The organism is Kitasatospora purpeofusca, from assembly GCF_036010405.1.
In the GTDB taxonomy this organism is placed as follows: domain Bacteria; phylum Actinomycetota; class Actinomycetes; order Streptomycetales; family Streptomycetaceae; genus Kitasatospora; species Kitasatospora purpeofusca.
The window spans coordinates 8800377-8857247 of the sequence record NZ_CP108561.1 but is presented as its reverse complement, the minus strand read 5'-3'; the positions used below and the strand labels follow the sequence as shown (position 1 = coordinate 8857247).

Below are 56871 nucleotides of genomic sequence, written 5' to 3'. Positions count from 1 at the left end.
GGGGAAGTGGGAGCCGACCGGCCCCCGGAAGAACCTGATGTTCGCCCCGGAGGTCAAGGCCCAGCTCCAGCCCGCGTCCGGCCGGTTCAAGACCGTGGTGGTCGGCGAGCTGTGGAACCACATCGGGGCGTGCCTGGACCGCACGCCCGACGCGGGTGTGTGCAGTCCCGGTCTGAACTACGAGATCGCGCTGGACGGCGAGGGCAGGATCAGCGAGATCCAGGAGCTGTACGCCTCCTGAGCCGCTGCCACCCGTCCGGCCGCGTCGCCGATGCCCGGCCCGCGCGGGCCGGGCGTCGGCGCCCTCAGGTGCACCAGAAGAGGAACGGTGTGCAGGTGGACGTCGGCCGCGGGGTGGGCGTGCCGGAGGGCGTGCCGGTCGCCGTACCGGTACTGGTCGCGGTGGCGGTGCCCGAGGGCGAGCCGCCGGCCGACGGGGGCGGGCCCGACGCCGGGGGCGGTGCCGTGGGCGGCACGGTGCTCGGCGCCGCCGGAACGGGCGGCGCCGAACCGGGCACTCCCTGCTCCGGCACGCCTCCGGCGGCCGACGCCGTGGCCCCGGCGCCCTTGCCCGCCGAGGGCGCCGGAGCGGCGGGGCCGGACCCCGAGGGTGACCCGGACGCGGGCGCGGACGCCGTCCTGCTCGCGGGAGGCCGGGTGGTCGACGGGGCCGTCACCGCCGGCGCCGTGGACACCGTCGGCCCGGGGGCCGAACCGCTCCCCGACGCCCCGGTGGTGACCGGGACCGGCGCCGCCGCCTCGGCCGGCACGCCCTCGGAGCCGTTCGCCACCAGCGTCGCCGCGCCGAGCGCCACCACCGCCGCACCGAGCACGGACAGCACGATCCGCCCGGGCCGCCGCCGCGTCCGCCGCGCCGTCCGCCGGGAACCCGGCCGACCCGCGTGCGGGCCGCCACCGGGCGCGGCCGGTCCCGCTCCTCCCCGTTCCGGCAGCGGTCGCGCGGACGCCGGGACCTCGGGGGCAGGCGGTGCCGGGCGGTCCTGGCCGGTCGCGGGCGAGCCGCAGCCGGGGCAGGCCAGAGCGCCGTTCAGGTGACGGCGGCAGGGCGCGCAGTAGTTCATAGGATCTTCCCCGGGCTGCCGGACGGCAGGCGCTCGCACCGGTCGCCGTTCTTCGCCGCCGACCGCGCACGTCGTCGTGCACATGCGGAGCCTAGGCAGCGCGACCGCGGGGGTGCCATGCCTGCCTGTGAGGCTTCTGGAGAGATGCCGTGTCAGTCGGCCGCGAACCACCCACCGGCCGCCCTGGTCCCCCGCATCTCCGGGGAGGAGCCGGGGACGAGCCGGAGGCGGTCCGGGGACACCCTGCGGACACCCCGGAGGCGACCCGGCCGGGGGATTGTCGGTCCGGGCTGGTAGACAGTTGTTCGGCCCGCACCGACGCCCCAGGAGCAGCGCATGACGGTCAACAAGCACATCGAGGACTTCCACGGCCTGCCGGTCTTCGACTTCGTCCCGGCCGTCGACGCGGGCGACGAGCTGCCGCAAGCAGGAGCGGTCGCCTGGAAGATCGGCATCGAGTTCGACTCCGATCAGGACTGGCCCGCCCGGTGGGGGCAGTTCCTCGACCGGGTGGACACCGCCTCGGTCACGGCCGTGGTGGTCGGCGAGTGGTCGCACGACGGCCCGCTGAGCTTCGCCGGACCGATGGCAGCCCTCCTGGAGGCGGCCGACCGGCTGCCCGCGCTGCGCGCGCTGTTCCTCGGCGACATCACGTACGAGGAGAACGAGATCTCCTGGATCCAGATGGTCGACGTGACACCGGTGCTGACGACGTTCCCGCTGCTCACCGAGCTGGTGGTGCGCGGTGCCTCCGGCGAGTACGCGGAGGGCGAGGGCATGGCGCTCAAGCCGCTGCGGCACGAGCACCTGCGGGCGCTGCGCTTCGAGTCGGGCGGCCTCACCGCGGAGGTGCCGAGGGCGGTCGCGGCGAGCGAGCTGCCCGCGCTGGAGCGGCTGGAGTTCTGGCTCGGTGTGGACGTGTACGGCGGCACGACCAGCACGGCCGACCTGGAGCCGTTCCTGGACGGCGGCCGGTTCCCCGCGCTGCGCCACCTCGGCCTGCAGAACAGCGTGTTCCAGGACGAGATCGCCGCCGCCCTCGCGCACGCCCCCGTGGTGGCCCGGCTGGAGTCGCTGAACCTGTCGATGGGCGCGTTCACCGACGAAGGCGCGACGGCGCTGCTGGACGGCCAGCCGCTCACCCACCTCAAGCGCCTCGACCTGCACCACCACTACCTCACCCAGGGCATGCAGCAGCGGCTGCGCGAGGCCCTGGCGGGGGTCGAGCTCGACCTCTCCGAGGCCGGCAAGCCCGACGACCGGTGGCAGTACGTGGCGGTGGCCGAGTAATCCGCCCGGGGCGTGTCTGCCGACAGCCTCGCCGTCAGCCCCGTCCGCACCGTCCGACCGTTCCCGCACTCGCCGAAGTCGCCGCAATCGCCGCCCAGGGGGCACCCGTGATCATCACCAGCACCATCGACCGCTTCCTCCACCTGCCGGTCGTCGACTTCTCGGTCGACAAGCCCCACCGGGGCAACCGGGGTGACCGGATCGAGCTCCCGGAGCCGGGCACCGTCGCCTGGCGGCTCGCCGTGGCGTACGGCACGGAGGGCGGTTTCGACGTCCTCTGGTCCGCCTTCCTGGAGGCCGTCGACCCGGCCACCGTCCGCGGACTGCTCCTCGGCCCCTGGTGGACCCAGGACTACACCCCGGTGTCCGAGGCGCTCAGCAGGATCGTCGCCGACGCCGACCGGTTCACCGCCCTGGAGGGCCTGGTCATCGGTGACGTCTCGTACGAGGACTGCGAGATCTCCTGGCTGGAGATGTCCGACGTCACCCCGGCCCTGACGGCGTTCCCCGGGCTGACCGACCTCGTGGTGCGCGGCGGCAACGGGCTGCGGCTCGAACCCTTCCGGCACGAGCGGCTGACCCATCTGCGGATCGAGACCGGCGGGCTGCCGGCCGAGGTGGTCCGGGGGGTCGCCGCGAGCGAGCTGCCCGCCCTGGAGAGCCTGGAGCTGTGGTTCGGCGTCGACGAGTACGGGGGCGACGCGACGATCGACGACGTCGCACCGCTGCTGACCGGCACCCGGTTGCCGGCGCTGCGCCACCTCGGCCTGCAGAACAGCGAGTTCCAGGACGAGATCGCCGCCGCCGTCGCGCACGCCCCGGTGGTGGCGCAGCTGGGCACGCTCAGCCTGTCGATGGGCGTGCTGAGCGACGAGGGCGCGGCCGCGCTGCTGGACGGCCAGCCGCTCACCCACCTCAAGAGCCTCGACCTGCACCACCACTACCTCAGCGAGGCCATGCAGGAGCAGGTCCGGGAGGCGCTGCCGGGCGTGGACGTCGACCTCTCCGACGCCGAGGAGGAGGACGAGGACGAGTGGCGCTACGTCGAGGTCTCCGAGTAGGCGCGGGCCGATGCTGACGACCCCGCGGGCCATCGGCCCTGCCCCGGCCCCGGGCCCGGCCCGGGCGGCCCTCCGGCTCCCTCCGGACGGGCGGCTGACCGTGCTCGGCAATCCCGGCCACCGCCGGGTGACGCTGTTCGCGGCCGCCGCCCGGGCCGCCGGGCTGCCCGAGCCCGCCGTCCTGCCCTGGATCGATCTGCTGCGCGGCACCCACCGGCTGCCCCCGGGCGCCGTGCTGCGGATCGAGTCCCCGGGCGAGGACGAAGCGGTGGACGCGCTGCTGCGCGGCCCGGTGCTCGGCGCGGACTACGCGGCGACCCGGGTCGAGGGCGGCGCGGCCTGGTACGCCGGGGTGACGGCCGCGCTGCGCAGACTGGCCGCGACCCCGGGGGTCGGGCTGCTCGGTGATCCGGAGGAGATCGCCGTGATGTTCGACAAGCGGCGCACGCACGCCCTGCTGTCGGCGGCCGGAGTCCCCGTGCCGCGCGCCCTGGAGGGCGGTGCTGTCGCCGGCTGGGAGGACCTCAGGGCACGGTTGGACGCCGCCGGGCTGCGCCGGGTCTTCGTCAAACCGTCCCACGGCTCCTCCGCCTCGGGCGTGGTGGCGCTGGAGTTCGGGCCGCGCGGCCAGTTGCGGGCCACCACCTCGGTGGAGCTCGCCGACGGCCGGATGCACAATTCGCTGCGGGTCCGCCGCTACCAGGAGGAACGGCAGGTGGCGGAGCTGGTCGACCGGCTCGCCCCGGACGGCCTGCACGTCGAGCAGTGGGTGCCGAAGGCCTCCCAGTCGGGCCGATCGGCGGACCTGCGGGTCGTGGTCGTCGCCGGGCGGGCGACCCATGCGGTGGTCCGCACCAGCGACCGGCCGATGACCAACCTCCACCTCGGCGGTGCCCGGGGCAGCCTGGAGCTGGCCCGGGAGGCCGCCGGACCGGCCTGGCCGGACCTCCTGGAGACGGCGGAGCGGGCGGCCGCCTGCTTCCCGGGCTCGCTGATGGTCGGCGTCGACGTCCTGCCGACCGCCTCCTGGCGACGCACGGTGGTCGGCGAGGTCAACGCCTTCGGGGATCTGCTGCCCCGGCTCACCGGCCTGCCGGGCGGGCCGGCGGAGGGCCTGGACACCTACGCCGCCCAGCTCGCCGCGCTCGGCGCCGTCCCGCTCGGCGCCGTCCCGCTCGGGGCGCCGGCCCCGGCGACGCACTCGACACACCCGACGCGCTCGACACACCTGACGCACCTGACGCACCCGAACCACCCACGTACGGAAAAGCCCTGATGAGCCACCGCACCGCCGCCACCGACCGGACCGTCGACCCGATCGCCGGTCCGGGCACCTCCCCCGCTCCCGCTCCCCCCGACCCCGACATGAACGCCGTGGTCGGCAGCCACGACCTGCTGCTGGTCACCCTGGACACCCTGCGCTTCGACGTCGCCGAGGAGCTGGCCGCCGCCGGGCGGATCCCGCACCTGGCCGCCCACCTTCCCGGCGGGCGCTGGGAGCGGCGGCACTCCCCCGGCAGCTTCACCTACGCCGCCCACCAGGCGATCCTGGCCGGCTTCCTGCCGACCCCGGCCTCGCCCGGCGGGCCGCACCCTCGGCTGTTCGCCGCCCGGTTCGCCGGGTCGGAGAGCACCGCACCGCGCACCTGGGTGTTCGACGCCCCCGACCTGCCGGGCGCACTCGCCTCCGCCGGCTACCGGACGGTCTGCATCGGCGGCGTCGGCTTCTTCAACAAGCAGGGCCCGCTGGGCTCGGTGCTGCCGGGCCTGTTCCAGGAGAGCCACTGGGCGCCGGAGATGGGCGTCCCCTCGCCGACGTCCTTCGAGGCGCAGGTCGACCGGGCCGAGCGGGTGGCGGCCGAGCAGCCCGACGGGCAGCCGCTGTTCCTGTTCGTCAATGTCCCGGCGCTGCACCAGCCGAACTGGTTCCACCTGCCCGGCGTGACCCGCGAGCACGGCGACAGCAGGGAGAGCCACGCCGCCGCGCTGGAGTACGTGGACGCCCACATCGGCCGGCTGTTCGCGGCGATGAGCGCGCGCCGGCCGTGCTTCGCGATCGTCTGCTCGGACCACGGCACGGCCTACGGGGAGGACGGCTACACCGGCCACCGGATCGGCCACGAGGTGGTCTGGACGGTGCCGTACGCCCACTTCACGCTGCCCGCGACAGCCACGCCCGCGGTGCCCAGAACGTCCGCGGTGCCCGCCCCGTCCGCCGTACCCGCCCCGACCGCCGAGGAGACCGCATGACCACTGCCCCCGCCGCGCCGGCCGTCCTCCCCGACGGGTCCGCGGGCTCCTCCCCGTACCAGTCGTACGTGTACGCCTACCCGCACAAGACGGCGTACCGCGAGCTTCCGGACCGTCCGCCGCTGCGCGAGCTGTGGGCGGGCGAGTCGCAGCACGCGCTCTCGCTCTACCTGCACATCCCGTTCTGCGAGGTGCGGTGCGGCTTCTGCAACCTGTTCACCCGGATCGGCGGCCCGGACGGACTGACGACCGCCTATCTGGACGCGCTCGACCGGCAGGCGGGCGCCGTCCGCGCGGCACTGGACGAGGGGGCCGGGTTCGCGCTGGCCGCGTTCGGCGGCGGCACCCCGACGTATCTGAGCGCCGCCGAGCTGGAGCGGCTCTGTGACATAGCCGAGCACCGGATGGGCGCCGACCTGCGGGCGATCCCGCTCTCGGTCGAGGCCTCGCCCGCCACGGCCACCGCCGACCGCCTCGCCGTACTGGCCGAGCGCGGCACCACGCGGCTGAGCCTGGGGGTGCAGTCCTTCGTCGACACGGAGGCCCGTTCGGCCGTCCGGCCGCAGAAGCGCGCCGAGGTCGAGGCCGCGCTGGGCCGGATCCGCGACGCCGGGTTCCCGGTCCTCAACATCGACCTCATCTACGGCATCGACGGCCAGACGGAGGCGAGTTGGCTCCGGTCGCTGGACGCCGCGCTCGTCTGGCGGCCGGAGGAGCTGTACCTCTACCCGCTGTACGTCCGGCCGTTGACCGGGCTGGCCCGGCGCGGGGAGGCGGAGGGCCCCGCCCAGTGGGACACCCGGCGGCTCGCGCTCTACCGGGCCGGCCGCGACCACCTGCTCGCCCACGGCTACGAGCAGGTGTCGATGCGGATGTTCCGCCGGGCGGCCGCACCGCAGGCCGGGGTGAGCGAGTACGCCTGCCAGACGGACGGCATGGTCGGCCTCGGCTGCGGCGCCCGCTCCTACACCTCCCGTCTGCACTACTCCTTCGACTACGCGGTGGACGCGACGGAGGTGCGCCGCATCATCGACGACTACGTGGCGACCCCGACCTTCGACCGCGCGGTGGTCGGCCGGGCGATGACGCCGCCGGAGGCCCGGCGACGGCACCTCGTGCAGTCGCTGCTCCAGGCGGAGGGGCTGGCGCTCGCCGACTACCGGGACCGCTTCGGCAGCACCCCGGCCGAGGACTTCCCGGCCGAGTTCGCGGCCTTCGCCGCACGCGGCTGGCTGGCGGAGGACGCGCACAGTACGACCGCCGCACCCGCCGAGCGGCTCAGGCTCTCGCCCGAGGGCCTGGCGCACTCGGATGCGGTCGGCCCGATGCTGTTCTCCCCCGAGGTCCGCGCGCTGATGGCGGAGTACGAGGCGAAATGACCTTCCTCGGCATGCCCGCGCCCGGGCCCGTCCCCGCCGCTGCCCCCACGCCCACGCCCACCCCGACCCCGGCGACCGGGCCGCTCGACCTCCGCCTGCTCTACCGGGGCCCGCTGGCCTCCTGCGACTACGACTGCCCGTACTGCCCGTTCGCCAAGCGGCGCGACACGCCGGAGCAACTCCGTTCCGACCGGGCCGCGTTGGAGCGGTTCACCGGCTGGGTGGCCGGACGCGGCGGGTCCGGGGACACCCTCTCGGTACTGTTCACCCCCTGGGGCGAGGGGCTGGTGCGGTCCTGGTACCGGCGGGCCATGGTCGAGTTGAGCCGGCTGCCGCACGTGCGGCGGGTCGCCATCCAGAGCAACCTCAGCTGCCGCACCGGCTGGTTGGCGGAGGCGGACCTCGACACCCTCGCACTCTGGGTCACCTACCATCCCGGCCAGGTCGAGCACGCGCGCTTCCTCGCCAAGTGCCGCGAGCTGGACGCGCTCGGCGTGCGGTACAGCGTCGGCGTGGTGGGGCAGCCGGAGCACCTCGCGGCGGCCCGGCGGCTGCGCGCCGAGCTGTCCCCGGCGGTCTACCTGTGGATCAACGCCGCCGAGGGCCGGACCTACACCGACGCCGAGGCGGCCGACTGGACCGTCCTCGATCCGCACTTCGGGTACAGCCGGAACGCCCACCCCAGCGCCGGCCGGGCCTGCCGCACCGGCGAGTCCGTGGTCTCGGTGGACGGCGACGGCACAGTCCGCCGCTGTCACTTCGTGCCCGAGGAGCTGGGCAACCTCTACGACGGCTCCTACCGGGCCCGGCTCGGCCCGCGGGCCTGCCCGCTGCCGGTCTGCGACTGCCACATCGGCTATGTGCACCTGGAGACGCTGCCGCTGTACAAGGTCTTCGCGGGCGGTGTGCTGGAGCGGATCCCCGCACCCTGATCCCCCGCATCCCGATCCCCCACACCCCGATCCCCCGCTCCCGGATCCCCCGCTCCCGGATCCCCCACACCCGGTGACGGCACCGGCACGCTGCGGGGTACCTCGGTCCCGGCACGGCTCCGGCCTGGCCGGGGCCCGGTGCACGTACCTACGCTGGGGGAGGAGGAGGCGATCAGCATGCTTGGAGACGCACCCTTGGTGGCGATCATTCCCGCCGCCGACGTGGCCCGGGCGAAGGCTTTCTACACCGACACCCTCGGCCTCAAGTTCACGGACGCCGGCCCGCACGGCGATCTGACCTTCGAGTGCGGAGGCAGCGAGTTCGGCATCTACGAGACACCCAGCGGCGGCCAGGCCGCCCACACCCTGGCCAGTTTCAAGGTCTCCGACCTGGACGCCGAGATGGCCGGACTGCGCGGCAAGGGCGTCGTGTTCGAGGAGTACGACCTGCCCGGCCTGAAGACGGTCGACGGCGTCGTCGAGGACGAGGGCATGCGCGCGGCCTGGTTCAAGGACAGTGAAGGAAACATCCTCTGCCTGAACGAGCGCACCGCCGGCTGACCCGGCCGACCCGCTCGCAGCAGACAGAACCGGACCGGACACACCGAACACACCGGACACGTCCCCGGCCGGGCACCGCACTGCGCGGTGCCCGGCCGGGGCACGGAGGAGCGGGGGACGCGGCGGCCGTCAGCCCTCGGCGGCGAGGCCCGGAACGGCGGTGTCGAGGGCCTCGGTGACCTGGTCCAGCAGCACCCGCAGGGTGGCGAGCTGTTCGACCGGCAGCCCGGTCGCGACCAGCAGTCGGCGCGGCACCTGTCCGGCGCGCTCGCGCATCGCGGAGCCCTCACCGGTCAGGCTGACGGTGACCGAGCGCTCGTCCTCCGGGCTGCGCTTCCGGTGCACCAGGCCGGCCGCCTCCAGCCGCTTGAGCAACGGGGAGAGCGTCCCCGAGTCCAGTCGCAGGTGTTCGCCGATCCGTTTCACCGGCAGTTCGCCGTGTTCCCAGAGCACGAGCATCACCAGGTACTGCGGATACGTCAGGCCAAGGTCCTTGAGCAACACCCGGTAGACACCGCCGAAGGCGCGGGAAGCCGCGTTCAGCGAGAAGCAGATCTGTCGGTCCAGGAGGAGCAGGTCGGCATCGTCGGGAAGGTCGGGCAGCACGGTCATGGGTCCATGGTAGCGACGACATGTGCACAATTAAGTTGTGTCCAACTAACTCGTGTGCTCTACTTGTTCTCGGGAGGCGGTCCGAGCGGGCCGCCGGACCACCACTTCGTATGCAGGACGGAAGGGAACGGACCATGGACGCGCTCTACACCGCAGTCGCCACCGCCAACGGCCGGGAGGGCCGCACCGTCAGCTCCGACGGTCAGCTGGACCTCGCGCTGGCGATGCCGCCCGGCCTCGGCGGCAGCGGTCAGGGCACCAACCCGGAGCAGCTGTTCGCCGCCGGCTACGCCGCCTGTTTCGCCAGCGCGCTGGGCCTGGTCGGCCGGCAGGCCAAGGTGGACACCGGCGAGATCTCGGTGACCGCCGAGGTGTCCATCGGCAAGGACGCCGAGGGCTTCGGCCTCGCGGTGGTGCTGCGGGTCGAGCTGCCCGAGGCGCTCGCGGGCGAGACCGGCCAGCTGCTGGTGAAGAAGGCCCACGAGGTGTGCCCGTACTCCCGCGCCACCCGCGGCAACATCCCGGTCGAGCTCGTCGTCGAGTAGTCACCGGTCGGAGAACCATCGGTCGGGCCGTCACCGGCCCCCCGATCACCCCGACCACCGAGGGTGCCCCGTCGCGCGACCGCGCGGCGGGGCACCGTCGCGTCAGGCGGTTCCAGCAGGCGGCGGGGGCGGACCGGGCGGAGCCGGTGGAGCCGGTGGAATCGAAGGCTCGGGCGGCGGACCGGCTCCCGGCGGCCCACCACTCCCCCGCAGGACCTCCAGGCGGTGCCGGTACTCCTCCGCGTCGATCTCGCCGCGCGCGAACCGCTCCGCCAGGACCTGCTCGGCTGCCGGCCAGGCCGGCAGCGCTCCGCCCACCGGACCACCGGGGCCTCCCGGACCACCGCCCCACACGCCCTTGGGCGGCGGCGGACCGGCGCCCCGCGACCTCCGGGTCAGGAGCACCGCGACTACCACCAGCGCCACCACGGCCAGCAGCAGTCCCAGCGCGAACAGGCCCAGGCCCCAGGGCCCGACACCATGGCCGTAGCCATGGCCGTTCCAGTGCCTCATCACGACCTCCTCACCACCCCGGTCGATGCGTGGCCGTCATGACCGACGGCCCGCCCCGGGGCGCTCGGCGCCGCACCACCATCGTGCGCCCCCGCCCGTCGGAGTGGCGTGAGGAGATGCCGCCCCACCGACCCGTGAGGCGCACAGGGGGTGGAAGAGCGCGGGAGGACCGGCGAGCATACGCCGCCGACAGGCCCCCGGACCGGTAAAGCCCCTGGCACCGGACCGGACCGCACCCGGCCGGGTAGCGTTCGCCCCATGAACCACCACCCGCCGGCCGACGACCGCGAGCGCCTCGTCGCGGCCGGGGTGCTGCTCCGCTACGCGGACCACCGCCCGCATCCGGCACTGGGCCACTCCACCATCGGCTACGTCTCCACGGCGCTCTGGTACGAACTCACCGCACTGGCCATCTCCCCCGACGCCGCGGCGGCCACGGCCCACGCTCTGCTCCGCACCATCGCCGCCGACGCGGTGGACGCCGCCCTCCTGCCCGGCAACGAGACCGCGCCGCGCGACGACCTCTACGTGACCCACCCCGCGTACATCGGCCCGCACCGCCGCACGGTCTGGTTCCAGCGCTCCGGACCGCGCGGCCTGGTGACGGCGATGTTCCCCCCGTAGGGTCCGGCTCCCGGCCCGATCGCACGACGGCGGACCGCAGCGGCGCCGCCACATCGGCATGCACCGCCGGACGCCGCGTCAACGCCGCTCCTGACCTCGTCCTCGCGGGCGGCCGCCGGCGCGCTGTTCGCGGGCGTGGCGCACGTACACCACCGTCACCGCCGCGGGGACGCCGGCCAGCAGGAGGGAGAGCCCCACCGGGAACACCCCCGCCAGCACCGTCGGCGAGACGTAGGCCGTGCCGGACGAACCGTCCACCAGCCGCGCCCGGACCGTTTGCGAGCCGACCCGCCCCTCGACGGGGACATCGAAGGACGGACCACCGCCGTCGGCGGTGAAGGCACCGGAGCAGGACGTCGAGGATCCCAGGCCGGCCCCGATGTCGTGCGTCCAGCAGGCGACTCCGGTCACCGTCCCCGGCTCGCCCCACGCCGACGTGCGCGACCGGTCGGGGATCACGCGCGGCCCGGGACGACCGGCCCGTCCGGACCGCCCCGCTCGATCCGCAGGCTGTGGCAGCTCCAGCTGAGCAGGTCGGACCCGAAGATCGGCGGCCGGTCGTGGTAGGTGCCGTCCGCGACGGACAGGTTGACGATCAGGTAGGCGTGCCAGTCCGCACCCACGCCGCGCCGGTCGGCGTGGATCAGGGTGCCGTCGACGAACCAGTCGACCGAGTAGGCCCCGAAGACCGTCCGCAGGTCGAAGGTCACGCCGGGGGCTATACCGGCCTCGGCCCCGTGCCAGTAGCGGTAGCCGCCCCGGACGTGGTTGGAGATCTCCAGCAGGTCCGGATTGTCGGGGTGGTACTCGAAGACGTCGATCTCGTTGCCGCCGTCCCGCCAGGTCCAGATCGCGGGCCAGGCGCCGAGCTCGCGGGGCAGGGTGACCCGCGCGCTCAGCACGTCGCCGGTGCGGACCTGGAAGCCCTCGGGGCTGCCCTCGGTGGTCAGCAGATTGCACGTCCAGAGGTCGCCGCCGTGGCGCCGGACGGCGGTGAAGAGCCCGCCGGGGCAGTACGCGCGGCTGAGGAAGTCGAGTTTGTGGTCACCCCGGTTGGTCGGCCCCATCCGGGGATAGGCGCTGCTGCGCCCCGCGATCCACTGGCTGGTCGATGTGAAGTCCGCGTCGAACACGACGGCCACGGCTGCCTCCCCGGTCACCGGCGGCGCGGCGGCCCGCTACCGCCGCACACGCAGGGTGATATGCCCGATACGCAGCGCAATATTCGAACCGGACGCTCCGGATCCAGCCGATTCCCGGTCGAACGGGGTGGCGACGGGCATCGGGCGCGGGCGTACTGGGTCAGCGGACCGGCGCAGGCGCGTCACTCCCGCGCGCGCTGCCGTTGCGCGCACCCCCGGCCCGACCGTCGGCCCCGCGCCCACCGGTGCCTCCTCCAGGGCCCTCGGTGCCCCCACCCGCGCCCCCAGGGGAGCCCGGGGAGTCCGGGGAGCCCGAGGAGTCCGGGGAGTCGTCCTCCGGGCCCAGACCGCCGAAGGTGTCGGCGCTCAGCCGGTCGGTCACCGACACCACGCCGTCCACCGAGCGGCAGAGGTTCAGCACGATCGGGACGAGGTGCGGCTCCGGCACCGTACCGCTGAGCACCACCCGGCCCTGGTCGACCTCGACGCCGACCAGGGCCGGGCTCACGCCCTCGACCCGGCCGAGCACCTCCTCGACGATCTCCCGGCGGATCACCCGGTCCTCCCGGAGGAAGACCCGGAGCAGGTCCCCCCGGCTGACCATGCCGAAGACCCGGCCGTCCACGTCCAGCACCGGCAGCCGCTTCACACCGTGCCGACCCATCAACCGGGCCGCCGCGACCACGCTGGTCGACGGGGTGATGCAGATGACCGGTCCGCTCATCAGATCGGCAGCGGTGACGGAGCCGTCCGGACCGGGCCTGGCAGCGCCGGGCGGTGGCATCAGACTGCCCTGGTCCTCCTGCGCCGCCAGGGTGAGCAGCAGGTCGGCCTCCGAGACGATGCCGAGCGGCCGACCGTCGTCGTCCACCACCGGCACACCGGTGATGTCGTACTCGGCCAGCAGCGCGACGATCTCCCGGAAACCGGTCTCGGGCATCACCCGGACCACGGGACTGGTCATCACTGATTCGACGGTGGCATGCCGCACGCCGGTTCACCTCGTCCGCGAGCACCGTCCGGCCGGACCTCTGTCGTCCGGTCGGCTGTACCAGGAGCATCTCCCCCGACCGGCCGATCCGCCAGGGGCCAAGGGGCTGAATCGCGGGGACCATCGGCCCCTGGCCCCGAACACCGCGTTTACCGGGCCCGGCACCGCGTCCGCCGGGCCCGGCACCGCACTGCGCGGCGTCCGGCCCGGATCCTGCCCCCGTCCCGGTGCGCCGGACGGGCCGGGACGGCCGATCGGGGGTGCGCAGGACACCGGCGACGCGGGTACGCCTTCCGGCCGGACCGCCCACCGGCGACCGCCCACCGCCGCCCCCGGGAGCCACCGTGACCGAACCCTCCAGCTCCGACGACCGCCACGACCGGCACCGCGAGCGCAACGAGCACAGCAAGCACGACAACCAGCACGACAACCGGCACGACAACCGTCCCCCCGGCGGACCGCTGCGCTGCCTGGTCACCGGGGCCACCGGCTACATCGGCGGACGGCTGGTGCCGGTACTGCTCGGCGCCGGCCACACCGTACGGTGCCTGGTCCGCGCCCCGGACCGGCTGCGGGACCACCCCTGGCGGAGCCGGGTCGAGGTGGTCACCGGGGACGTCACCCGCCCCGAGAGCCTCACCGACGCCTTCAGGGACATCGACGTCGCCTACTACCTGGTGCACTCGCTCGGCACCGGCGCGGACTTCGAGGCCACCGACCGGGCCGCCGCCGAAGCGTTCGGGCGGGCGGCGGAATCGGCCGGGGTGCGCCGGATCGTCTACCTGGGCGGCCTGGCCCCCGCCGGGGTCCCGGCCGGGCGGCTCTCCCCGCACCTGCGCTCGCGGGTCGAGGTCGGCCGGGTGCTGCGGGCGAGCGGCGTGCCGACCGCGGAGCTGCGGGCCGCGGTGATCATCGGCTCCGGCTCGGCCTCCTTCGAAATGCTGCGCCACCTCACCGAACGGCTCCCGGTGATGGTGACGCCCCGCTGGGTGGACACCCGGATCCAGCCGATCGCCGTCCGCGACGTGCTGCGGCTGCTGGTCGGGGCCGCCACGCTGCCGCCCGAACTGAACCGGGCCTTCGACATCGGCGGCCCCGAGGTGCTGACCTACCGCCGGATGATGGAGCGGTACGCCGCAGTGGCCGGACTGCCCCGCCGGCTGATCCTCGCCGTGCCGGTCCTCACCCCCCGGCTATCCAGCCTCTGGGTCACCCTGGTCACCCCCGTGCCCGGGTCGATCGCCCGCCCGCTGGTGGAGTCGCTGCGCTACGAGGTGGTCCGCACCGAGCACGACCTCGACCGTCTCCTGCCCGAGCCGCCGGGCGGCGCCGTCGGCTTCGACGAGGCCGTCCGGCTGGCGCTGCGGCGGATCAGGGACGCGGACGTCGCCACCCGGTGGTCCTCCGCCTCGCTGCCCGGCACCCCCAGCGACCCGCTGCCCACCGACCCGGACTGGGCCGGCGGCAGCCTCTACCAGGACGTCCGGGAGCTGCGGGTGGACGTCGACCCGGCCGCGCTGTGGCGGGTGGTGGAGGCGATCGGCGGCGACAACGGCTGGTACTCCTTCCCGCTCGGCTGGGCCGTGCGCGGGTGGGTGGACCGGCTGCTCGGCGGGGTCGGCCTGCGGCGCGGGCGGCGGGACCCGGCACGGCTGCGGGTCGGCGACTCGCTCGACTTCTGGCGGGTGGAGGAGCTCGACCCCGGACGGCTGCTGCGGTTGCGCGCCGAGATGCGGCTGCCCGGTCCGGCCTGGCTGGAGCTGACCGTCACCCCGGACCGCGCGGGCGGCTCCCGGTACCGGCAGCGGGCGCTGTTCCACCCGCGCGGTCTGGCCGGGCACGCCTACTGGTGGTCGGTGGCGCCCTTCCACGCCGCCGTGTTCGGCGGGATGGCCCGGCGGATCACCGAGGAGGCCGCGCGCGGCGGCGGGGGGCGTACCGGCACCGGGGGGCGTGCCGGAGACGGGAGGCGCGCCGGAGACGCAGGAGGTACCGGAGACGCGGGACGTGCCGGGGGCGGCACGGCCTGAGCGGACGCCCCGGCAGGCAGCGCGTCCGCCCGGCCGTCAGCGCGCCCGGCGCAGCTCGGCCAGTTCGCCGGTGATCCGGCCGAGGAAGCGCGCCACCGCGGCGAGTTCGGCCGGGGTGAACTCGCCGCGCACCGTCTCGGTCCGCCGGGCCACCGGCGCGAACCACTCCGCCGCCATCCGGCCGGCGCCCGGCAGGTAGTGCACCAGGACCAGGCGCCGGTCGGCGGCGTCGCGGCCGCGGCGGATGTGCCCGGCCCGCTCCAGCCGGTCCAGCACGGCGGTGACGGCGCCCGAGGAGAGGCCCAGTTCCTCGCCCAGCCGTCCGGGCGTGATCCCGCCGCTGCCGGACCCGCCGGGCTCCGGGGCCGCGCGCATGATCGCGAGCAGCGCCTGCACGTCCGTGGTGTGCAGACCGCTGGCGCCGGCGAAGCCGTGGCCGAGCAGGTTCATCTCGGAGGCGAGGTCCTGGAGCAGCCGGCCGAGCGCCGGTCCGCCCGGGGGCACCTGCCCCTGGTCGGGCTCCTGCTGTTCCGGCTGCTCCTCCTGCTCGGACAAGGCGTGTTCTCCGGTCGCGTACGGCATCGATCCAACCCGTTCAGCCTAACGGCGCCGTGCCACCGCCCTGCGGATCACCCCACGGATCACCCCGCCGATCAACCCCGCCGATCAACCCCCGGAGCCCGCCCCCGACCCCGACCGGAGAGCCCCGCGACCGACCCCGGCGGGCCACCAGACCCGGTCCCCGAGGTCCCGGACCAGCGCGGGCACCAGCAGCGAACGGACCAGCAGGGTGTCCAGCAGCACCCCGAACGCCACGATGAAGGCGATCTGGGCGAGGAAGGCCAGCGGGATCACCGCGAGCGCGGCGAAGGTCGCGGCCAGCACCACACCCGCCGAAGTGATCACCCCGCCGGTGGCGGTGAGCCCGCGCAGCACCCCCTCGCGGGTGCCGACGCGCAGCGACTCCTCCCGGACCCTGGTCATCAGGAAGATGTTGTAGTCCACCCCGAGCGCCACCAGGAACACGTACCCGTACAGCGGCACCGAGGGGTCCACGGCGGAGAACCCGAAGACATGCGGGAACACCACCGCGCTGACCCCGAGCGTGGCGAGGTAGGAGAGCGCGACGGTGGCGGCCAGCAGGAGCGGCGCCACCAGGGAGCGCAGCAGCAGGACCAGTACGGCCAGCACGCAGAGCAGCACCACCGGGGTGATCAGCCGCCGGTCGTGGGCGGCCGTGGTCCGGGTGTCGTCCTGCTGGGCGGTGTAGCCGCCGACCAGGGCCCGCGCGTCGGGCACGGCGTGCACCGCGTCCCGCAGCCGGTGGACGGTGGCGATGGCGGCGTCGCTGTCGGCCGGGTCGGTGAGCGTGGCCTCCAGCCGGACCCGGCCGTCCACCACCAGCGGCGCGGCACCCGGCCCGGCACCGGTCGCGCCACCGGTCGCGCCACCCGGCCCGGCACCCGGTGCCCCGGCGGTGGTGGCGCGGACGGCGGCGACCCCGGGCACGGCGGCGGCCGCCGCGGTGACGGGCGCGGCGCGGTCGGCCGCGGCGATGATCACGGCGGGGTTGCCGCTGCCGCCGGGGAAGTGCGCGGAGAGCAGCCGCTGGCCGGCCGCGGAGGGCTGGGCCTTGACGAACAGCTCGCTCTGCGGGACGCCGCCGGCGTCCAGGGTCGGGGCGAGGGCGGCGAGCGCCGCCAGGACCACCAGGCTCCCCGCCCACAGGACGCGCGGGCGGCGGGCGACGAGTTCGGCGACCCGGGCCCAGACGGCGTTCACCGGGGCCCGTCCGTCGGCGGCGGGCCGGGCCGGCCAGTAGGCGGCCCGCCCCGCCAGCACGAGTGCGGCGGGCAGGAAGGTGAGCGCGGAGAGCACGGCGCAGGCGATCCCGATCGCGCCGACCGGGCCGAGGGCGCGGTTGTTGGTGAGGTCGGAGAGCAGCAGGACGAGCAGGCCGAGGGCGACGGTGGCGCCGGACGCGGCGATCGGTTCGACCGAGTGCCGCCAGGCGGTGCGCATCGCGGCGAACCGGTCGCCGTGCAGGTGGAGCTCCTCGCGGAAGCGGGCGGAGAGCAGCAGGCCGTAGTCGGTGGCGGCGCCGATGACGAGGATCGACAGCAGTCCCTGGACCTGGCCGTCCACGGTGACCAGGCCGTGGTCGGCGAGCAGGTAGACCAGGGCGCAGGCGATGCCGAGGGCGAAGACGGCGCCGAGGATCACCAGCAGCGGCAGCAGGACGGCGCGGTAGACGGCGAGCAGGATGAGCAGGACGACGCCGAGGGCGACGCCGAGCAGCAGTCCGTCGATGCCGGCGAACGCGCCGCCGAGGTCGGCCGCGATCGCGGCGGGTCCAGCCAGGCCGACGGTGGTGCCGGGGACCTGTTCGGCGAGTTCGCGGACGGCGCTCACGGTGTCGCCGGTCTGCCGGCCGAGGTCGGCGCGCAGTTGGACGACGCCCTGGAGGGCCTGCCCGTCGGCGGCGGGGAGGGCGGGCGAGACCCGTCCGGTGGCGCCGGGCAGGGCGGCGGCGGACCGCAGGGCCTGTTCGGCGGCGGCGCGCCCGGTCCCGTCGAGGGGGCCGCCGCGGCTCTCCCAGACGATGATCACGGGCAGCGCGTTGTCGGTCCGGAAGTCGGCGCCGAGCCGGGCGGCCTCGGTGGACTCTGCGCTGCGGGGCAGGAAGGCGGCCCGGTCGTTGGTCGCGACCTCGCCGAGCCGGCCCGCGTAGGAGCCGAAGGCGCCGCCGAGGCCGAGCCAGACGATCAGCAGCGCGAGCGGGACGAGCAGCCGGGCGCGGCGGCGCCGGGCGGACGGGCCGGTCGGGGTCCCGGCCGGGGTTGCCGGAGCGGAAGGCACCGGGGCGGGTGGCGGGGTGGCGTGGGGACGGTCAGCGGGCATGGCGGGGCGCGCTCCGGGCCTGGGCGGGGTCGTGGACAGCCCGGATCATATCTCTCGATGATTAAGAGACTTGACGGGCGGAGAGGTTTCGCGGCCGTGCCAGGAGTCCGACCACCGAGAGCGCACCCCAGCCGACCGAGACGACGACGGCCATCACCCGGTGCCGGCGGGTGGGGAGGGCGGTGGCGAGCAGCGCGGCGTCGCCCAGGTCGGAGGCGATCCGGAGGGCGGTCGCGGTGCGCAGCGCGGTGTCGTTCGGGGCGAGGGCCATGGCGAGGCCGCAGGCGGCGTCGCGCAGGGCGAGCGGGCGCAGGCAGGCGGCGACCGGTGCGGGCACCGAGCCGTCCGGCGCGGTGAGGCCGGAGGGCCGGGCCAGCAGGGCGGGTCGGCGGGCGACGGCGAGGCCGTAGACGGCGGTGGCGGCGCCGGTGAGTCGCAGCAGGGACTGGTGCATGGCGGTGACCTCCCGGTGGGCTGGCGGACGGGGCGGATCCTATCTCTCGACGGCCAGGAGATCCCGGCGGACGGGACCGCTCGGGGCGGGCCGCGCCGGAAGGTGCGGAGCACCCGGCCCCGGGTACGCCGGCGGCCCACCGGCGCGGGACCGGTGGGCCGTCGACGGGACGCCCGCAGGGAGCCGGCAGGGCGGGTCAGGAAACGCGCTTGATCTGCCAGGCGTTGTTGTTGAGGCTCGGCACGGCGGAGTAGCGACAGTTGCTGTTGTAGAACGAGGAGAGCTGCACCCAGCCCGTCGGCTGGTAGGTCGAGGCGCAGACGGTGAGCGTGGTGCCGATCGGCAGACCGGTGAGCTGCTTGATCTGCTTCTTGTTGGGGTTGAAGGTGGAGCCGCAGCTCAGGTCGTTCCACCACTGGACGTCGACCCAGCCGGTCGGGGTGAGCTGGCTGCTGCAGACGTTCAGGGTGTCGCCGGGGGCGGCGTGCGCACCGGTGGTGGTCATGGTGAGCGCGGCGGCGGCACAGCCGGCGGCCACGGCGAAGGCACGGAAGCGGGACACGGTGCGGCTCCTCTCGACGGCGCGGGCACTCCGCACCGAGGAATCATTCCTATCGGTGGGACCACAGCCACGGACAGTGACTTTCCGGTCCGGGACATCGGGTGACGCGACGGGTTCGCCACTGTTGACAGTGCGCCGACATACCTGTTTCGCGGCAGCCGCGATCCGCACCGGACACCCATTCGTACCGGCGGAACGTCGGGTACGGACAGCGTCTTTCCGGCCGGTCCGCCCGGGAGCGCGCCGGGCCCACCCGCATCCCGCCGAGGCGGTGGTCCGGGTGAGCCCGAGGGGAATTGACGGTACGTCAGAAGGCGCGGGTGATCTTCCAGGAGTTGTGGTTCAGGCTCGGCACAGCCGAGTAGCCGCAGCTCTGGCTGTAGAACTCCGAGACCTGCGTCCAGCCGGCCGGCGGCCACGCCGAGGCGCAGACGTTGAGGGTGGTGCCGATCGGCAGGCCGGCGACCTGCTCCATCGTCTTCCGGTTCGGGGTGAAGGTGCCGCCGCCGCAGCTGTAGTCGTTGGCCCAGGCGATGTCGACCCAGCCGGCGGGGGTGTACTGGTTGGCGCAGATGCTCACGATGTCGCCCGGGGCAGCCTGGGCGACGGTCGCGGTGGTCGCGGCCAGGGTCAGGGCGGCGGCGGTACAGCCGAGGGCCAGTGCGGTGGCGCGGAGACGGGACACGGTGCGGCTCCTCTCGCGGTACGGGCGTTCCGTACGGGGCCCCATTCCTACCGGCGCACCGGGGCGCGCGAACAGGCGCTTTCCGGTCCGGTGCGCCGGGGCGCGCGTCGCGTTCGCGCCTGTTGACAGTCCGTCGGCGCACTTCCCGGGAGGCCGAACGGCCCGTCCGGACCCAGGAGTTCAGGTCCGGACCGGCCGGGCGGCTCACGTCGGGCGGCTCACGTCGGGCGGCTCACGTCGGGCGGCTCACGTCGGGCGGCTCACGTCCGGCGGGTCACGTCGGGCGGCTCACGTCCGGCGGGTCACGTCGGGCGGATCACGTCGGGCGGATCACCTTGGACGAACGGGCCGCGCGGGCGTCAGCCGGTGATCGGCTTCACGTCCAGGCGGATGTGGTCGACGGCCCAGAACCAGTTGTTCCCGGCGTCGAACATCCGGAACTTCAGCGTCACGCTGCGCGCACCCGCCGGAACGGCGAACTGCTTGCCGATGAAGGCGTTCTGCACGTCCTTGCCGGCGTTGTCGTTGCCGGTGGCGTCCGAGCTGTAGTACACCAGCCGGGTCTCGGTGCCGTTGTCGAAGACCGCCGTGACCGAGGCCTTCTGCGGGGCCTCCTGGCGGTAGTGCGAGTCGAAGCCCAGGTACAGGGTGGTGGCCCCGGCCGGGACGGGCACGGCGGGCGAGACCAGGGTCGAGTCGAACACGCCCTTCTTGGACGGCGCGCCGGTGTCGTCCCAGTCGTCCGGATCGGCGACGGCCAGGATGCCCAGGCCCCGGGTGAAGTTGCCCCGGTCCTGGCCGGCCGGGTTGGACCACTCGCGCTTGGTGTGGAAGGTCCAGCCCTGGAGCCGGACGGTGCCCTGCGGCATGGCCGGCGCGTTGACCACCGACCAGCCCTGCGGGGCCTGCGGCGTCCAGCCGACCACGCCGGCGACCGGCTGCAGCGCGCCCGCCAGCGACTCGAAGTCCTCGCCGAGCAGGTGTCCGGCCATCACCGGCGCGGTGCGGGCGGCGAGTTCGCCGTCGGCGACGGCGAAGCGGTTGCCGGCCAGCGCGCGGGCGGTGACCAGCACGCGGTGGGTGGCGCCGTCCGGCAGCTGGGCGGGCGGGGTGACGTCCCACTCGGCGGTGGCGCTCGCCCCGGCGGCCAGCGCGGCGGGCGGGGCGGTGACGGCGGCGACCGTCCAGCCGGCCGGCACGACCGGCTGCGCCTCGATCACGGTCAGCGCGTCAGTGGCGGTGAAGCGGGCGGTGACCCGGGCCGGGCGGCCGGGCAGCAGGATCGCCTCGTCGATGGTGGTGGAGGCGGCCTTGAGCGCGACGTCCACGGTCAGCGGGTCGGCCTGGCCCATCGCCGGGTCGGTGAGCAGGTGCTCGCCGTCCCAGGGGAAGCGGCCGGCGATCCGGCGGCGGAAGCCGAGTTCGCCGCGCACGCCCACGGCGACGTCGTACCAGCCCTCGGGGCCGACGTTGAGGTTGACGGTCCTGTCGTCGCCCGCGGCGACCCGGACCTCGCGCAGCCCGTCGCCGTAGGCGAGGTCGCCGACCAGGAAGGTCTGGGCGGTGCGCGAGCGGTTGATCACGTCCACCTCCAGCACCTTGCCGTTGCGCTCCTCGGAGAGCGAGATCTCGTACGCGGCGTCGACGGTGCCGCGCAGGTGCCAGAGCGCGCCGTTGGGGCCGTGCACCCGCAGGTCGTAGCCGTCCTGGCCGACCGTCCAGACGTCGGAGAGCCGGGACTTGGCGCCGACCGTGTAGTGGCGCGGCAGAGCGCCGGGGGCCGGGTAGACCGCGAACACGGCGCCCTGCTTGCCCTGGTTGATGAAGTCGATGGTCAGCTGGTCGCCCTTGAGGCGCGGCTTGACGGTGAGGTCGTAGGGCGCCGGGCGGGCGGCGCGGGTGCCGCGCTCCTGCAACGGGAAGGACTGCGGGTTGGGCACGGTGGGCGCGGGCAGCTTGCCGGTGTCGACGACCTTCTGCCGGTTGCCGCTGGTGTCGGGGAGGGCGGGCCAGCGCGGGTCGCGGCCGGAGAAGTCGAAGACATTGGTGAGGTCGCCGCAGACCGAGCGCCGCCAGGGGCTGATGTTGGGCTCCTGGATGCCGAACCGCTGCTCCAGGAAGCGCAGCACCGAGGTGTGGTCGTAGACGCTGGAGTCGACGACGCCGCCGCGGGTCCACGGGGAGACGACGATCATCGGCACCCGGACGCCGAGGCCCATCGGGTACGGGCCGGACTCCACGCGCTCGCCGGCGGGCAGGGTGTCGGACCAGGCGAGCGAGCCGTCGGCGGCCCTGACCCGGTACTTGCCGTCCTGGCTCACCACGCGGTGGTAGGTGGAGCCGCCCTTGCTGACGCGGACGACGACCTCGCCGTCCACCGGCACGGTGGACTTGCCTCGACCGGTGGCCAGCGGCGGGACGGGCGGCAGCTGGTGGTCGAAGAAGCCGCCGTGCTCGTCGTAGTTGAGGATGAAGACGGTCTTCTCCCACACCTCGGGCTTGGCCGCGAGGGCGGCCAGCAGCCGGGCGGTGAGGTGCTCGCCGTTCGGCGGCGCGTAGTTGGCGTGCTCCGAGAGCGCGGCGGGGGCGACGATCCAGGACACCTGCGGGAGGGTGTCGGCCTGGACGTCGGCGGCGAAGGCCTCGACCAGGGCGTCGCCCATCGCGAACGGGTCGCTCTTCTTGGCCGGGTCGCCGACCGCGCGCATGCCGCGCTCGTACAGCGGCTCGCCGGGCTTGGCCTTGACGAAGGGGGCGAACCAGGCGAGCGCGTTGTCGTCGAAGTTGTCCAGCGCCTGGTAGGTCCGCCAGCTGACGCCGGCCTTCTCCAGGCGCTCGGCGTAGGTGGTCCACTCGTAGCCACCGGGGATCTCGGTGTTGTCGGTGACCGGGGTGTCCCGGACGGTGCCGCCGCTGGTGCCCGTCATCAGGTGCTCGCGGTTGGTGTTGGTGTTGCACTGCACCGACGCGTAGTAGGCGTCGCAGGTGGTGAACACCGAGGCGAGCGCGTGGTAGAAGGGCATGTCGGCGCTCTCGTAGTAGCCCTGGCCGAGCCAGCCGCCGGAGCGGCGGGTGACCGAGCCGTCGGCGAGACCGTCGTTCCAGGCCTTCATCGAGTCGACGAAGCCGAACGCGGGGGCGCCCTGCTGGTACGCGTTGGTGTGGGCGGCGTTCATCGGGAACGGCAGGAGGTGGCCCTCCTTGCGGCTCGGGTCGGGCTGGTGGAAGACCGAGCGGCCGTTGACGCCCCGCACCGCCGTCCGGTCGCCGAAGCCCCGGACGCCGGCCTGGGTGCCGAAGTAGTGGTCGAAGGCGCGGTTCTCCTGCATGAACACCACAACGTGCTGGATGTCCGCCAGTCGGCCGGGGCGGGCCGGCGCGGCGAGGGCCTCGCGCACGCTGAGGGGGAGGGCGGACAGCACGGCGGCGGCGGCCGCGCCGCCGAGCAGGGTGCGGCGCGACAGTTCGGGCTGCGGACTCATCGGGGGTGACTCCTTGTACAAAGCGGGGGGGCGCCTGGAGCTGTGGTCCAGACCCGTTATGTGTACGGGCCCCAGGTGGACGGGAACGGGGGGTTCGATGGCGCGTCGATGACGGACAGTGAACCCATAGCTGTACAGACAACTTGCCATCAATGACGGTCCACGGTCACCCCCTGCCGACCCGGCCGCCTCGACCGCCGTCCCAGCAGCCCCGCCGGTCACGCCAGGCCCCCCGCGCCGGAAGGTGGTTGACGAACCGTCGGCAGCCTCCGGCCAGGTCGTGGACAACCCTTGACGAGGCATGTGGTCTGTGGAAACCTCGCGGCAGGTCCAGGCCAATGATCTTCGTACGGGGGTAGGGGATCGCTTCGCCTGACGCATCAGGGGGGACACCTGGGAGTCGGGTCCGGCCGTTCCTCGGCGCCTGCCGACCGGTCCGCGGGGCGGGCCGGCCACCCTTCGGCAGCCGCGCCGTCCGACCGCGCCGTACCGCGCCCGCGCGCCGCCACGGCCACCGCTCGGACGGGTGCCCCGCAGCTCCGTCTCCGACTCCCGAATCGAGCACAGCATGTCCGACTCCACCGACCGGCCCGGCCCTTCCTCCCCCGTCGGGACCCCCGCGAGAGCGACGGACGCCGCACGGCCCGCCTCCCCCGCCCAGCACGGAATATGGCTGACCAGCAGGCTCACCCACGTGCCCGAGGTCTTCCACCTCGCGCTGCGGATCGGCTTCGACCGGATCGACACCGACGCGCTGGCCCGCGCCGTCGCCGCGACCGTCGCCCGGCACCCCGCGCTCTCCTCGGCGCTGGTGGAACGGGACGGCGTGCTCCACCCCGTCCCGGCCGGGCGGGCGCCCGCGCTCACCGTCCCGGAACCGGTCGGCGAGCCGCTCGGCGAGTGTGCCGACGCCTGCGCCGACGCCGCCGCCAAGCGGCTCGCCGAGGAACTCGCCCTGCCGTTCGACCTGGCCCGGGGGCCGCTCGTCCGGTTCACCCTGGACCGGCGGGCGGACGGCGGCGCCGAACTGCTGGTGGTGGCCCACCACGCGGTGTTCGACGGCCACTCCAAGGACGTGCTGGTCGCGGACCTCGCCGCCGGGTACGCCGCCGCGCTCAGGTCGTCGGCGACGGACGAGGAGCGGTCCGCGGGCGTTGCCGCCGCCGGCGCGGACACCGACGAGACCACGGACGCCGCCCGCGCGCCGCTCGACCCCGACCTCCTGGCCCGGGCCGCCGCCTTCCACGGCCCCCGGTGGGCGGCCGCCACCGCCCCGGTGCTCCCCGGCGGCCCCCGCGCCGTGACCGACGCCGGCCCCGGCGAGTCCGTCTCCTGGCGGCTCGACGGCCCGGCCCGGGCCGCCCTCGCGTACGCCGCCCGCACCGCCGGGGTCACCCGCTTCGAGTTCCTGCTCGCCGCCCTGCACGGCCTGCTGCACCGCTACGGCGGCGAGGCCGTCCCGGTCGCCGTCCCGTTCTCCACCCGCGGACCCCGGCAGCGCGACACGATCGGCCTGTACGTCAACGAGCTGCCCGTGTACGCCCCGGCCGGCCAGGACGGGGACACGCCGTTCGCGCACTACGCCGCCGCCGTGCGCGCCGAGGCCCGGTCGGTCTCCGCGCACCGCGCCGTCCCGTTCGGCAGCGCCGTCCCCGGCCTCACCCCCAGGGCCGGGCTGGCGCCGGTCTCCTTCGGCTACCGCCGCCGCACCACCGCCGACCCCGTGTTCCCCGGCAGCACCACCGAGGTCGACTGGACCGTCTTCCCGCACGCGGCCCGCAACACCCTGCACCTCCAGGCCGTCGACGGCGCCGACGGGATCGAGCTCTCGCTCCAGTACGACCCGGCCGTGCTCGCCTCCGCCGCCGCGCGGCGGACCGCCGGGCACCTCGCCACCCTGCTCGCCGCCGCCGTGGCCGACCCCGCGACCCCGCTCGGCGACCTGCCCCTGCTCGACGCGGCCGAACGACAGCTCGTCACCACCGCCTGGAACGACACCGCCCGCGCCTACCCCGCCGACCGGACCGTGCTCGACCTGGTCCGGGAGCACGCCTCGGCCGCCCCCGACGCGCTCGCCGTGGTGGCCGGGGAGGAACGGCTGACCTACCGGGAGCTGCTGCGCCGTGCCGACCGGCTGGCCGGGGAGCTCACCTCGGCCGGCATCGGCCGGGACGACCTGGTCGGCCTGCACCTCGCCCGCACCGCCGACCTGCCGGCGGCGCTGCTCGCCGTGCACGCGGTCGGCGCCGGCTACCTGCCGCTCGACCCCGGCTACCCGGCCGAGCGGCTCGCCTTCGTGCTCGCCGACTCCGGCGCCGCCCTGCTGCTGGCCGACCGCGAACCGGCACCCGAGGTGGCCGCCGCCGCACCGGCGGTGCTCCGGCCGGGCGGCACCTCCGCCCAGGCGGACGCCGACACCGCTCCCTGGACCGACGCCGACCCCGGCCGGCTGGCGTACGTCCTGTACACCTCCGGCTCCACCGGCCGCCCCAAGGGCGTCGAGATCGGCCACCGGGCACTGGTCAACCTGCTCACCTCCTTCGCCGCGCGGCTCGGCTCCGGCCCCCGGGACGTCTGGCTCGGCCTCACCTCGCTCTCCTTCGACATCTCCGCCCTGGAGCTGCTGCTGCCGCTGACCACCGGCGGCCGCCTGGTGCTCGCCCCGGACGGCCTGGCCGTCGACGGCCCGGGGCTGCGCGCGCTGGTCCAGCGCGAGGGCGTCACCCACGTCCAGGCGACGCCCTCGGGCTGGCGGGTCCTGCTCGGCGCCGGGCCGCTGCCCTCCGGGCTGACCGGCCTGGTCGGCGGGGAGGCCCTGCCGCTGCCGCTGGCCCGGCAGCTGCGGGCCGGTACCGACCGCCTGTTCAACGTCTACGGGCCGACCGAGACCACCGTCTGGTCCACCTGTGCCGAGCTGCCGGACGCCCCGGAGGCGGTCCGGATCGGTCGGCCGATCGCCAACACCCGCGCCCTGGTGCTCGACCGCCGCCGTCGGCCGCTGCCGATCGGCGTGCCCGGCGAACTCCACCTGGGCGGCGACGGGCTCGCCGAGGGCTACCTGGGCCGGCCGGAACTGACCGCCGAGCGCTTCGTCGACGACCCCTTCGGCGCCCCCGGCGACCGGCTCTACCGCACCGGCGACCTGGTGGCCTGGAGCCCGGACGGCGAACTGGAGTTCCTCGGCCGGATCGACGACCAGGTCAAGATCCGCGGCCACCGGATCGAGCTGGGGGAGGTCGAGGCGGCACTGCTGACCCATCCGGCGGTCGCGGAGGCCGCCGCCGCGGTGCACCGGGAGGAGAACGCCGCACCCGGGGACGGAAGTGACGGGGACGGGCACGACGGCGAGCCGTTCGTCGCCGGCTATCTCGTCCCGGCCGCCGGACAGGCCGCTCCCGACCCCGCCGAACTCCGCTCCTTCCTCCAGCGGTTGCTGCCCGGCGCCGCCGTCCCGCAGCGCTTCCTGGTGCTCGACCGGCTGCCGCTCACGCCCAACGGCAAGCTGGACCGCCGCGCGCTGCCCGTCCCGCCGGTGCCGGTCGAGGCCCCGGCCGTCCCCGGCGCGGAGGCCGAGGCGGAGGACGAGGTGCTCGCCGCCGTGCTCGGGGTCTGGTCCGAGGTGCTGCGACTGCCCGGCCTCGGCCCCGAGGACGACCTCTTCGACCTCGGCGGGCACTCCCTGACGATCATTCAGATCACCGCCAGGATCCGCGACCTGCTGGGCGTCGAGCTCGACTTCGACGTATTCTTCGCCACCCCGACCCCGCTCGGCATCGCCGCCGCCGTCCGCGAACTGCGCTGACCGCCGGGCGGCGCGACGGAACCCGCGCCGCCCGACCTTCCTCCCCGTACCCGCGTCCGCTCCCCCCGTCCTCCCTGCCCCGCGTCCCCTCCCCTGCGGCGGCCCGCCCCGCGGCGATCCCGCCCGGGAGCACCGCAGCCGCCGCCCGACGTGTGCCGAATGGAACAACCCATGACCGACCTCCAGGACCCCGCCGCCGGGCTGTCCGCGACCAAACGCGCCCTGCTCGCCCAGCGCCTGCGCGCGGCCGCCGGCACCACCACGGCCGCGGACGCCACCGCCCCGGCCCCCGGCGGCGGCACTCCCGCCGGCGCGGCCCCCGTCACCGCCGCCGTCACCGTAGCCACCGTCCCGACCCGGCCCCCGGGCAGCGCGGTCCCGCTCTCCAGCGGGCAGGAACGCCTCTGGTTCATGGACCAGTTCGCGCCCGGCTCCACCGCCTGGGCGCTGGCCCCGGCCCGCCGGCTGCGCGGCCCGCTGGACCGCACCGCACTGGACGCCGCACTCACCGAACTGCTCGCCCGGCACGAGGCGCTGCGGATGAGCTTCCCCGCCACTGCCGAGGGCACCGCCGAGGTCAGGATCGCCGAACCCGCTCCGCTCGTCGCCGAGTTCGTGGACGCGACCGGCGACCGGGACCCGGCCGGGCGGGCCGCCCGCGAGGTCGGCGAGCGGGTGGCGCGACCGTTCGACCTGGCCGAGGGTCCGCTGCTGCGCGCCCTGCTGGTGCGCACCGCGCCGGACGAGCACGTGCTCGCCCTGGTCATGCACCACATCGTCAGCGACGGCTGGTCGCTCGACATCCTGCACCGCGAACTCGACGCGCTGTACGCCCGGCACGCCCACGGCACCCCGGACCGGCTGCCCGAACTGCCGGTGCAGTTCGGCGACTACGCGGACTGGCAGCGGGAGCGGCTGGCCGGCGAGGCGCTGGCGGGCTCCCGGGCCTACTGGCGCGAGGAGCTGCGCGACGTCCCGGCCCTGGAGCTGCCGACCGACCGGCCGCGGCCGCCGGTGCTGACCTTCGAGGGGGCCGCCACCGAGTTCCACTGGAGCAGCGAACTCGGTCGAGGTGTGGCCGAGTTGGCCCGGTCCTCGGGCGCCTCGGGGTACATGGTGCTGATGGCGGCGCTGCAGACCCTGCTCGGCCGGCACGCCGGGCAGCGGGACTTCGCCATAGGTTCCGCGGTGGCCGGCCGTCTGCACCGCGAACTCGAAGGCGTGGTCGGCCTGTTCGTGAACATGCTGCCGATCCGGGCCCGGCTGGAGGGCGATCCGACCTTCGCCGAACTGCTCCGCCGGGTCCGCGCCACCACCCTCGACGCGTACACCCACCAGGAGGTGCCGTTCGAGCAGATGGTGGCCGATCTGGACATCGAGCGCGATGTCAGCCGCTCCGCCGTGTTCCAGGTCAGCTTCGCCTACCAGAACTACGGCGAGCGCGGTACCGCGTCCGAACCGGCGGGCCCCGGCGCGCCGACCGCCGAGAGCTTCGGGCACGAGGCCGCCACCACCCGCACCGACCTCGCGTTCTACCTGCGGGAGAAGTCCGACGGCGGCCTCTACGGGCTGCTCACCTACCGCACCGACCTGTTCGACGCCGCGACCGTGCGCCGACTGGTCGAGCGCTTCGAACTCCTCCTCGCGGCGGCCGTCGCCGACCCGGACCGGCCGCTCTCCCGGCTGCCCCTGACCACCCCCGCCGAGCGCCGGGACGTCCTGGAGCGCTGGGCGGTCGGGCCCGCGCTGCCCGACCCGGACGGTGCCCCGGCCACCCTGACCGCGCTGCTCGCCGCCACCGCCCTCGCCCACCCCGACCGGCCGGCCCTGGAGTCCGAGGGCCGCACCGTCACCTACCGCGAGCTGGACGAGCGCGCCACCGGGCTGGCCCGCCGGCTGCGCGCGCTCGGCGTCGGCCCGGACGACCGGGTCGCGGTCTGCCTGGAGCAGTCGCCCGAGCTGGCGGTGGCGCTGCTCGGCGTGCTGAAGGCCGGCGGCGCCTACCTGCCGCTGGACCCGGAGCAGCCGCCCGCCCGGCTCGCCCACCTGGTCGCCGACTCCGGGGCCAGGGTCCTGCTCACCGAATCGGCCCTGCGCGACCGCTTCCCCGAGCACTTCCCCGACCGTTTCCCCGGCCATGACGTCGCCGCGCTGCTGCTGGACACCGAGCCGCCGGTACGGGACGCCGAACCGCTGCCGGAGCTGTCCGGACCGGACCACCTGGCCTACGTCATCTACACCTCCGGCTCCACCGGCACCCCCAAGGGCGTCGCCGTCCAGCACCGCCAGATCCTCAACTACCTGGCCGGGGTGCGGGAACGCCTGCGGATCGAGCCGAGCGCGAGCTACGGGCTGCTGCAGTCGCTGGCCTTCGACTTCAGCATGACGATGCTCTACCTCGCGCTGAGCACCGGCGGCCGGGTCCATCTGCTGCCGCGCCGGATCGCCGGGGCCGAACTCGCCGAGCGGATCGAGGCGCTGGAGCTCGACCACCTCAAGATGACCCCCTCGCACCTGGCCGCGCTGAGCGCCGACGCCCCGATGGAGCGGCTGCTGCCGCGCCGGTCGCTGGTGCTCGGCGGCGAGGCCTCGGCCTGGTCGTGGGCCGCCGGCCTGGCCGCCCTCGGCCGGTGCGCGGTGTTCAACCACTACGGCCCGACCGAGGCCACCGTCGGCGTGACCGTGCACGAGGTCACCGCCGAAGCCGCCGGAGCGGGCAGCACCCCGATCGGCACCCCGCTCGCCGGGGCCCGCTGCCACGTCCTCGACGAGGCCGGGCAGCCGGTGCCGCCGGGCGTCACCGGCGAGCTGTACCTCGGCGGCGACCGGCTGGCCCGCGGCTACCTGGGCCGGCCTGAACTGACCGCCGAACGCTTCGTCGACGACCCCTTCGGCGCCCCCGGCGACCGGCTCTACCGCACCGGCGACCTGGCCCGCTGGCGCACCGACGGCACCCTCGACTACCTGGGCCGGGCCGACGACCAGATCAAGGTCCGCGGCTACCGGGTGGAGCCCGGCGAGATCGAGGCGGCCCTCACCGCCCTGCCCGGGATCGGCCAGGCCGTCGTGCTGGCCCGGGGCGAGGGCCTGCGGCAGATGCTGGTCGCCTATCTGGAGCAGACCGGCGACATTCCCGTGCCCACCCCGGCCGAACTGCGCGACGCCCTGGGCGAGTCGCTGCCCGACTACATGGTCCCGGCCCGGTTCGTGGTGCTCGACCGGCTGCCCCTGCTCGCCCACGGCAAGGTCGACCGGCGGAACCTGCCCGAACCCGAGGAGCCCGCCGCGAGCGGGGAGTTCGTCCAACCCGAGGGCGAGGCCGAGGAGTTCCTCGCCGCACTCTGGGCCGAGCTGCTGGGCGTGCCCCGGGTCGGCGCCCTGGACGACTTCTTCGAACTCGGCGGGCACTCGCTGCTGGCCACCCAGGTGGTCGCCAAACTGCGCCGCGCCTTCCCCGAACTCCCCACCCCGGTCGGGGTGATGGACCTCTTCAAGTACCCGACGGTGCGCCGGCTGGCCGCGCTGGTCAGCGACCCGCACGCCGACCGGGGCCCGCGCAGCCTGCTGCACCTGCTCACCCCGGCCGGCCGCCGGACCACCGCCAGTCTGGTCTGCACCCCGTACGGCGGCGGCAGCGCGCTCATCTACAAGCCGCTCGCCGACGCCCTGCCCGCCGACTGGGCGCTGCACTCGCTCGCCGTCCCCGGCCACGAACTGGGCGAGGAGGCCATGGACATCGACGAGGTCGCGGCCGGCTGCGCCCAGGAGATCCTGGACACCGTCGAGGGCCGGATCGTGCTGTACGGCCACTGCGGCGTCGGCGTCCGGCTGGCCGTGGAGATCGCCCGGCGGGTGGAGGCGGCCGGCCGCGAGGTCGAGGCCGTCCACCTCGGCGGCATCTTCCCGTTCGCCCGGCCGCGCGGGCGCGGCGCCGCCGTCGGCGAGTGGTGGGCCCGCACCGCCGACCGGATGCGCAGTGACCAGGGCATGATCAACGCCCTGGCGGCGGCCGGTCTGGACACCGACGAGGTCGGCACCGAGCAGCTGCGGCTGATGGTCGCCAACCGCCGGACCGGGACCCGGGAGGCCGAGCAGTACTTCACCCGGCTGTTCGAGAGCGAGGACGGCCGGATCGCCGCCCCGGTCTACGCGGTCTGCGGCGACCGGGACCCGGCCACCGAGTTCTACGAGGAGCGGTACCGGGAGTGGCACCGGCTCAGCGAGACCACCGGCGTCGTGGTGCTCGACGAGGCCGGGCACTTCTACCTCAAGTACCGGGCCGCCGAGCTCGCCGAGATCCTCACCACCGTGCACCGCTCGGTGGTCGACGGCGAGGAGCAGCGGCACCGGCGCACCGAGGGCGCCACCTGGTGGCTGGCCGGGCTCTCCCGGGACGCCGCCGAGCCCGCGCCGGCGGCCGCGACCGCCGCGGTGCGGCCGACCATGCGCCGCTTCCTCGGTGTCGCCGCCGGACAGCAGATCTCGATGATCGGCTCGGCGCTCACGGAGTTCGCCCTGCCGGTCTGGATCTACCTGACCACCGGCTCGCTGGCGCAGTTCGGCCTGCTGGCCGCCTGCGGGCTCGTCCCCGGCATCCTCAGCGCCCCGCTGGCCGGGGCGCTGGTGGACCGGGGCGACCGGCGCCGGATCATGCTGTACGGCGATGTCGCGGCGGGCCTCACCCAGGCGGTGATGCTGCTGCTGTACCTCACCGACTCGCTGGCGGTGTGGCACGCGTACGTGCTGATCGCGGTGCTGTCGACGGCGCTGACCTTCCAACGGCTGGCCTGGAACTCGGCCGTGCCGCAGCTCGTCCCGAAACGTTTCCTCGGCCGCGCCAACGGCGTCGTCCAGATGGCCTTCGGCCTCGCCCAGTTCCTGGTGCCGCTGTTCGCGGTCGGCCTGCTGTCGGCCCTCGGGCTCGGCGGCATCCTCGCGATGGACGTGGCCAGCTACGTCGTCGCCACCGGCGTGACGCTGGCCGTGCGCTTCCCCGACGTGATGGCCGCGCGGCGCCGGGAGAGCGTCGCCGCCGAGATCCGGGCCGGCTTCCGGCGGGCGCTCGGCAGCCGCAACTTCCGGGCGATGCTGCTGTTCTTCGCCGTGCTCAACATCTTCCTGTCGCCGCTGTTCCTGCTCACCACCCCGCTGGTGCTGTCCTTCGCGCCGCTGGCCGCCGCCGGCTGGGTCTCGGTCGCGGCCGGGCTGGGCGCCGTCCTCGGCGGTCTGACCCTGCTGGTGTGGGGCGGGCCGCGCCGGCTGCGGCTGCGCGGCGTCCTGCTCGCCACCCTCGGCCTGGCGGCCGCCTGCCTGGTGACCGGCCTGCGGCCGAGCATCCTGCCGGTCGCGCTCGGCGCCTTCGGCATGGCCTACGGGCTGGCCCTGGTCAACGGCGTCTACGCGACGATCGTGCAGACCAAGGTGCCGCTGCGCTTCCACGGCCGGGTGATCGCCGTCAACACCATGGTCGCCTGGTCCACCCTGCCGGTCGGTTTCGCCCTGGTCGCACCGCTCGGCCCGCGCCTGGTCCAGCCCTGGGTGGACGCGGACGGCGCGCTGGCGGGCAGCGTCGGCCGGCTGATCGGCACCGGCGACGGGCGCGGCATCGGCCTGCTGTACCTGCTGTTCGGGCTCGCCATGGCCCTGCTGGTCCTGGTCTGCCTCGCCGTCCCCGCGCTGCGGCACTTCGACCGCGACGTCCCCGACGCCGAGCCGGACGACCTGGTCGGCCTGGCCACCCTCGCGGCCCGCGCCGGGACCGCACCCGCTGCTTCACCCGAACCCCCCTCCGCACCCGACTCCCCCTCCGCACCCGCATCCCGCACCGGAACCGAGGCCGCCGCCCGATGACCACCACCGACCGGACTGCCGGCGCCGCCCGGCCCGCCGAGGCCGTCCACCCGCTCACCGAGGAGCAGCGCCGGCTCTGGTTCCTCCAGCAGCTCCACCCCGCCGACGCCGGCTTCAACATGTACCTGTGCCGCCGGTGGAGCGGCCCGCTGGACGTGACCGCGCTGCGCACCGCGCTCGACCGGCTGACCGCCCGGCACGAGCCGCTGCGCACCCGCTTCGCCCTGGACGGCGAGGCACCCGTGCAACTGGTCGAGCCCGCCGCGCCCGTCCCGCTCGACCTGGTCGCGCTGGCCCCGGGCGCCGGCGAGGCCGACTTCACCGACGCCTGCCGCCCCACCGTCAACGCGCCGTTCGACCTCGGCGGGCGCCCGCCGCTGCGCGCCGTCCTGGTCTCGGCCGGGCCCGACGAGCACGCGCTCGCGCTGGTCGTCCACCACATCGTCTCGGACGGCTGGTCGTTCCGGATCCTCTGGCGCGAACTGCTCGCGCTCTACCGGGAGGCCCTCGGCGAGGCACCGGCCGGGCTGGCGCCGCTCGCCCTGCGCTACGGCGACGTCGCCCGCGCCGAGCAGCAGCGCGCCGAGGGGGGCGGCACCGAGGCCGCGTTCCGCTACTGGGCGGAGAAGCTGGCCGGCACCGGCCGGCTGCGGCTGCCGCTGGACCGCCCCCGCCCGGCGGAGCCCCGGCACCCGGCCGGCTTCGCCACCACCGCCCTCGGCCCGGAGCTCACCTCGGCCCTGGACGCCCTCGCCCGCCGGGAGCGCTGCACCCCGTTCATGGTGCTGCTCGCCGCCTACCAGTGCGTGCTGGCCCGCTGGACCGGCAGCACCGACTTCGTGGTCGGCACCCCGCTCGCGGGCCGCACCGAGGCCGCCCACGAGGGGCTGGTCGGCTACTTCGCCCGCACCGGCGTGCTCCGCGCCGACCTCACCGGCGAGCCCGACTTCCGCACCGTCCTGCACCGCGTCCGTACCGCCACCCTCGGCGCGCTGAGCCACCAGGACGTGCCGCTGGAGCGGCTCGCCACCCACCTGGGCCTGCCCGCCGAGGCCGGCGCGGCGCCGCTCTACCAGGCGGTGTTCGTGCACCAGAGCCAGTACGACCTGGCCGGCGAGGACGGCGGCACCCCGCTGCCCGCCGGGGTCCGCACCGCCTCCATGGACTCCGGCTTCGAACGCGCCAAGACCGATCTGCTGCTGGACAGTTGGCGCACGCCGGACGGCGGGCTGACGCTCTCCTTCTGCTTCGACCGGGAGGTGCTCCAGACCGAGACGGTGGCCGCGCTCGGCACCCGCTGCCACGCGCTGCTCACCGCCGCCGTCGCGGACGTGACGGTGCCGCTGCACGGCGACTGGCTGATCGGGCCGGACGAGCGGGCCGAACTGCTGGCCCTCGGCACCGGCCCGGTCCGCGGTTCCGCCCCCCGTGCGGTGCTCGCCCGGTTCGCCGAACGGGTCGCCGCCGCCCCGGACGCCCCCGCCCTGGAGTGCGCGGGCCGCACCCTCTCCTATGCCGAACTCGACCGGCTCTCGGACGAGTTGGCCGCGCGGCTGGGACCGGTGCGGGGACAGCTGGTCGCCGTCCGACTGGCGCCCTCCTTCGAGCTGGTGACGGCCCTGCTGGCGATCTGGAAGGCCGGCGCGGGCTACCTGCCGCTCGACCCGGCCCACCCGGAGGAGCGGCGGCGGCTGATGCAACGCGAGTCGGGGGCCGTCGCGCTGCTCACGGACGAGGGCGGCTCCGAGGGCCTGCGGATCGTCGGGGCCGCCCCGGCGAGGACGGACGGCGACCTCACCGGCCTCGCCTACGTCCTGTTCACCTCCGGCTCCACCGGCACCCCCAAGGCCGTGGCCGTCGACCACGCCGCCCTCGCCGCCCGGGTCGACTGGATGGCCGGGCCCGAGGGCTACCGGCTCGCCCCCGGGGACCGGATCGTCCAGTTCGCCTCCATAGGCTTCGACACCCACGCCGAGGAGCTGTGGCCCGCCCTCGCCTCCGGCGCCTGCGTGGTAATGCTGCCCGGCGGCGGCCGTACCCTGCCCGAGCTGCTGCGCGGCCCGGACGGCCCGTCCGTCACCGTGCTCGACCTGCCGACCGCCTACTGGGAGGAGCTGGTCTCGCACGACGACCGCACCCCCTGGCCGGCCGCGCTGCGACTGGTGGTGCTCGGCGGCTCCGAGGTCCGCGCCGAGTCCGTCGCCCGCTGGCGGGAGCGGCACGGCGACACCGTCCGGCTGGTCAACACCTACGGCCCGACCGAGGCCACCGTGATCGTCACCGCCACCGACCTCGGCGCCCCGGACGCCGCCCGCCGCCCGTCCCTGGGCCGCCCGCTGCCCGGCGTGCGGCTGTACGTGCTGGACGAGCGCGGCGCGCTGCTGCCGCGCGGCTCCGAGGGCGAGCTGCACATCGGCGGCACCGGCCTCGCCCGCGGCTACCTGGGGCGGCCCGACCTGACCGCCTCGGCCTTCCTCGACGATCCGTTCGCCGAGGCCGCCTTCGCCGGTGGCCGGATGTACCGCACCGGCGACCGCGCGCGCTGGCGCAGCGACGGGACGCTCGACTACCTCGGCCGCGGTGACGAACAGGTCAAGCTGCGCGGCTACCGGATCGAACCGGCCGAGATCGAGGCCGCCCTGACCGCCCGCCCGGAGGTGGCCCGGGCCGCCGCCGTGGTGCGCGGCGGGCGCCGCCTGGTCGCGTACGCCGTCCCGGCCCCGGGCGCGGAGCCCGACCCCGCCGCCCTGCGCGAGCACCTGCTCCGGCGGCTGCCCGCCTATCTGGTCCCCGACACCGTCGTCCTCCTCGACACCCTCCCGCTGACCCTCAACGGCAAGCTCGACACCGCCGCCCTCCCCGAACCGGCCGCCACCACCGGGCGCCCGTACCTGGCGCCGCGGACCGATGCCGAGCAACTGGTCGCCCAGCTGTGGCAGGAGGTCCTGGGGGTGCCCCGGGTGGGAGCCCTGGACGACTTCTTCGAACTCGGCGGCGACTCCCTGCTGGTCACCCGGGTGGTGGCCCGGATCCGGGCGGGCGTCGGCCTGGACGTCCCGATCCGTGACGCCTTCGAGCTCTCGACGGCGGCCGCGCTGGCGGCCCGGGTCGAGGAGCTGCTCGTCGCCGAGATCGAGGCCCTGAGCGAGGACGAGGCGGCCGACCGGCTGGACGGCTGAGCAGCCGGGGGGCGGGCCACCGCCCGCCCCCCGCTTCACCGCGCCCTGGCCTCGGCGGCAGCCTTGAGGTCGGTCAGCCACGCCTCCAGCCCCGTCCGCAGGATGGCGGTCGCCAGCGGCACGTCGGCGTCGACCTGCGGCCCGGTGTGGGTCTCCTCGGTGCTCACCCGCACCCCGCCCCGCACCTTGGTGAAGTTCCAGACGTGCACACCGTCGATGTGCAGGCCCTCCCCGTCCGCCGGGCCGGTCCAGCGGATGCAGGAGCGGTCCTCGACCTGCCGCACGGTCGAGGTGATGTCCAGGGCGGTGGCCGGGATCCCGACCTCGGGCGGGATCGGCGTCGTCCAGTGGAAGGCCGACCCGGCGCGGAACCGCCCGCGGTCCAGCCGCTCGGCGCTGCTGACCGCCTGCTGCCAGGACGGCCAGCGGTGGACGTCCGTCTGCAGCTTCCAGATCACGTCCAGCGGCGCGTTGATCACGGCCTCGGTCCGGTACCGGATCTGCGCGGCCGGGTCGACCCCGGCTCCCCGGCAGGTGAGCCCCTTGGCGGGCTTCGCGGAGTGCGCCCCGGCCGGGGCCGCGGCGCCGCCCAACAGCCCGACAACCAGCGGAACCGTGATCACGGCGGCCCGGATTCCTGCCTTACGCATACCGAACATGGCATTTCCTTCCCTAGCCCTCGTTCTGCTTGTTAGAAGTTCTAACTCCTTGCCGCCCCAAGAGTCAATAGCTTCCGTGATACCCTCTAACCAACGCATTCGAGAGGCGACCCCCACCATGGCGAAGAGCGACCCCACCACCCCCCGCGAGCGCTACCGCACCCAGGTCCGCGCCGAGGTCATGGAACGCGCCTGGGAACAGATCGCCACCGCCGGCGCCTCCGCACTCTCGCTCAACGCGATCGCCAAGCAGATGGGCATGAGCGGCCCCGCGCTCTACCGCTACTTCGCCAACCGGGACGAGCTGATCACCGAACTCGTCCGCGAGGCCTACCGCGACCTCGCCGACACCCTCAGCGCGGCCGCCGCCACCGGCGCCGACCTGCCCGGCCTCGCCCGCACCCTGCGCACCTGGGCCCTCGCCGACCCGCAGCGCTACCTGCTGCTCTACGGCACCCCGGTACCCGGTTACGAGGCCCCCGAGGACACGAGGGCGATCTCCCAGGAGATCGCGGTGACGCTCATCGACGCCTGCGCGGCCGCGCTCCCCCAGGGCACCCCGGAGTCACCGCTCGCCACCCACCTCGCCGACCACCGCACCTGGGCGGCCGACCACCCCGCCCCACCGGAGGCACTCGCCCTGTTCCTCAGCCTCTGGACCCGCCTCCACGGCGTCCTGTCGCTGGAACTGGCCGGCCACTTCGGCGGCATGGGCTTCGACGCCGAGGTCCTCTTCGAGTCCGAACTCGCCACCCTGCTGGGCTGATTCAGCCCCTCCGCACACCCGCCATCGGCCGCGCCCGCTCCAGCAGCTCCCGCACCCGCGCATCGCGGCGGTGCGGGCGAACCGCCGCGACCATCGCCCGGAACCGGTCGTCCGTCCGACCGGACTGCACCTGCGGGTAGTCGTCCAAGGCCAAGTGCCAGTTCTGCACGGCTTCTTCGACCCGCCCGGCCTCGACCTGCCACTCGGCCAGCATCGCCCGATGACGCACCCGGGCCCGCCGGTACACGGCGGGCCTGACCTTCTCGGAGCGTTGCAGCGCCCTGATCGCCCCTTCCCGGTCGCCGAGTTCATGGTTCACCTGCGCCACGTGATAGGCGAGCGACGCGGGATCGTACGAGCCGTGCGCCTTGGCCTTGGACTCGGCCTGCTCCATGGCGACTTCCGCCGCACGCAGCATCGCCAGCGCCCCCGCGCGATCGCCGGTCCGCGCGAGGGAATGCGCCTGCTGCCCGGCCAGGAAGGCCCGCATCCTCGGCCCGGCCTGCGGCGAGGCACTCGACGCCGCATCCGCAAGCCGTACCGCCTCCGCCCCGTGACCGAGTTCGACGGCCTGCACGCTCATGCCACGCAACGTGGTGCAGTACGTGAGATGGTCACCGGCCGCGAGCGCGAGCTCCAGCGCCTTGGTGTAGTAGCTCTGCCCCAGCGTGTCCAGCCGTTCGTCGACGGCCATGTACCCCGTCAGATAGAGGTGGTCGGCCGCAGCGGAGAGCATCGCCCTGCGCACCTCGTCCGAAGCCGTGGCGCGAAGGTACGGGACGATGTTGTTGACCATGAACGCCGCCGCCATGGGCCGCGCGGTGCGCCCGCCGAACTGGTCGTCGATCTCACTGATCCGCTCCGTCATGGCAATGACGGACTCGACCTCACCCATCCCGATCCTGGCATGCGGATCGGACCCGAGCCTCTCGAACCTCCCCACCACGTCCGGCCACCCGGGAATGGTCAGCGCTACTGAGTAGAGGCCAGCCCCGAGCACGCCTCTGCGCGATGGATCCATGTCGGCACTCCCGAGGTCGACCAGTCCTTCCACCATATCCACGGACGGTTCCTGCTCATCGGGCCGATCCACGAATCCTGCCTCGAATGCCGTGACAACCCGCTCAAGACGCCGGCTCAGAACCTCCAGCACCACTTGCCGGTACTTGGCCATGGGACGCGTACCGGAGAGCCAGTGCGACACCGCCGACTCGTCGTACTTGAGCCTGAAGCCGCCCTCGGTACCGGCCCGGTTGATCGCACGCGCGAACTCGCCATTGCTTCTCCACCGGCACTCTGTGAGCAGGTGCGCCAGTTTCAGGTTCGCCGTCCGTCCGCTCACCATGGGCCTCGTCTCCCGGCTCCGGTTTCAAGGGTTTCAAGCAGCAGAGGACCCTCCACCGCGCTCACTCCTGGCGCATGCCTGTTGACTGTACGTCAGGTGGCCGGAGCAGCCCACTCCCCCGGCCAAGCAGACTTCCCACACGGGTCGGACATGCTCGCACTCCCCCCTTTGCTCACATACCGAAGGGTTCCCAGCCATGCCTTCGCACAGCTCATCGGCCGCCGTACCCCGTGTTCCCATTGCTGTTCCCCGGACAAGACGATGGATCCAGACCCTGCTCGCGGACTGGAACGTCCACTTGGACGACTGCGCCAGGGACTCCATTGCGGTGATCACCTCCGAACTCGTGGCCAATGCGGTCCAGCACGGCACTGGAGCGACTTTGACCGTCGGTCTGCGCATCAACCCGAACCGGCAGAGGCTGCTGATCGAGGTTCACGACGACTCCACCGATCTCCCGAGCGCGCGTGCCGCCTCCCCGGAGGCGGAATCGGGCCGCGGCATGCTGCTCGTCCAGCGACTGGCCCTCAACCATGGGTGCGAGCGAACCGACCACGGCAAGAAGGTGTGGGCAGAGCTTGGAATCCCCGCACAGCCCCTGACTCGGAGGCAGTTCCTCAGGAGCCCTCGCCGTACGGCCCGTTCGATCACGCGCCGATTGTCCGGCCGACGTCGCGCACGGATACTGCGGCCACCTGGCAACACTCCTCACCAGGACCATTTCTTCGCACAGCACCCCACGGCTTCCTGCCCCTGACATCGGAGCAGGAGTGACCGCTTCACTGCGGTCGATCCCGGGCCCGCCCAATGCGGTCCCGGGAGAACACACCCACCTCATTCCCAGGAGGCCATCCATGATCGATCAGCAGACCACCGAGCCGGAGGACGACGACACGACCGTCGAGATCGGCGACCTCACCGCTCTCACCGAGGGCCAGGGCAAGGGAAGCGCCGAAGACAAGCGCCGCGCCTACAACTGCTGACGCCCAAGTGGTGCGGCCTCGGTCCACCGAGGCCGCACCACGTCTGTCGATGCTCCCGGGAGGAAGCATGTTCTACGGTGGATTCAGCTCCGCAGTCGCTCCCCGCCCACGGCCGGCCGGAGCCGCACCCGTGGCGCCCGGATCACCATCCTGGCGTCTCGGCAATGGACCCGTACGGATTCTGTCGACCTTCGCCAAGGATCACAGGATCTTCCTCATCGGCCGCTGTGGGGCGGATGACGCCGAACTGTCTCAGCACATAACGTCCGACCCGGCTTCGGACATCACCTGGCGCTGGCCCGGTACGTACGCCGTGGTCGAGGAGACCGCCCGGGGTGTCATTGTGCACACCGACCCCGCCGCCTCCCTGCCGGTGTACGCAACCCTGTGGAACGGATGCTGGGCCTGGTCCACGTCCGCCCGGCTTCTCGCCGCTCTGACCAGGGCCACCATCGACACCGAACGCTTGGCCTGCGCAGTGTTCCTGCCATCGGTCCCAGCGTTGGCCGACACACGCTCCTTCTTCGTCGGCGTTCAGCAGTTACCACCTGGTGCACGCATCGAGCTGCCCGCGACCGGCGCACCACTGAGGATCAGCACATGCTGGCGACCGACGCCGGCCGAAAGGCCGCTGCCCCACGTCCGACTCCGGGACGCCCTCGAACGAGCAGTCGCTCTGCGAACTGCCTTGGACCCCGCGCTTTCGTGCGATCTCTCCGGCGGACTCGACTCCACGAGCATCGCGGTCATCGCTGCCGCCGCGCTACCTCCAGAGCGGCGCCTCGACGCGGTGACCGTCCACCCGGAGGGGCAGATCGACGGGGCTGACCTTCGCCATGCACGGCTCGCGGCAGCCCGCTACCCGGACCGCATCACCCATCGTTTACTACCACTGACTGATCTTCACAGGGCCGACGGCTGGACCTGCGGGGACCTGGGCTGGCGCGCGGGCGGCGGCTTCAGCCTGCGGTAGTGGGTGGCCCGGGAGCGGCCGGTCAGCCGGCACGCGGCCGTGGTGCCCAACTCGTGTTCGACAGCGGTGAACGCCTCGTCCACGACCGGGTCGGCGGCGTGCGTCAGTCCGCGCTCTCGGAGATCATTTCCAAGAGCGCCGACGCTTTTCCCAGGACCTCCAGCGCGGCCTTGTTCCGGGCGAGCTCCTTCTCCAGCCGTTCCACCTGCCGGCGCAGCTTCTCGTTCTCGGCCTCGGCGGCGGACTTCTTCGGACGGGCCGGGCTCGTGCGCCGGTCGACCAGGTTCTCCAGGGCCCCGGCATCGCGCGCGGCCCGCCACTCGGTGACGTGCGAGTGGTACAGGCGCTCGCGGCGCAGGACCGCGCCCTTCTCGCCCTCGGGCGCGGCGTCGTACTCGGCGACGATCCGCAGCTTGTACTCGGGGCTGAACGTGCGGCGCCTCGGCCGGGGAGCCGGGTCGGCGGACGGATTGGTGCTGGTCATCAGGGGCGGAACTCCTACTCGGGCCCTCTCAGGCTAACCCGACAAAGCGGGACGTCTCACCCAAGGCTGACAGAGAGGGCGCGGACAACGACACCAGCTCCAAGGTCTTCCTCCGCTTCGACGGCCGCTACTTCATCGACCAGATGGACATCACCTGGGCCGAGGGCGAGAAGCCCTGACCTGATGCCACCTGCCCGGCCGCTCCCGTCCAGGACCCTTGACGGGAGCGGCCGGGTCCACCAGGGTGTGGTCCACTCCCTCGCACCGCTGCCCCCATCGGTACTCCCCCACCTGGAGACGGCATGCGTGCAATCGTTCTGTCCCGACCCGGCCGCCGGCGCGGCCGACTCTCCGTCGGGCTCGCCGTGAGCGCCCTCGCGGCGGCCGCCTCGACCGTCGGGCTGGCGTCCAGCGCCGGGTTCGCCGCCGGTGCGGCGGATCCGCAGCCGCACGCCGATCTGATCCTCAACGGGGGCTTCGACTCCTACCCGTGGATCTGGAAATGCGACGGTAGCGTCGGGTCCAGCAGCATCCCGCACGACCACTACGTGACGGGGTATCCGACCGCCGACAACAATGCCCGGTGCACGCAGCGGGTGCGGGTGCTGCCGAACTCCCACTACCTGCTGTCCGCCACGGTGCGCGGCTCGTTCGCCTTCGTCGGCGTCACGGGAGCAGGGGGCGAGAACGCCTCGACCTGGTCGAGCCGGAGCGATTGGAACAACCTGTCGGCGCAGGTCGACACCGGGCCGGACACCACCGAGCTGACCGTGTACTTCCACGGCTGGTACGAGCAGCCGGCGTACGACGTGCGACGGGTGTCCTTCAGCGGCCCCGGGTACCCGCCGCCTCCCTGCGGGGAGCCCGAGAGCCCGTCGCCGACGGGCACCGACGGCCCCGGATCGCCTTCGCCCACGCCCACGCCCACCTGCCAGCGCACGTACATCCCCTGACGGTCGGCCCTCCCCCACACCCGGAGACACCCATGCGCCCGTCACGCCCCCGCCGTGCCCTTGGCGGCAACCCCCTCAGCGCCGTCCTCGGCACCCTCGTCCTGGCCGGTGCGGCCGCCGTGGCCGCGAACGGTTCCGCCGCAGCCCAGCCGGCGCCGGTGGAATGGATCAAGAACGGCGAGTTCCGCGACCCGCTGGCCCGCGGCTGGACCTGCGAAGGCGAGTTCACGCAGACCGACCGGGGCGTCGAGGGACGCCCAGGTGGGCAGAGTTTCGCCGGCTGCACGCAGCGGGTGCCGGTGGTGGCCAGCACGCGGTACAGCTTCTCGGCCTCCATGGCCGGCGCCTACACCTTCGTCACCGTCTCCGGCACCGGGACGGGCAGCGGCGAGGTGACCCTCTGGGCCGACGGGCCGAACTGGCGGTCCCTGGCCACGACCCTCGCGATCGGCAACAGCCACGAGGTGACCGTCACGTTCCACGGCTGGTACGGACAGGGCCCCTACCAGGTGAACCGGGTCTCGATGATCGGGCCGATGTACCCCGACGAGTGCGCCACCCCGTCCCCCGCTCCGAGCGTCCCCGGTCCGAGCGCGCCCGCACCGGCCTCGACCCCGCCGTGTCTGCCCCGGCCCGCCGAGCCTCCCACCGGGTCCGTCTGACGACGTCGGCCGGGGAGAGGACCCGGTTCAGGGGGAGGGGCGGCTGCGGTGGGCACGCTGGCGGCAGGCAGCGCCGCAGTAACGGGCCGGGCGGCCGGTGGGGCGGAGGGTGAGCACGGTGCCGCACTGCTCGCAGGCCGGGGCGGGGTGCGGGCCCCGGTTGTCACGAAAGGAGCGTCCTTCCGTGACAACCGGGGCGGACGGTCGCAGGCCGTCCAGGGTCAGCCGGACGAGCCGGATCCCGGCCGCGCGGTCGTGACGGACCCTCAGCATCGCGGCACACCCCACGGTGAGGGCCACCACGTCGTCGGGGCCGATCTCCGGCCGGACGCCGCCGTCCCGCTGCGCGGCCCGCAGCAGCGTCTCCAGGAGCTGGTGCAGGCGCGCCACCGTCGCGGTCAGCACCGGACGCGGCCAGCTCGCGTCGGCGTCCAGCGCGTCGCAGACGGTCGCGCGGCTGCGGGTGGTGCCGACCACCTCCAGGATGAATCCGAAGAAGGCCTCGGTGGGCGCGGACCGGGACATCCGCCGCTCGCCGGAGGCGACCAGCTCGCCCAACTGCTGGGCGAACACCGCCTCGACGAGGGCGTGCTTGCTCGGGAAGTGCCGGTACACCGTGCCGGCGCCGACGCCCGCCCGGCGGGCGATGTCCCCGAGCGGGACATCGAGCCCCCGCTCCGCGAACGCCTCGCCCGCCGCCGACAGCACCCTGGCCCGGTTGCGGCGGGCGTCGCTCCGGTCGCCCGCGCCGGTCACCGTCGTCACGTCACGAAACCCCTTGTACCCCGGGAGTCAAACGGGTTGGAGTATCCCAGATCCCCGGGGTGAAGCACAGACCGGGGCGAGGGAGGACGACATGACCACCGAAACCGATGACACCGCCCGGAGCACCGTCGCCGTGACCGGCGCCACCGGGAACCAGGGCGGGGCGACGGCCCGACGACTGCTGTCCGCCGGACGTCCGGTGCGCGCGCTGGTGCGGGACTCCTCGGCGCCCGCCGCCGTGGCGCTCGCGGAGGCCGGGGCCGAGCTGGCCGTCACGGGGGTGCGCCAGGTGGTGTTCACCGGTGTCGCCTCCACCACCGGCGCGGCGTTCGCGGCCCCCGGAAAGCGCCGCACCGAGCAGTACCTGCGCGAGCGGATCGGGCAGGTGACGGTGCTGCGGCCGGTGCGGTTCATGACGAACTACCTCGGGGTCGCCGGGGTGGGCCTCGACGGGTTCACGGACGGGGTCCACCGGCACCTCTTCCCGCCGGACGAGCCCCTCCAGATCATCGCCGTCGAGGACATCGCCGAGTTCGCGGCGCTGGCCTTCGAGCAGCCGGAGCGGTTCGCCGGCCGGACGCTGGAGCTGGCCGGTGACGCGCCGACCCCGGTCGAGGCGGTCGCCGCGATCGCCGCCGCGACCGGGAGGGCGCTGCGCTACGAGCAGATCGGCCACGACGAGGCCGCCGCGCTGCACCCCGGTCTCGCCGAAGTCCGCCGGCAGTGGGCCGAGGGCCACCGCTGGCGGGTCGACATCGAGGCACTGCGGGTGCTCCACCCCGGGCTGCGCACCCTCGGCGACTGGCTCGCGTGGGGCGGCGCCACCGCACTTCGCGCCCGGTTCGACGCCACCGGCAACGCGGGGCAGGCAGTCTGATTGATCATCAGGAGAGCTCGAACAGCGCCTCCGGAGCCGGCCCGGGCACCGGCGCGAGAACGTCGCGGAGCTCCCGGACGGTACGACGCCAGGCCGCTCCCTCCCCGCCCTCGTCCCAGAGCTCGGCGAGCTCGGACTCCTCGGCGACCACCCGGTCCAGGGCCGCCGCCGCGAGCGGCCGCAGATCGGCCGCGAACACCGGGAGGGGCTGGTCGGGCCCGTAGGCGCTGGTGACCGGCACCCCGTCGGGGCACTGGGACGCGACGAGGGCGGCGGCGGCCACCGCCTCCACCGCCTCGTCGTAGTCCAGGTAGTCGTCGGCCCCCGTGTCGGCGGCCATTGTCAGCGCGCGGCGGACCACGCCCTCCCGTTCACCCGCTGCGGCCTCGTCCAGGCCGGCGCAGAAGTCCGCCGCGCTGTCGTTGTCGAAGTGGCCGATGTCCCAGGTACCCACAGTGCTCTCCTCAGCTCGCTCCCGGGGATCATGGCACCCCCCACCGACAGTCACCCTGGCTCAGCCGCCGGCGGCCTCCGTGAGGCGGGCCTCCAGGGCGGTGGCGAGGGATTCGACGGCGGCCGGGGTGAAGGCGTGCTCGTTGTAGCGGAGCCAGCAGACCAGGGAGCCGTCGGGCTGTTCGGTTGCGGCGAGTTCGGGGACGTGGCGGTCGCCGCCGGGCATCGGGTAGGGCACGGTGGCGCTGCGCGGGACCTCCCAGGCGGTGCAGGCGAGGCCGGGGAGCTGGGCGGGGGCGTTCCAGCTCTCGTAGCGGAGCCAGGCGGCGAACGGCACCAGCGGGCTGAACTCCGCGAAGGGGTAGAGCTGGTGGTCCAGGGCCGAGGTGGCGGTGTCGCGGACGCGGGCGAGGAGCTCGGCGAAGCCGGGCCCGCCGGAGGCGTCGACCCGCAGCAGGAGGGACTGGACGAAGCAGCCGACGGCCTGTTCGGCCTCGGGCGAGGTGCGGCCGGGGACGGGGGTCATCAGGACCAGGTCGTCCTGGCCGCTGCGCTCCGCGAGCAGGCCCAGCCAGACGGTGGCGAGGACCTGGAAGGGGGTCGCCCCGGCCTCGGCGGCCCGGGCGCGGAGGGCGGCGGCCCGCTCGGCGGGGACGGTGAGCCGGTGGGCGGCGCTGAGCACCGTCTCGGTGTCGGCGCGGCCCGGGAAGGGGTGCACCGCCTCCGGCGCGCCGGCCAGGGTGCGGGCGAAGTGGGCGCGGGCGACCGGCCAGTTGGCGTTGGCGCGGGTGACCAGCTCGCCGAGTGTCGGCATCGGCCGGGGCGGGGGCGCCGGGCGGCCGCGGCGCAGGGCCGAGTAGATGACGCCGAGGTCGCGCAGCAGCACACCGACCGACCAGCCGTCACTGACGATGTGGTGGACGGCGAGCAGCACCGCGTGGTCGTCGGCGGCCCGGCTGACCACGGCGAGGCCGGTCATCGGGCCCTCGCCGACGTCGGTGAGCCGGTCCCGGACGGCGATCAACCGGGCCGACACCTCGTCGTCGCTCTCGCCCGGGGCGTCGACCAGGATGGCCTCCACCTGCGGCTCGGGGTCGACGACGGCGCGCCGGACGCCCGGCAGGGCGCCGGGCACGGGCACGAAGCGGGTGCGCAGCGCGGGGTGGCGGCGCACCGCCTCGTACAGGGCCTCGGTCAGCAGGCCCGGGTCCAGTGCCTCGGTGACGCGGAACATCACGGCGACCGCGCCGACGTTGCGGCCCTCGGCCTCGGCCGTCCAGCGCAGGAAGTTCTCCTGCTGGGAGGTGAGCGGGATGTCGTGGGGCTGGGCGCGCAGTTCGCGCAGGAACGGGGAGAGCGCGGCGTCGTCCACCGGCGGCGCGGCCCCGGCGGTCCTGGGCGCGGTGCCGATCCAGGCGGCCTGGGCGCGCAGCGAGGGCCGTTCGAAGACCAGGGCGGTGGTGGCGGTGACGCCGAACTCGGCGGAGACGGCGGCGGCGAGCTGGACGGCGCGGAAGGAGTCGCCGCCGAGGGCGAAGAACTCCTCCTCCACGGCCGCGACCGGTCGGCCGAGCACCTTGCGCCAGACCGCGGCGAGGGCGGTTTCGGTGCCGGTGGTGGGCGGGGTGCCGGCCGGTGCCCCGGCGGGGGTGTCGAAGCGGACCCGCAGTTCGTGCTTGACGACCTTGCCGCTGGGGTTGCGGGGCAGCCGGTCGGTGACCAGGATCCGGACCGGCAGTTCGGACCGGCCGAGGCGGGCGGCGAGGAAGAGCCGCAGTTCGTCGAGGTCCAGGCCGTCGGCGGCGGGCACCACGGCGGCCACCGGCACGGCGCCCATGACGGGGTGCGGGAGGCCGAGCGCGGCCGCGTCGGCGACCCGCGGGTGGGCGTGCAGGACGTCCTCGATGCGCAGCGTGGAGACCTTGAGGGCGCCGGACTTGATGATGTCGCTCTCCCGGTCGACCAGGTGCAGGTAGCCGTCGGCGTCGAGCCGGCCGAGGTCCCCCATCCGCACCCAGCCGTCGCGGAAGACGGCGGCCGTGGCCTGCGCGCCGGCCGTGTAGCCGCGCGGGGGTCCCGGCTGGCGCAGCCAGACCTCGCCGACGGTGCCGGTCGCGACCGGCTGCCCGTGCTCGTCGAGCAGCCGCAGGTCGGCCGGGTTGGCGGGGCGGCCGACCGAGCCGGGCCGGCGGGCGTCGACGACGGCGGATATCTGGGCGGGCGACGCCTCGGCGGAGGTGTAGGTGTTGACCAGGGTCGCGGTCGGCAGGGCTTCGCGCAGGGCGGCGGCGACGGGGGCGGGCAGGGCGGCGGCGGAGGAGCTGATCAGCAGGACGCTGCTCAGGTCGTGCCGCCCGATCGCACCGGAGTTGAGCAGTTCGACGGCCATCGAGGGCACCAGGAAGACGGTGCCGGCTCGGTGTTCGGCGACGGTCCGCCCGAACTCCTCGGCGTCGAAGCGCGGCAGGCAGATCGTGGCGGGCGCGGCGACCAGTGCGTTGACCAGCACCACCTGGGCCGCGTTGGTGCCGATCGGGAAGGCGTGCACGGCGTGCGCGGAGTGGGCGTACGGGCGCGGTCGCGGGTCGAGCCGCTGGCCGGCCGTCAGGCTGGCGTGGGCGGCGTGCACGCCCTTGGGAGCGCCGGTGGTGCCGGAGGTGCCGATGACCTGGGCGAGGTCGCCGGGGGTGGGGCGGTGCGGCGGTTCCTGCGCGCCGTCGCGCTCGCCACGGCCGGTGCCGTCGGCCTCCAGTGCGGCCAGCGGCAGGCAGCGGAGTCCGGCCGCGGTGGCCCGCTCGTCGTCGACGGAGGCGGCGGAGATGGAGGCGGCGGAGGCGGAGGTGGAGGCGGCGGTGGAGGCGGCTGCGACCGCGATGACCGCCCCGCTGTCGCCGGCCAGCCGTGCGGTGTCCTCGGCGTTCAGGTCCTCGCGGACGACGACGGCCGCCGCGCCCGCGTAGTGCGCGGCCAGAAAGGCCACCGCGTAGGCGTCCCAGGCGCGGTTGGGGAAGAGCAGCAGCACCCGCTCGCCCGGCCGGACGCCCGCCCGGACGAGCCCGTGGGCGGCGCGCACCGCCCGCTCCCGCCACGTCCGGTAGTCGAGTGCCGGGCGGCCGGGGGCGATCAGCGCGGGCCGGTCGGGGTGCCGGGCGGCCCGGTCGTCGAGCAGGTCGGTCAGGGTGAGCGCGTCGGGCGTCCCGAGTGCCGAAGCTGCGGCGGCGGGAACGGCACTGACGGTGGATCGGGTGCTGATGACGACTCCCGGATGTGGCCAGGACGGGGCGCGGCCGATAGGCCGGACGGGTGGCTGGTCCAGACCGTAGCGGCTGGGTACCGTCCCCCGCCAGACTCGTCCGTCTCCGGACCGCCGGGCCTGACCGGCCCGATCGCCGCCCGGGCCGCGGCGGGGGCCGGCGCGAGGGCCGGACGGGGCCCCGGGAGGGATCCGGGAGCGGCCCGGGGAGTAGTCCGGCGCGGACGGGGCAGGCGGGGGCCCGGACGGCCCGCACCGCGGCGGTCGGCGTCTGGACGTGCCGTGCCGCGCGGTTCGGGCGATCATGAGGGAACGTGCCTCGAAAGGTGGAATGCGATGTTCCAGCTCCTGTGGATTCTGCTCATCGGCTTCGTGCTCGGTGTGATCGCCAAGCTGATCCTGCGCGGCCCGCAGGCCATCCCGTGGTGGCTGACCATGCTGCTGGGCGCGGCCGGGGCCTGGCTGGGCAACGCGGTCGCCGGGTGGATCGGCGTCCGGCACACCTCCGGGATCGACTGGATCCGTCATCTGCTCCAGCTCGGCTTCGCCGTCGGCCTGATCGGCATCGTCGCCCCCGCGTGGAGCGCCCGCCGGTCCAGGTGACCGGCCGACGGCCCGAGCCATCGGCGGCCGGGGCCGGCAGCCGGGGTGACCGGCGCCCGGCCCCCGCGGGCGAAGGGTGCTCCGGGTCCGGAGGGTGGTCCGGCGCGACGCTGTTCGAAGCGGCGCGGCTAGACTCGCACGGCCGTCGCAGCCCGACGGCCGTGCCGCCGAACTCGCGAGGGAACAGAACATGGTCGAGGCCGCCCCGAAGGTCGTTGTGGTCGTGCCCACCTACAACGAGCGGGAGAACCTTCCGGTCCTCGCCGGCCTGCTGGCCGGGCTCGACCTGCCGAACCTGCATCTGCTGGTCGTCGACGACAACTCCCCCGACGGCACCGGCGAGGTGGCCGACAAGCTGGCCGCCGAGTCCGAGGGCCGGGTCTCGGTGCTGCACCGCACCGAGAAGAACGGCCTCGGCCGCGCCTACGTGGCCGGCATGACCCGGGCCCTGGAGGACGACGCGGACGTGGTCGTCCAGATGGACGCCGACCTCTCCCACCCGGCCGCCGTCCTGCCGCTGATGGTGGAGACCCTGCTGGCCGACGACACGGCCGTGGTGCTCGGCTCCCGGTACGTGCCGGGCGGGTCGACCGCCGAGGAGTGGCCGTGGCACCGCAAGGCGCTCTCCAGTTGGGCCAACCTCTACGTGAACACCATCCTCGGGCTGGGCGTTCGGGACGCCACCGCCGGTTTCAAGGCCTGGAAGGCGCAGACCCTGCGGGCCATCGACCTGCCGTCGGTGACCAGCAACGGCTACTCGTTCCAGGTCGAGCTGAACCACCGGGTGGTGCGCCAGGGGCTCACCATCAAGGAGGTGCCGATCCGCTTCGAGGAGCGGGTCGAGGGCGCGTCCAAGATGAGCCTCGGCGTGCAGGTCGAGTCGGCGCTCGCGCCGTGGAAGCTGCTGCGCGAGGGGCGCGGCAAGCAGTAGCCCCCGGTTCCGCCCGTCGCGGTCCGGACCGGTGGGAAGCGGGGGACGCGGAAGACCGGCGCGAGAAGACCGGTGCGAAACGGGGCACGGGAACGACCCGTGGGAGCCGGGGGCGGGGAAGGAGGTGCGCATGGCCCTGCTACCGGACTCCGTGGTCGGCCTGCTGCGCCGCGCCGCCCGTGAACCCTTCGCCGTCCAGACCGCCCGGGCGACCGTCGCCGCCACCCTCTCCTACGTGGTGGCGACCTGGCTCAGCAGCGAACCGGCCCCGCTGACGGCCCCGCTGACCGCGCTGCTGGTGGTCCAGGTCACCGTCTACTCGACGCTCACCACCAGCATCCGCCGGGTGAATTCGGTGGTCGTCGGCGTGCTGATCGCGATCGGCTTCAGCGCCGTGGTCGGGCTCTCCTGGTGGAGCCTCGGGCTGATCATCCTGGCCTCGCTGGTGATCGGCCGGTTCGTCCGGGTGGACGAGTTCGTCCAGGAGGTCGCGATCAGCGCGATGCTGATCCTGGGCGTCACCAAACTCGCCTCCCAGGCCTGGGACCGGGTGCTGGAGACGCTGATCGGCGCGAGCGTGGGCCTGCTGTTCAACCTGGTGTTCGCCCCGCCGGTCTGGGTGGACACCGCGGGCGAGTCGATCGAGGACCTGGCCCGCCGGGCCCGGCACCTGCTGCTCGACCTCGCCGAGCAGCTCGGCCGGCCCACCGCCGTCGAGGACGCCGCCGAGCGGCTGCACGAGGCCCGCCGGCTCGACCAGGCGATCGCCGACGTCGATGCCGCGCTGCGCCAGGCCGAGGACAGCCTCCGGTTCAACCCCCGGATCAGCGAGGGGCTGCTCTCCCGGCTGGTGCTGCGCACCGGCCTGGACACGCTGGAGATCTGCGTGGTGGTGATCCGGGTCATCTCGCGCTCGCTCACCGACCTCGCCAAACGGCGCGGGCCCGGCGAGCCGTTGGTGGCGCCGGGCCTCGCGGTGGCGATGGAGGAGCTGCTCGCGCATGTCGGCGGCGCGCTGGTGAGCTTCGCCGTGCTGGTCACCACCCAGGTCAGCCGGAACGCCGAGGAGGCCGAGGAGCGGCTCGCCGCCGAGCTGACCGCCGCCTGGGCGAGCCGGGAGAACGTCGCCAGGCTGCTGCTGGAGCAGGTCCGCGCCGACCCGGACTCCTGGCACCTGCTCGGGTCGCTGCTGACCGAGGTCGACCGGATCCTCGACGAACTGGACCTGGAGCACCGCTCCCGGCGGCTGATGGAGGAGCTGGACCGGGCCTCGGTGGCGGGCCGGGAGCGGTTCTCCCGGCTCGGTAGGCTGCGCCGCTGGCTGCGCGGCGACCCGGTCCTCGCCCGGGTCCGCCGCCGCCGGCGCGGGAAGGCGTCGGCGGGCGCCCGGAGCTGAGCCCCGGGCCTGGTCCGGACCCCCGGCCCCCGACCCCGGACCCCGGCCGCTCAGCCCGCCGCGGCGTCGAGCAGCCGCTGGATGTCGATCTTGCGCATCTCCAGCATCGCCGCGGTGACCCGGGCGGCCTTGGCCCGGTCCGGGTCGGCGACCAGGTCGATCAGCACCTGCGGGGTGACCTGCCAGGACAGGCCCCAGCGGTCCTTGAGCCAGCCGCACGGCCCCTCCTGGCCGCCGCCCTCCAGCAGGGCCGCCCAGAGCCGGTCCACCTCCGCCTGGTCGTCGCAGTGCACCTGGAGCGAGACGGCCTCGGTGAACGGGAAGATCGGGCCGCCGTTGAGGGCGACGTAGGGGCGGCCGCCGAGTTCGAAGGCGACCGTCAGCACGGTGCCGGCCGTGCCGGGGCCCGCCTCGGTGTAGTGGGTGATGCCGGTGATCCGGGAGTCGGGAACGACCGAGGTGTAGTACCGGACGGCTTCCTCGGCCCGGTCGTCGAACCAGAGGCAGGGTGTGATCTGCTGCATGGGCCGACGGTAGCGGCGGGCCCCGGCGGGACGGCCGCGCCACGCCACGCCGCGGCCGGGGGGCACCGGTTCGGTGCTCCCCCGGCCGCGGCGTCGGGGATCCGGACTCAGTGCACCCAGCCCGCGTACCGGCGGGTGAAGCGCTGGCCGGTGGCGGCGGTGACCACCACGTCGTAGCGGCCCTGCTTGTCCAGCGGCCAGACCAGGTTGCTCTGCTTGCCCGGCCGGACCCAGACGGTCTGCGCGGTGCCGGCGAAGTCGTTCGGCGCGGCGGTGAAGCAGACGTCGGTCATGCCGTCGTTGACGAGCTGGAGGGTGAGCCGCCCGGAGCCGGACAGGTCGGCGGTGACGATCGGCACCGCGATGTCGTTCTGGCCGGACGGCTGCTCGGCGTCGCCCTGGCCGTCGCGGACCACGGTGCCGGCGAAGCGGCGGACGAAGCCGTCCGGACCGTGCACGGTGAAGTCGTAGCGGCCGTTGGTCTTCGCGGCCTCCCAGACGTACGTCGCCGAGGCGCCCGGGGCCACCGTGAACGGCGTTCCGGCGAAGGGCTGGACGATGTTCGGGTAGACCGTGTACGGGAAGGCCACCGAACCGTCGTTGCTCATCGTGCAGGTGACCCGGCCGGTGCGGCGGTCCACCTCCGCCTCGGCCCAGGGCTGGTAGGGCAGGTGGCGGTGCGGGCGGTCGCCCCGCTCGGGCACCGGCATGGACTGGGTGCCGACGGCGGGCAGTTGCACACCGGGCAGCTTGGTGCCCGCGTCCGCCCTGGCCATCAGGGCGTTGGTGTCCGGCAGTTGCGGGATCGAGTGGTCCGGGGCGGCGAAGTCGAAGCAGCTGGTGAGGTCGCCGCAGACGGCGCGGCGCCAGGCGGAGATGTTGGGCTCGGCCACACCGGTGACCTGCTCCATGAAGCGCAGCACCGAAGTGTGGTCGAAGACTTGGGAATTGACCCAGCCGCCGCGCGACCAGGGCGAGGCGACCCAGAGCGGGACGCGGTTGCCGAGGCCGATGGCGCGGCCCTGGGTGAACTCCTCCGGGGTGCCCGCTTCGGGGGTGGGCGGCACCATGTGGTCGAAGTAACCGTCGTTCTCGTCGTACATGACCAGGAAGACGGTGTGCCGCCACACGTCCGGGTTGGACATCAGCGACTGCAGGGCCTGGTTCACCCAGTGCGCGCCGTACGCCGGTCCGGCCTCCGGGTGCTCGGAGAACAGGTAGGGCGCGACCAGCCAGGAGACGGTCGGCAGGGTGCCGTCCTTGCAGTGCGCGTCGAAGGCCGCCGGGTCGAACTTGGTCATCGCGTTGATGTAACGCGGGTCGTCCTTGGGGAAGTTGTGGAACTGCTTGAAGTACGAGAGCGCGTTGTCGTCGTAGTCGCCGGTGCGGTCGTCCTTGCTGGGGTTGTGGTAGACCCGCCAGCTGACGCCCGCCGACTGCAGGCGCTCGGCGTAGGTGGTCCAGTCGGCCACCGGGTTGTCGGTGACCGGGGTGTTGTCGATCCACGGGCCGGTGGTGCCGTCCCGGCCGGGGCCGGCGGTGCCGGTCCACAGGTAGAGCCGGTTGGGGTCGGTCGGGCCGGCCAGCGAGGTGAAGTAGGCGTCGCACAGGGTGAAGGCGTCGGCGAGCGCGTACTGGTAGGGGATGTCCTCACGGGTGAAGTAGCCCATGGTGCGCTCGCCCTTGGCGGCGATCCACTTGTTCATCGCGCCGTTGTTGATGGCCTGGTGGCCGGTGGCCCAGTCGTGCGGCAGGCCGCCGGCGTTCTGCGCGTTGTACTTCGAGGTGTCCATCCGGTACGGCAGCATCACGTTGCCGTCGCTGCGGCGCGGGTCGGGCTGGCGGAACACGTCGGTGCCGTCGGGGAACTGCAGCCCCTGCTTGTCACCGAAGCCGCGCACGCCGTTGAGGGCACCGAAGTAGTGGTCGAAGCTGCGGTTCTCCTGCATCAGCACCACGACGTGCTTGACGTCCTCGATGGTGCCGGTGAGGCGGTCCGGGGCGGCGGCGGACCTGGTGGGCGCGGCCTGGGCCGGGGTGCCCTGGAGGCCGGTCAGGGCGGCGGCGCCGGCGGCGGTGGCGCCGACGAAGGTGCGGCGGGAGAGCTCGGACATCGCGAACTGGCCTTTCAGAGCTGGAAGGTGGCGACCGCGGCGGCGGTGTCGGACGGCCACTGGTTGGCGGCGAGGGCGGCCGGGTCGGCGGCGGTGGCCGGCCAGTCGGCGACCAGGGTGTGCGCCTCGACGAGCCGCAGCTTCCCCCGGTACAGCACGTAGTCGACGCGGTCCTGCGGCTCGGCCTTTCCGGCCGCGCGCTGCTTGCGGACCGGCGACCAGGTGGTGCCGGGCGCCTTCACCGGGTCCCGGTTCTCCTCGCGGAAGGTGTCGGTGAGTCCGGCCGCCTGGAGCGTGCCGGTGACCGGCCAGGCGAATGCCCCGGCGCCGCCGTGCGCGGCGGCGGTGGCGGCCGTCCAGTCGAGGTGCGAGGGCGAGGACAGCCCGCCGGCGAGCACCACGGGGACGCCCGCGGCGGCGTCGGCGGTGACGGCGGCGGCCAGCGCCCGGGCCTGCCGGAGCCGGACCGAGGCGTTCTCGGCGGCGAGGACCTGCGCGGCGGTGCGGCCGTCCTGGAGGGCGTACGGGCCGTAGTCGGACTCGTCGAGGTGCGCGGTCCAGACCCGGACGGCGCGGCCGCCGGGCAGCTGCACGGTGGCCCCGGCGGCGGGCAGTTCGGCGGTGGCCGGGGTGACGGCGGTCAGCGGGTGGCGGCTGAGCAGGCCGACGCTGCCGGAGCCCTGGTACGCGTACCAGCCGAGCGCGTCGGCCAGCGCCTGGGCGGCCTTGCCGGCGGTCTCCTGGAGCGCGAGCACGTCCAGGCCCTGGGCGAGCACGACCCGCAGCTGCTTCTCGGTGGCATCGGTGAAGGCGGCACCGGCGTTCGCGAGGTTCCAGCTCGCGACCTTGAGCCGGGGTGCGGTGGTCGGGTCCACGACCGGGAGCAGCACGGTCACGGTGTCGGTGGCCCCGGCGCTGTCCTTGACGCCGACGACCAGGACCTCGGGGGTGCGCGGCGCGGCGCCGCCCGGCGCGGTGCCGGTGACGGTGCCGTCGGCGGCGACCGCGAGCCAGGCCGGTCCGGAGACCTTGCGGAAGGTCGCGCCGCCGGCCGGGTTACCGGCGGGGCGGGCCCAGAGGCCGCCGAGCCTGACGGTGACGGCCGCGCCGGGTGCGACCGGGGTGGCGGTGAAGGAGTCCACCACGGCGTGCGGGCGGACCACGGCCGGCTTGGGCCGGAAGGTGAACGGCTGGGTCCGGGCGAGGACGCCGTAGCCGTCCTTGGCGAGCAGGTAGGCCGTGTACGGGCCGCCGGTGAGGGCGGAGGTGTCGAGCTGGACGTCGCCGTCGGCGGCCGGGGTGTACTTCCAGAGCAGGGAGCTGCCGGTGCCGGGCAGGCGGTCCCCGTCGTAGATGCCGACCCAGTTCTTGGGGTCGGGGGCGTCGGTGGTCCAGTGGAAGGTGAGGCGGTCGCCCTCGACGGGGCTGCTCGACGACGTGCTGGTCAGGGTGCTGCCGGTGGCCACGGATGTCCTGTCCGCCGCTCGGGCACCGGGCCGTCGGGGGGTGCCGGGCCGGGGCCGTCCGCGGCTGGTGACGGAGGCTTGGGAGGGTCGGCCCATCGACAGTTGGCTGTACAACTGTGGGGCCGGGCCCATTCATCCGAAGACCGGCGACCGGGACATGAACGAAGCATGACGGGATGTCGGGCGGAACAGGAAATGTGGAAAGCGGCAGTACGGAGCGGCGCAGCACGGAGCGGGAACTGTGCGGCGGGGCCGCAGGCGGGGGCGGCGGCCGTCAGGCGAGGGTGAGGAAGAGCTTCTCCAGCTCGGCCTCGGTCATCGGCGCCGTGCCCTCCTCGGCACCCGCCATGCACTGGCGCATACCGCTCGCCACGATCTTGAAACCGGCCCGGTCGAGCGCCCTCGACACGGCGGCCAGCTGGGTCACCACGTCCTTGCAGTCCCGGCCGGCCTCGATCATGGCGATCACGCCCGCCAGCTGGCCCTGGGCACGCCGCAGCCGGTTCAGGACGGCGCCGACGGCCTCCTCGTCCACCTGCATGTCCGGACCGCCCTTCACTGTCGACCACCGGGCCTCCAGTGTACCCCGTGGGGTATCCGGACCCGGGTGGCCGACCGGGAGGCCGGGCCGCCGGCGAAGGGCTGCGGTCAGCGGCGGGTCAGCGGCGGGTCAGCGCCGCGCCAGCCGCCGTTCCCCGCCCGCCCCGGTGGCGTACTCCAGCTTGTAGTGCGCGAACACCTCGGGCTCGTCCTCGGCCGGCAGCACGTCGTCCACACCGATCGAGGGCGCCTGCTTCACCAGCGCCTTCGGGAACGCCACCCGGACGTATCCCGGCCCCAGCACCGCGCCGTCGAGCGGGACGAACACCAGTCGCCGCTTCATCGCCAGACCGATCGTGACCGTCACGAAGTACGGCTCGTCACTGGCGGTCTCGACGTAGACGGACTCCAGGGTGCCGATCCGGTGGTCCTTCTCGTCCACGACGGACTGCCCCCGCCACTCCCTGATGTCGGCCGGAACGATCTCGGCGACGGCCATGGTTGCCTCCCACTCCCGCTCCACGGCGGCACGCCGCACTGGTGGGCGGCGCCCCGGACCCTCCCATCCTGCCCCTCTCCGCCCCGGCCCGCCCGCCGGGGGCCGGGCGCGGGTTCACTGGATCAGGTCGGTGTGCGGGTGCTCCGGGGACTCCGGGCAGACGTAGAGCTGCAGGTGGTTGCCCTTGGAGACCTGGACCCCGGCCGGGTTCGCCGAGCGGGCCGGGCCCGTCGCGGCGAGCTCCCGGTCCTCGAACGGGACCCAGGCGGGAGGGCTGCCGTCCCACTCGCCGGAGGCGACGGTCAGCAGCGGGGTCATCCCGGCGCCGCAGGTCTCGCAGAACCGGGCCACGGGATCGGTGAGGCCCCACGGGGCCCAGCCGCCGACCTTCCAGCCCGGAGCCTCGGCCAGCGCGTCGCCGTAGAACTCCTGCGGGCAGGGTTCGTAGAAGTCCTCCACAGCGGCGCCGACCGTCGGCCACCTGCCCCAGTCGGCCAACTGCTGTTGCAGATCCGGGCTCAGCTCCAGGTAGTTGGGGTACTCGGTGACCCGCTCCGGCGCGAGCAGGCACGGGACCGGGAGGTAGCAGTCGTCGTACTCGACCACCACAGGCTCGGGCGGCGTCCCGAGAAGGTCGGTCACCGCCTCGGCCGACCGCCAGACCAGTACGGTCGGGGGCTTGAAGTCCGGCTCGTGCT

Annotated in this window: 48 protein-coding genes (2 of these 48 running past the window's edge); 24 read left to right on the top strand and 24 right to left on the bottom strand. The window is 74.4% G+C overall.

What is annotated here, in order from left to right; translation table 11 throughout:
• Window positions 1–241: the final stretch of a hypothetical protein gene (locus OG715_RS38545; RefSeq protein ID WP_266272583.1), read on the top strand. The gene continues 323 nt to the left of window position 1, outside the view; only the last 241 of its 564 coding nucleotides appear in the window; its start codon lies off the left edge, out of view; its stop codon occupies window positions 239–241.
• A gap of 64 nt (window positions 242–305) precedes the next feature.
• On the opposite strand, the gene OG715_RS42620 is transcribed toward OG715_RS38545, so the two are convergent.
• Window positions 306–1082, bottom strand: coding sequence for an SCO2400 family protein (locus tag OG715_RS42620; protein ID WP_456077715.1), 777 nt, complete (start codon window positions 1080–1082; stop codon window positions 306–308).
• 336 nt (window positions 1083–1418) lie between these two features.
• Between OG715_RS42620 and OG715_RS38535 the strand changes: the two genes are divergently transcribed.
• The 7 genes from OG715_RS38535 (at window position 1419) to OG715_RS38505 (ending at window position 8555) form a co-directional block, all read left to right on the top strand.
• Window positions 1419–2372: an STM4015 family protein gene (locus OG715_RS38535; protein ID WP_266272585.1), complete on the top strand. Its 954-nt coding sequence runs from the start codon at window positions 1419–1421 to the stop codon at window positions 2370–2372.
• A 107-nt stretch (window positions 2373–2479) separates the two neighbouring features.
• Entirely contained in the window at window positions 2480–3433 is a 954-nt protein-coding gene (locus tag OG715_RS38530) for an STM4015 family protein (protein WP_407661065.1), read from the top strand.
• 10 nt (window positions 3434–3443) lie between these two features.
• Entirely contained in the window at window positions 3444–4709 is a 1266-nt protein-coding gene (locus OG715_RS38525) for an STM4014 family protein (protein WP_266272586.1), read from the top strand.
• Window positions 4710–4798: 89 nt separating this feature from the next.
• Window positions 4799–5683 (top strand): STM4013/SEN3800 family hydrolase, encoded by an 885-nt coding sequence (locus OG715_RS38520; RefSeq protein WP_266274552.1) that lies wholly within the window; start codon window positions 4799–4801, stop codon window positions 5681–5683.
• Entirely contained in the window at window positions 5680–7062 is a 1383-nt protein-coding gene (locus OG715_RS38515) for an STM4012 family radical SAM protein (protein ID WP_266272587.1), read from the top strand. The genes OG715_RS38520 and OG715_RS38515 overlap by 4 nt, the downstream gene beginning before the upstream one ends.
• Window positions 7059–7994: an STM4011 family radical SAM protein gene (locus OG715_RS38510; RefSeq protein WP_266272588.1), complete on the top strand. Its 936-nt coding sequence runs from the start codon at window positions 7059–7061 to the stop codon at window positions 7992–7994. Before OG715_RS38515 ends, OG715_RS38510 begins: the two co-directional genes overlap by 4 nt.
• A gap of 177 nt (window positions 7995–8171) precedes the next feature.
• The gene (locus OG715_RS38505; protein ID WP_266272589.1) at window positions 8172–8555 is read left to right on the top strand and encodes a VOC family protein; all 384 of its coding nucleotides are present in this window, start codon (window positions 8172–8174) and stop codon (window positions 8553–8555) included.
• Window positions 8556–8684: 129 nt separating this feature from the next.
• Here the strand turns inward: OG715_RS38505 and OG715_RS38500 are convergent, their stop codons facing one another.
• Window positions 8685–9167, bottom strand: coding sequence for a MarR family winged helix-turn-helix transcriptional regulator (locus OG715_RS38500; RefSeq protein ID WP_043475867.1), 483 nt, complete (start codon window positions 9165–9167; stop codon window positions 8685–8687).
• Between the two features lie 134 nt (window positions 9168–9301).
• Here OG715_RS38500 and OG715_RS38495 point away from each other — a divergent pair, with 134 nt between their 5' ends.
• Window positions 9302–9712, top strand: coding sequence for an organic hydroperoxide resistance protein (locus tag OG715_RS38495; protein WP_030393124.1), 411 nt, complete (start codon window positions 9302–9304; stop codon window positions 9710–9712).
• 102 nt (window positions 9713–9814) lie between these two features.
• Here OG715_RS38495 and OG715_RS38490 read toward each other — a convergent pair whose 3' ends face one another.
• Window positions 9815–10225 (bottom strand): SHOCT domain-containing protein, encoded by a 411-nt coding sequence (locus tag OG715_RS38490; RefSeq protein ID WP_266272590.1) that lies wholly within the window; start codon window positions 10223–10225, stop codon window positions 9815–9817.
• A gap of 258 nt (window positions 10226–10483) precedes the next feature.
• Between OG715_RS38490 and OG715_RS38485 the strand changes: the two genes are divergently transcribed.
• On the top strand, window positions 10484–10849 hold the full coding sequence (locus tag OG715_RS38485) for a hypothetical protein (protein ID WP_266272591.1): 366 nt from the start codon (window positions 10484–10486) through the stop codon (window positions 10847–10849).
• Between the two features lie 78 nt (window positions 10850–10927).
• Here OG715_RS38485 and OG715_RS38480 read toward each other — a convergent pair whose 3' ends face one another.
• From OG715_RS38480 to OG715_RS38470, 3 genes are all read right to left on the bottom strand, one after another.
• Window positions 10928–11260, bottom strand: a complete 333-nt coding sequence (locus OG715_RS38480; protein ID WP_266272592.1) for a hypothetical protein — start codon at window positions 11258–11260, stop codon at window positions 10928–10930.
• 44 nt (window positions 11261–11304) lie between these two features.
• Entirely contained in the window at window positions 11305–11991 is a 687-nt protein-coding gene (locus tag OG715_RS38475; RefSeq protein WP_266272593.1) for a LamG domain-containing protein, read from the bottom strand.
• 160 nt (window positions 11992–12151) lie between these two features.
• A complete protein-coding gene (locus tag OG715_RS38470; protein ID WP_323182194.1) occupies window positions 12152–12955 on the bottom strand; it encodes a CBS domain-containing protein in 804 nt (267 codons plus the stop codon).
• Between the two features lie 488 nt (window positions 12956–13443).
• On the opposite strand from OG715_RS38470, the gene OG715_RS38465 reads away from it, so the two are divergent.
• Window positions 13444–15012 carry an SDR family oxidoreductase gene (locus OG715_RS38465; protein ID WP_266274553.1) on the top strand — a complete coding sequence of 523 codons (1569 nt, stop codon included), beginning with the start codon at window positions 13444–13446 and terminating at the stop codon, window positions 15010–15012.
• Window positions 15013–15048: 36 nt separating this feature from the next.
• On the opposite strand, the gene OG715_RS38460 is transcribed toward OG715_RS38465, so the two are convergent.
• The 6 genes from OG715_RS38460 to OG715_RS38435 form a co-directional block, all read right to left on the bottom strand.
• Window positions 15049–15567, bottom strand: a complete 519-nt coding sequence (locus OG715_RS38460) for a MarR family winged helix-turn-helix transcriptional regulator (protein ID WP_266272594.1) — start codon at window positions 15565–15567, stop codon at window positions 15049–15051.
• 111 nt (window positions 15568–15678) lie between these two features.
• Window positions 15679–17913 (bottom strand): MMPL family transporter, encoded by a 2235-nt coding sequence (locus OG715_RS38455; RefSeq protein ID WP_266272595.1) that lies wholly within the window; start codon window positions 17911–17913, stop codon window positions 15679–15681.
• Between the two features lie 61 nt (window positions 17914–17974).
• Window positions 17975–18367, bottom strand: coding sequence for a hypothetical protein (locus OG715_RS38450; protein ID WP_266272596.1), 393 nt, complete (start codon window positions 18365–18367; stop codon window positions 17975–17977).
• A 196-nt stretch (window positions 18368–18563) separates the two neighbouring features.
• The gene (locus OG715_RS38445; RefSeq protein ID WP_266272597.1) at window positions 18564–18929 is read right to left on the bottom strand and encodes a hypothetical protein; all 366 of its coding nucleotides are present in this window, start codon (window positions 18927–18929) and stop codon (window positions 18564–18566) included.
• A gap of 307 nt (window positions 18930–19236) precedes the next feature.
• The gene (locus tag OG715_RS38440; RefSeq protein ID WP_266272598.1) at window positions 19237–19614 is read right to left on the bottom strand and encodes a hypothetical protein; all 378 of its coding nucleotides are present in this window, start codon (window positions 19612–19614) and stop codon (window positions 19237–19239) included.
• 359 nt (window positions 19615–19973) lie between these two features.
• The gene (locus OG715_RS38435; protein WP_266272599.1) at window positions 19974–23096 is read right to left on the bottom strand and encodes a phosphocholine-specific phospholipase C; all 3123 of its coding nucleotides are present in this window, start codon (window positions 23094–23096) and stop codon (window positions 19974–19976) included.
• Window positions 23097–23664: 568 nt separating this feature from the next.
• Here OG715_RS38435 and OG715_RS38430 point away from each other — a divergent pair.
• The 3 genes from OG715_RS38430 to OG715_RS38420 all read left to right on the top strand — a co-directional run bounded on the left by OG715_RS38430 (window position 23665) and on the right by OG715_RS38420 (window position 35927).
• Window positions 23665–26898 (top strand): non-ribosomal peptide synthetase, encoded by a 3234-nt coding sequence (locus OG715_RS38430; protein ID WP_407661064.1) that lies wholly within the window; start codon window positions 23665–23667, stop codon window positions 26896–26898.
• A 171-nt stretch (window positions 26899–27069) separates the two neighbouring features.
• Window positions 27070–32748: a non-ribosomal peptide synthetase/MFS transporter gene (locus OG715_RS38425; RefSeq protein ID WP_266272601.1), complete on the top strand. Its 5679-nt coding sequence runs from the start codon at window positions 27070–27072 to the stop codon at window positions 32746–32748.
• The gene (locus OG715_RS38420; protein ID WP_266272602.1) at window positions 32745–35927 is read left to right on the top strand and encodes an amino acid adenylation domain-containing protein; all 3183 of its coding nucleotides are present in this window, start codon (window positions 32745–32747) and stop codon (window positions 35925–35927) included. The genes OG715_RS38425 and OG715_RS38420 overlap by 4 nt, the downstream gene beginning before the upstream one ends.
• A gap of 35 nt (window positions 35928–35962) precedes the next feature.
• On the opposite strand, the gene OG715_RS38415 is transcribed toward OG715_RS38420, so the two are convergent.
• A complete protein-coding gene (locus OG715_RS38415; RefSeq protein WP_266272604.1) occupies window positions 35963–36586 on the bottom strand; it encodes an SRPBCC family protein in 624 nt (207 codons plus the stop codon).
• 118 nt (window positions 36587–36704) lie between these two features.
• Here OG715_RS38415 and OG715_RS38410 point away from each other — a divergent pair, with 118 nt between their 5' ends.
• Window positions 36705–37352 carry a TetR/AcrR family transcriptional regulator gene (locus OG715_RS38410; protein WP_266272605.1) on the top strand — a complete coding sequence of 216 codons (648 nt, stop codon included), beginning with the start codon at window positions 36705–36707 and terminating at the stop codon, window positions 37350–37352.
• 1 nt (window position 37353) lies between these two features.
• Here OG715_RS38410 and OG715_RS38405 read toward each other — a convergent pair whose 3' ends face one another.
• Window positions 37354–38697: a tetratricopeptide repeat protein gene (locus OG715_RS38405; protein ID WP_266272606.1), complete on the bottom strand. Its 1344-nt coding sequence runs from the start codon at window positions 38695–38697 to the stop codon at window positions 37354–37356.
• Between the two features lie 196 nt (window positions 38698–38893).
• Between OG715_RS38405 and OG715_RS42550 the strand changes: the two genes are divergently transcribed.
• From OG715_RS42550 to OG715_RS38395, 3 genes are all read left to right on the top strand, one after another.
• Window positions 38894–39454, top strand: coding sequence for an ATP-binding protein (locus tag OG715_RS42550; protein WP_353962754.1), 561 nt, complete (start codon window positions 38894–38896; stop codon window positions 39452–39454).
• 97 nt (window positions 39455–39551) lie between these two features.
• A complete protein-coding gene (locus OG715_RS38400) occupies window positions 39552–39680 on the top strand; it encodes an albusnodin family lasso peptide (protein WP_266272607.1) in 129 nt (42 codons plus the stop codon).
• Between the two features lie 49 nt (window positions 39681–39729).
• The gene (locus tag OG715_RS38395) at window positions 39730–40653 is read left to right on the top strand and encodes an albusnodin/ikarugamycin family macrolactam cyclase (RefSeq protein ID WP_327064185.1); all 924 of its coding nucleotides are present in this window, start codon (window positions 39730–39732) and stop codon (window positions 40651–40653) included.
• 103 nt (window positions 40654–40756) lie between these two features.
• Here the strand turns inward: OG715_RS38395 and OG715_RS38390 are convergent, their stop codons facing one another.
• Window positions 40757–41137 carry a hypothetical protein gene (locus OG715_RS38390; protein ID WP_266272609.1) on the bottom strand — a complete coding sequence of 127 codons (381 nt, stop codon included), beginning with the start codon at window positions 41135–41137 and terminating at the stop codon, window positions 40757–40759.
• A 302-nt stretch (window positions 41138–41439) separates the two neighbouring features.
• Between OG715_RS38390 and OG715_RS38385 the strand changes: the two genes are divergently transcribed.
• Together OG715_RS38385 and OG715_RS38380 are read left to right on the top strand one after the other, a co-directional pair.
• Window positions 41440–42090, top strand: coding sequence for a carbohydrate binding domain-containing protein (locus tag OG715_RS38385; RefSeq protein WP_266272610.1), 651 nt, complete (start codon window positions 41440–41442; stop codon window positions 42088–42090).
• A 32-nt stretch (window positions 42091–42122) separates the two neighbouring features.
• Complete coding sequence (locus OG715_RS38380; RefSeq protein ID WP_266272611.1) at window positions 42123–42752, top strand: hypothetical protein; 630 nt, start codon at window positions 42123–42125, stop codon at window positions 42750–42752.
• A 27-nt stretch (window positions 42753–42779) separates the two neighbouring features.
• Here the strand turns inward: OG715_RS38380 and OG715_RS38375 are convergent, their stop codons facing one another.
• Complete coding sequence (locus OG715_RS38375) at window positions 42780–43517, bottom strand: TetR/AcrR family transcriptional regulator (protein WP_266272613.1); 738 nt, start codon at window positions 43515–43517, stop codon at window positions 42780–42782.
• Window positions 43518–43608: 91 nt separating this feature from the next.
• Here OG715_RS38375 and OG715_RS38370 point away from each other — a divergent pair, with 91 nt between their 5' ends.
• The gene (locus tag OG715_RS38370) at window positions 43609–44394 is read left to right on the top strand and encodes an NmrA family NAD(P)-binding protein (RefSeq protein WP_266272615.1); all 786 of its coding nucleotides are present in this window, start codon (window positions 43609–43611) and stop codon (window positions 44392–44394) included.
• 7 nt (window positions 44395–44401) lie between these two features.
• On the opposite strand, the gene OG715_RS38365 is transcribed toward OG715_RS38370, so the two are convergent.
• On the bottom strand, window positions 44402–44848 hold the full coding sequence (locus OG715_RS38365) for a DUF4259 domain-containing protein (RefSeq protein WP_266272616.1): 447 nt from the start codon (window positions 44846–44848) through the stop codon (window positions 44402–44404).
• 60 nt (window positions 44849–44908) lie between these two features.
• Window positions 44909–48016, bottom strand: a complete 3108-nt coding sequence (locus tag OG715_RS38360; protein ID WP_327064239.1) for an AMP-binding protein — start codon at window positions 48014–48016, stop codon at window positions 44909–44911.
• Window positions 48017–48436: 420 nt separating this feature from the next.
• Here OG715_RS38360 and OG715_RS38355 point away from each other — a divergent pair, with 420 nt between their 5' ends.
• The 3 genes from OG715_RS38355 to OG715_RS38345 all read left to right on the top strand — a co-directional run bounded on the left by OG715_RS38355 (window position 48437) and on the right by OG715_RS38345 (window position 51030).
• A complete protein-coding gene (locus OG715_RS38355; RefSeq protein WP_266272617.1) occupies window positions 48437–48703 on the top strand; it encodes a GlsB/YeaQ/YmgE family stress response membrane protein in 267 nt (88 codons plus the stop codon).
• Between the two features lie 190 nt (window positions 48704–48893).
• Window positions 48894–49634 carry a polyprenol monophosphomannose synthase gene (locus OG715_RS38350; protein ID WP_266272618.1) on the top strand — a complete coding sequence of 247 codons (741 nt, stop codon included), beginning with the start codon at window positions 48894–48896 and terminating at the stop codon, window positions 49632–49634.
• 130 nt (window positions 49635–49764) lie between these two features.
• A complete protein-coding gene (locus OG715_RS38345; RefSeq protein ID WP_266272619.1) occupies window positions 49765–51030 on the top strand; it encodes an FUSC family protein in 1266 nt (421 codons plus the stop codon).
• 50 nt (window positions 51031–51080) lie between these two features.
• On the opposite strand, the gene OG715_RS38340 is transcribed toward OG715_RS38345, so the two are convergent.
• From OG715_RS38340 to OG715_RS38315, 6 genes are all read right to left on the bottom strand, one after another.
• The gene (locus OG715_RS38340) at window positions 51081–51554 is read right to left on the bottom strand and encodes a VOC family protein (RefSeq protein WP_266272620.1); all 474 of its coding nucleotides are present in this window, start codon (window positions 51552–51554) and stop codon (window positions 51081–51083) included.
• Between the two features lie 107 nt (window positions 51555–51661).
• Window positions 51662–53668, bottom strand: coding sequence for a phosphocholine-specific phospholipase C (locus OG715_RS38335; protein WP_266272622.1), 2007 nt, complete (start codon window positions 53666–53668; stop codon window positions 51662–51664).
• A gap of 14 nt (window positions 53669–53682) precedes the next feature.
• Window positions 53683–55134 (bottom strand): endonuclease/exonuclease/phosphatase family protein, encoded by a 1452-nt coding sequence (locus OG715_RS38330; protein WP_266272623.1) that lies wholly within the window; start codon window positions 55132–55134, stop codon window positions 53683–53685.
• 274 nt (window positions 55135–55408) lie between these two features.
• On the bottom strand, window positions 55409–55675 hold the full coding sequence (locus tag OG715_RS38325) for a metal-sensitive transcriptional regulator (RefSeq protein ID WP_030393156.1): 267 nt from the start codon (window positions 55673–55675) through the stop codon (window positions 55409–55411).
• A 129-nt stretch (window positions 55676–55804) separates the two neighbouring features.
• Window positions 55805–56173, bottom strand: a complete 369-nt coding sequence (locus OG715_RS38320; RefSeq protein WP_266272624.1) for a PRC-barrel domain-containing protein — start codon at window positions 56171–56173, stop codon at window positions 55805–55807.
• Between the two features lie 114 nt (window positions 56174–56287).
• Window positions 56288–56871, bottom strand: partial view of a YwqG family protein gene (locus OG715_RS38315; RefSeq protein WP_266272625.1) — the 3' portion only. 334 nt of this gene lie beyond the right edge of the window; 584 of the gene's 918 nt are visible here — the last part of the coding sequence; its start codon lies beyond the right edge, outside the window — the gene reads right to left on this strand; the stop codon is at window positions 56288–56290.

What these genes read in the sequence shown, in the direction of transcription:
- OG715_RS38495 (WP_030393124.1), top strand. Translation starts at nt 9,302, where the DNA reads ATGGACGCGCTCTACACCGCAGTCGCCACCGCCAACGGCCGGGAGGGC.
- OG715_RS38380 (WP_266272611.1), top strand. Translation starts at nt 42,123, where the DNA reads ATGCGCCCGTCACGCCCCCGCCGTGCCCTTGGCGGCAACCCCCTCAGC.
- OG715_RS38385 (WP_266272610.1), top strand. Translation starts at nt 41,440, where the DNA reads ATGCGTGCAATCGTTCTGTCCCGACCCGGCCGCCGGCGCGGCCGACTC.
- OG715_RS38470 (WP_323182194.1), bottom strand. Translation starts at nt 12,955, where the DNA reads ATGACCAGTCCCGTGGTCCGGGTGATGCCCGAGACCGGTTTCCGGGAG.
- OG715_RS38395 (WP_327064185.1), top strand. Translation starts at nt 39,730, where the DNA reads ATGCTCCCGGGAGGAAGCATGTTCTACGGTGGATTCAGCTCCGCAGTC.
- OG715_RS38325 (WP_030393156.1), bottom strand. Translation starts at nt 55,675, where the DNA reads ATGCAGGTGGACGAGGAGGCCGTCGGCGCCGTCCTGAACCGGCTGCGG.
- OG715_RS38340 (WP_266272620.1), bottom strand. Translation starts at nt 51,554, where the DNA reads ATGCAGCAGATCACACCCTGCCTCTGGTTCGACGACCGGGCCGAGGAA.
- OG715_RS38520 (WP_266274552.1), top strand. Translation starts at nt 4,799, where the DNA reads ATGAACGCCGTGGTCGGCAGCCACGACCTGCTGCTGGTCACCCTGGAC.
- OG715_RS38510 (WP_266272588.1), top strand. Translation starts at nt 7,059, where the DNA reads ATGACCTTCCTCGGCATGCCCGCGCCCGGGCCCGTCCCCGCCGCTGCC.
- OG715_RS42550 (WP_353962754.1), top strand. Translation starts at nt 38,894, where the DNA reads ATGCCTTCGCACAGCTCATCGGCCGCCGTACCCCGTGTTCCCATTGCT.
- OG715_RS38490 (WP_266272590.1), bottom strand. Translation starts at nt 10,225, where the DNA reads ATGAGGCACTGGAACGGCCATGGCTACGGCCATGGTGTCGGGCCCTGG.
- OG715_RS38505 (WP_266272589.1), top strand. Translation starts at nt 8,172, where the DNA reads ATGCTTGGAGACGCACCCTTGGTGGCGATCATTCCCGCCGCCGACGTG.
- OG715_RS38435 (WP_266272599.1), bottom strand. Translation starts at nt 23,096, where the DNA reads ATGAGTCCGCAGCCCGAACTGTCGCGCCGCACCCTGCTCGGCGGCGCG.
- OG715_RS38535 (WP_266272585.1), top strand. Translation starts at nt 1,419, where the DNA reads ATGACGGTCAACAAGCACATCGAGGACTTCCACGGCCTGCCGGTCTTC.
- OG715_RS38320 (WP_266272624.1), bottom strand. Translation starts at nt 56,173, where the DNA reads ATGGCCGTCGCCGAGATCGTTCCGGCCGACATCAGGGAGTGGCGGGGG.
- OG715_RS38335 (WP_266272622.1), bottom strand. Translation starts at nt 53,668, where the DNA reads ATGTCCGAGCTCTCCCGCCGCACCTTCGTCGGCGCCACCGCCGCCGGC.
- OG715_RS38370 (WP_266272615.1), top strand. Translation starts at nt 43,609, where the DNA reads ATGACCACCGAAACCGATGACACCGCCCGGAGCACCGTCGCCGTGACC.
- OG715_RS38400 (WP_266272607.1), top strand. Translation starts at nt 39,552, where the DNA reads ATGATCGATCAGCAGACCACCGAGCCGGAGGACGACGACACGACCGTC.
- OG715_RS38345 (WP_266272619.1), top strand. Translation starts at nt 49,765, where the DNA reads ATGGCCCTGCTACCGGACTCCGTGGTCGGCCTGCTGCGCCGCGCCGCC.
- OG715_RS38425 (WP_266272601.1), top strand. Translation starts at nt 27,070, where the DNA reads ATGACCGACCTCCAGGACCCCGCCGCCGGGCTGTCCGCGACCAAACGC.
- OG715_RS38450 (WP_266272596.1), bottom strand. Translation starts at nt 18,367, where the DNA reads ATGCACCAGTCCCTGCTGCGACTCACCGGCGCCGCCACCGCCGTCTAC.
- OG715_RS38500 (WP_043475867.1), bottom strand. Translation starts at nt 9,167, where the DNA reads ATGACCGTGCTGCCCGACCTTCCCGACGATGCCGACCTGCTCCTCCTG.
- OG715_RS38350 (WP_266272618.1), top strand. Translation starts at nt 48,894, where the DNA reads ATGGTCGAGGCCGCCCCGAAGGTCGTTGTGGTCGTGCCCACCTACAAC.
- OG715_RS38525 (WP_266272586.1), top strand. Translation starts at nt 3,444, where the DNA reads ATGCTGACGACCCCGCGGGCCATCGGCCCTGCCCCGGCCCCGGGCCCG.
- OG715_RS38415 (WP_266272604.1), bottom strand. Translation starts at nt 36,586, where the DNA reads ATGTTCGGTATGCGTAAGGCAGGAATCCGGGCCGCCGTGATCACGGTT.
- OG715_RS38405 (WP_266272606.1), bottom strand. Translation starts at nt 38,697, where the DNA reads ATGGTGAGCGGACGGACGGCGAACCTGAAACTGGCGCACCTGCTCACA.
- OG715_RS38455 (WP_266272595.1), bottom strand. Translation starts at nt 17,913, where the DNA reads ATGCCCGCTGACCGTCCCCACGCCACCCCGCCACCCGCCCCGGTGCCT.
- OG715_RS38355 (WP_266272617.1), top strand. Translation starts at nt 48,437, where the DNA reads ATGTTCCAGCTCCTGTGGATTCTGCTCATCGGCTTCGTGCTCGGTGTG.
- OG715_RS38390 (WP_266272609.1), bottom strand. Translation starts at nt 41,137, where the DNA reads ATGACCAGCACCAATCCGTCCGCCGACCCGGCTCCCCGGCCGAGGCGC.
- OG715_RS42620 (WP_456077715.1), bottom strand. Translation starts at nt 1,082, where the DNA reads ATGAACTACTGCGCGCCCTGCCGCCGTCACCTGAACGGCGCTCTGGCC.
- OG715_RS38420 (WP_266272602.1), top strand. Translation starts at nt 32,745, where the DNA reads ATGACCACCACCGACCGGACTGCCGGCGCCGCCCGGCCCGCCGAGGCC.
- OG715_RS38515 (WP_266272587.1), top strand. Translation starts at nt 5,680, where the DNA reads ATGACCACTGCCCCCGCCGCGCCGGCCGTCCTCCCCGACGGGTCCGCG.
- OG715_RS38410 (WP_266272605.1), top strand. Translation starts at nt 36,705, where the DNA reads ATGGCGAAGAGCGACCCCACCACCCCCCGCGAGCGCTACCGCACCCAG.
- OG715_RS38485 (WP_266272591.1), top strand. Translation starts at nt 10,484, where the DNA reads ATGAACCACCACCCGCCGGCCGACGACCGCGAGCGCCTCGTCGCGGCC.
- OG715_RS38430 (WP_407661064.1), top strand. Translation starts at nt 23,665, where the DNA reads ATGTCCGACTCCACCGACCGGCCCGGCCCTTCCTCCCCCGTCGGGACC.